The organism is Acetobacter fabarum, from assembly GCF_011516925.1.
In the GTDB taxonomy this organism is placed as follows: Bacteria; Pseudomonadota; Alphaproteobacteria; order Acetobacterales; family Acetobacteraceae; genus Acetobacter; species Acetobacter fabarum.
Genome location: NZ_WOTG01000001.1, coordinates 56,199 through 111,626, shown reverse-complemented (window position 1 = coordinate 111,626; position 55,428 = coordinate 56,199). Strand labels below are relative to the sequence as shown.

Here is a 55,428-nt window from a genome sequence, read left to right as displayed (position 1 = left end):
TCCAACACGGCAGATGTGGTCCGGCTTGCGCACAGAACCTGCGGCAACAGGCTCTTTTACGCGTCTCCTGTCAAGTTTTGGGGGATGCGTACAAAAACCGGCATTGCATATGGTTAGCCGGAGTTCTGGCATGGATTAAAGCGGACAACACGGCCTGACAGGCATGCAAAAGCAGGATAGTGTGTTTGCCTGTGTCGTCTGCAAAGCGGATCGTGCCTCATGTTACGTAGAAAACTTTTGCTTGGGGGGGGCGCTTTGCTGGTGGCCTCACCTGTTTGTGCGCGCAATGCAGCGCAGGGTGCGACCGGCAGCTATGCTGCGTTTCTGGCCGGGGTCAGGCGGGAGGCTGTGGGGCAGGGTGTTTCTGCCTCCGTGGTTGCGCAGGCGCTGGCGCCGTTGCATGCCCCGAACCCCAAGGTTTTGCAGGCGGACAGGCATCAGCCGGAATTCACCCTGACATGGGCGCAGTACAAAGACCGCGTTCTGAGCGAGAAAAAACTGAATGATGGTCTTGCCGCCATTCAGCAGCGTGCAGAGCTGCTGGGGCGGATCAGCAGGCTTTACGGTGTTGCTCAGGGCGCTATTGCGGGCATATGGGGGCTGGAATCCGCATATGGCACCCGCATGGGTACGTTCTCGGTGATCGATGCGCTGGCAACGCTGGCGTATGATGGCCGCCGCGCCAGCTTTTTCCGCACCGAACTGCTCAAGGCGCTCCATGTGGTGGAACAGGCCGGAGTGGCCCCGGCCCATATGCTCGGCAGTTATGCGGGGGCCATGGGGCAGCCGCAGTTTATGCCCAGTGCCTATATGCGTTACGCGGCCAGTTACCCCGCAGGTGGGCGGGCGGATATCTGGCATAATGAGGGCGATGTTTTTGCCTCCATTGCCAACTATCTGGCCCGGTGTGGCTGGCAGGCCGGGCAGCCATGGGGGGAGGGCGTTGTACTGCCCGATGCTCTGGAGCAGTCCCTTCTTGGCCGCAACCACGTAAGACCGCTTGCATGGTGGGAGCAGCACGGAGTAAGGCCCCGTGCTGGAGAGTTTGATGCCTCCGTGCAGGAGGGGGCGGTGATCCGCCCTGATGGGCCGGGGGGCGAGGCCTTTATTGTTTACCACAATTTCAACGTGATCCGACGGTACAATCCATCAGATTTTTATGCATTGGCCGTAGGGCTTCTGGGTGATGCCATAACGTGAAAAAAGTCGTTTTCTGGGGCTGTCTGCTGCTGGCGTCGTGTACTCCGGCACCTATACCCCATTCGGATGTGCATTATACGGTTGGGGCCGCATGGCATGTGCCGGGCCAGTGGTTTTACCCGCGGGAAGAGTTTGCCTGGCAGGGAACCGGCCTTGCCATACGTCAGGATGGGCGTGAAGGGGAGCTGACCGCCGATGGTGAGGTGCGCAGCATGGCCACAATGACGGCCAGCCACCCCACACTCCAGTTGCCTGCCATTGTTACCGTGACCAATCTGGAAAACGGGCGGCAGGTGCGTGTAAGGGTAAACGACCGTGGCCCTGCGCAAATGGGCCGTGCGCTGGCTTTGTCCACGCAGGCGGCCAATCTGCTTGGCATGGGGGCAACGCCAGCACAGGTTCGGATTGTGGAAGATGAAGTTGCCAGCCGCCAGTTGGCGGAAACCCTGCCCGGTGGGGTTGCCCTGCAAATTGCGGCAGCGCCGCGCGAGCAGGTTGTTCAGTCCAGCCTTGGCGGGAATGGCGGTGTTTCGGTCGTGGCCGTTGGTGGTGGGGTAGAGAGTACCCCTGAATCCACTGGCGTAAAGCTGGCGGATCTGCCGGTGGCTTATGCGCAGGGTTATGCGGCTCCGGGCATGCTTTGGGTAGAGACAATGGATTTTACATCCCGCTCCGCTGCGGTCATGCAGGCTGGCGGCCATGGTGGTGTGGTCAGGCCCGTTATGTCTGGCCAAAGCATGATGTGGGCTGTCCGGCAGGGGCCGTTTGCGACTATAAGTGCCGCAGACGCAGCCCTTAAGCGGGCGCTGGCAAATGGTTTTAATGGTTCTCACATCGTCGTCGAATAGGGAATAGCTTTGCAGACTCGACGGTTTTTACTCGCAGGGGGCGCTGCCCTTTTTTCTGGTAGCTTTGTAGGGGGTGCGGTGGCGCGCCCCCGGCACGGGGCTGCCCCTTCGGCCGCGCCCGAGGCACCCGCCGCTACCGTGCCCGAAACGCCAGCCACCACGCCCGTAGGGCCGGTGGATACAATGGCGCGCTGGGCCTGTATTCTGGATTATGGCAGCGGTGCTGCCGTGCTGGAAAAAAATGCGGATGAGCGCATGCCGCCCTCTTCCCTGACCAAGATGATGACGGCTTATGTCACATTTGGCATGCTGCGCGCAGGGCGGCTCAAGCTCGACCAGATGCTGCCGGTTAGCGAGCGCGCCTGGCGCATGCAGGGGTCTAAAATGTTCGTCCCGCTGGGGCAGAGCGTTGCGGTGCAGGACCTTATTCAGGGCATGGTTATCCAGTCCGGCAATGATGCGTGCATTGTGCTCTCCGAAGGGATTTCCGGTTCTCAGGAACAGTTTGTTACGCTGATGAATGATACGGCCGCCAAGCTGGGGCTGACCAATTCGCACTTCATGAACGCAACCGGCTGGCCTGCGGAAAATCATTACATGTCCGCGCGGGATGTGGCGTATCTGGCGTTGCGCCTGATCCATGATTTTCCCGAATATTATCATTTCTTTTCGGAAAAAGAGTTCGTTTTTAACAAAATTCATCAGGAAAATCGCAACAGTCTGGTGGTCAAAGGTCTGGCTGATGGCCTTAAAACCGGCCACACGGACGCTGGTGGGTTTGGCCTGTGCGCCTCTTCCGAGCGGGATGGGCGGCGGGTTGTCATGGCTATTAACGGCCTGCCGAGTGATGGCGCCCGCGGGCGCGAAGGCGAGCGCCTGATGGGCTGGGCATTTGCGAATTTTGAAACCGCCCAGATCATCAACAAAGGTGAGATCGTAGAGCAGGCCCCTGTCTGGATGGGGGCGAGCCAGACCGTACCTCTGGTTGCTGCTCAGGAGTTCAAGATGCTGCTGCCACATGGCTGGAAAAACAGCACGCATGTGGCCATAGACTATGACAGGCCACTTATTGCCCCTGTAAGCGAAGGGCAGGTTGTCGGGCAGTTGAGCGTGGTTCTGCCCGGCGGCAGAAAAGCCAGTATTCCGCTTGTGGCAGGGCAGGCGGTGCCTGCTCTTGGCCTGCTTGGCCGGGCGGCCCGACGGCTGCACCTTTAAGCCATGCAGTCTGGTCTGTTCATAACGCTTGAAGGCGGGGAGGGCGTTGGCAAGTCCACGCAGCTCCGCCTGCTCAGGGATGCCCTGCAATCGTACGGGTACAGGGTGCTGGCTACGCGGGAACCGGGCGGTTCCGCTGGTGCGGAAGACTTGCGGCAGCTACTGCTGTTTGGCAAAAACCCCCTGTCCCTCCGTGCCGAGATACTGACGCATTTTGCCGCACGGTTTGACCATGTGGATACGGTTATCCGCCCTGCTCTGGCAGAAGGGCAGATTGTGCTGTGTGACCGTTTTACGGACTCGACCATGGCGTATCAGGGCTACGGCCGGGCGGAGGGGCAGCCTGCTGTTCTGGACCTGATCGCCGCGTTGCAGGCCCAGCTGGGCCTGATGCCGGATATGACCTTTCTGCTGCAGGCACCAAGGGAGATCACACGGCAGAGGCTGGCTGTACGCGGAGTACCCACAGACCGCTACGAAAAGGCAGATGAAGCCTTCCACGCCCGTATTGCCGCAGGGTTTATGGCAATAGCGGACCAGCAGCCTGAGCGCGTAAAGTGCATTACAACCGCCAATCATAGTCAGGAGGCCGTGAGCAGCCTGATCATGAAGGAAATTTTGCCCAGATTGCCCCATGTCTGATGCGTCCGGCCTGTCCCCCCGCATAGCTTCGCTTCAGTTGCAGGGGCATGAGGCTGAACTGGCATTGTTCAGGGGTTCTCTTGCCAAAGGCCGTATGCCCCACGCCTGGTTGGTGAGCGGGCCGCCCGGTGTTGGCAAGGCTACGTTTGCTTTTACCCTGGCCCGTATCCTGCTGGGTGGCATGGAAGCGGACAACCCGGTTGCCCGCCGTATTTCTGCCGCCAGTCATGCCGACCTGCTGGTAGTGGAGCGCGGGTATGATGAAAAAAAGCAGCGCTACCGGCAGGAAATTGTTGCCGATGATGTGCGCCCGATTAACGCTTTTTTGCGCCGGACGGCAGCCGAAGGGGGCTGGCGTGTTGTTATTGTGGATGGCGCGGAATGGATGAACCGCAGCGCGGCTAACGCTGTGCTGAAAATTCTGGAGGAGCCCCCGCCCGCCACTGTGCTGATTCTGACCAGTTCCGCACCGGGGCGGCTGTTGCCAACCATCCGTAGCCGGTGCCGCAGGCTCGAGCTTTCTCCCCTGCCAGATGCGGCTATGCAGCGTGTGCTCCATCTTTTGTGGCCGGACCTGCCCACGCAGGATTTTGCACGGATTGTGTCACAATCACATGGAGCGCCGGGCAAGGCTGTGGCATTGTTGGCAGACACAGGCGGTAACATGGCCGCTCTGGTTGCCGAGGTGTTACAGGGAGTGCTCCCCCTGCGGGGTTACGAAATTGCAGAGGCCGTTTTACGCAAGGATTACGGTTTCAGCCTTTTCTTTGCCCTGTTGGCGGACCAGTTGCAAAGCACGGCACGCCAGGCTGCAAAGGCAGGAAACCGCCAGTGTATGGCCCTTGCTGCTGCATGGGAGCAGATTATGCGCGTTCACACCGAGACGGAACGCTTTAATCTGGATAAACAGGAAGCCCTAATTGAAGCCATGACGATTGCGAGCCCAGAATGACCCGTCGTTTCTATGTGACTACCCCCATTTATTACGTGAACGGAGCACCGCATATCGGCCACGCCTACACGTCCATTGCAGCGGACGTTATGGCGCGTTTTCATCGTCTGGCGGGGGATGATGTCTTTTTTCTGACGGGCACGGACGAGCACGGGCAAAAAGTGGAGCAGGCCGCGCAGGCGGCAGGCGTTGCCCCCAAGGAATTTGCGGATAACGTTTCGGCCAATTTCCGCGCCATGGCCGATGCCATGGCCATTTCCTATGATGATTTTATCCGCACGACCGAGCCCCGGCACATTGCCAGCGCGCAGGCCCTGTGGCGCAAGGTTGCGGATAACGGCGCCATTTATCTGGATGCGTACGAGGGCTGGTACGCCCTGCGTGATGAATGTTTTTACGGCGAAGATGAACTGGTCGCAGGGCCGGACGGCAAAAAGGTTGCCCCTACCGGCGCGCCGGTAGAGTGGGTCAAGGAGCCATCCTACTTCTTCCGTCTGTCCGATTATCAGGACCGTCTGCTCGAACTGTATGAGCAGCATCCTGAGTTTTTAGGCCCGCATGGTGCGCGCAACGAGATCATCAGTTTTGTCAAACAGGGCCTGCGTAACCTGTCCATCAGCCGTACCAGCTTTAAATGGGGTATTCCCGTTCCCGGTGATGAGCAGCACGTCATGTATGTGTGGTTTGATGCGCTGGCCAATTACCTGAGTGCGCTGGGCTATCCGGATGCAGATGCCCCCCGCATGGCATACTGGCCTGCCAGCCTGCACCTTGTGGGTAAGGATATTGCACGCTTCCATGCCATTTACTGGCCAGCCTTCCTTATGGCTGCGGGTATTGAACTGCCTAAAAAGGTTTTTGCCAACGGCTGGTGGACCATTGAGGGCCAGAAGATGAGCAAGTCTTTGGGCAACGTGGTGGACCCTAGGGAACTGGTTGCAGAGTTCGGGCTGGATGCAGTTCGCTTTTTTGTACTGCGGGAAGTCCCCTTTGGCGGGGATAGCGATCTGTCCCGCAAGGCGCTGATCACACGCAATAACGTGGAGCTTGCCAACGATCTGGGTAATCTGGCGCAGCGGACCCTCTCTCTGGTCGCGCGGAACTGTGGCGGTATTCTGCCAGAACGCCGGACGCTGACGGAAGAGGATGAAAAGCTTCTGGGGCAGGTTGTGGTTCTGCCGCAACTGCTGGCCGCGCAGTTTGAGCGCTGTGCGCTCACCGATGCGCTGGAAGATGTGTGGAAGGTCATTCGCGCCTGTAACGCCTATATCGACCATCAGGCCCCATGGGCGCTGCGCAAGACCGATGTGGAGCGCATGGCGGATGTGCTGCGTGTTCTGCTGGATGCCCTGCGTGGAATTGCCACCGTACTCCAGCCCTTTATGCCGGACAGCATGGCCCGTATGCTCGACCAGCTTGGTGTGACGCAGGACGAGCGGACCTTCGCAGCCCTTGAGGTGGCTCTGCCCGGTGGGCGGCAATTGCCCGCCCCGCAGGGTATCTTCCCCCGTTATGTTGAGCCGGAACAGTCATGAGCGATGTCACCATGCCCGGGCTGATCGACTCCCATTGCCATCTTGATCATTTTTCGGACGAGGAACTGCCCGCCCTGCTTGATGCCGCCCAAGAGGCGGGGCTGGGCGGCATGGTTACCATTGGCACACGCCTGTCCAATGCGGGGGAGCAGAAGCGCCTGACGCAGTTTGCCCGCCCGGATATGCGGATATGGTGCACAATTGGCACGCACCCCGACCATGTGGAAGAAGCCCCGGTACCGCAGGTGCAGGATATTGTAACACTGGCCGACACCCCCGAAGTGATTGGCATAGGGGAGACAGGGCTGGACTACTTCCATGGGCAGGAAGGTGTTCGTCCGCTCCAGCAGGAGAGCTTTCGCAGGCATATTCAGGCTGCCCGTGCGCTGGAGATCCCCGTTATCATCCACGCTCGGCAGGCTGATGCGGATGTGGCGGCCATTCTGGAGGATGAGAGCGCTCAAGGTGCTTTTCCCATCCTGCTCCACTGCTTTGCCTCTGGCCCCGAGCTGGCCAGCCGGGTGGTGGCCCTTGGTGGGTATGTCAGTTTTTCCGGTATTGCGACCTTCCCCAAATGTGAGGAAATCCGCAGTGTTGCGCGTGACCTGCCCATAGAGCGTATTCTGGTGGAAACAGATGCCCCCTATCTGGCCCCTGTGCCGCAGCGGGGTAAACGGAACCAGCCTGCTTTTGTGGCGCATACGGCGCGCCGCATTGCGCAGGAGCGGGGGATGGATGTGGCTGCATTTGCCGAGCAGACAACGCGGAACTTCCAGAGGTTGTTTCGTAAGGTGCGTTAAAGCGGGAGTAAGCCGGGTATGAAGGTCAGTGTGCTTGGGTGTGGTGGGTCATCTGGCGTGCCTGCACTCGGTGGGCCAGACGGGCATGGCCAGTGGGGCGCGTGCGACCCGGCTGAACCCCGCAACAGGCGTAGCCGTGCATCCATTTTTTTGCGGATGGAAGATGGATGCGGCGTTCTGGTCGATACCGGGCCAGACCTGCGCGCCCAGTTGCTTGCACATGGTATTAGCGCGTTTGAGAACGTAATCTACACCCATACTCATGCGGACCATGTTTCTGGTCTGGACGAGTTAAGGGGCATTAACCGCCAGATTGGCAAGGCCATTACCGCATACGGTACCGCAGAAGTGCTGGGGGAGTTGCAGGAACGGTTTGCTTACGTTTTCAAACCCCACACAACGCCGTATTTTTTTCGGGCGGTGCTGGATGCCCAACCCATTCTGTGGGGAGAACAGGTCAATATTGGCGGATACGCCTTTACCCTGTTCGAACAGAACCATGGTTACGTCACGTCTACGGGACTACGGTGTGGGACGTTTGCCTATAGTACGGATGTGGTGGAATTGCCCGAACAGTCTGTCGCGTGTCTGCGTGGCGTCCGTACATGGATGGTGGACTGTTTTCAAAAAACGCCCCATGGCGCGCATGCCTGGCTCGACCGGGTGTTGGAATGGAAAGCCCTGATTCAGCCAGAGCGCGTTATTCTGACCCATATGGGAGCAGAAATGGACTGGGGATGGATGTGTGAACACCTTCCCCCCGGGGTTGAAGCTGCATGGGACGGCATGAGCTTCGAACTCCCTGACCCTCCCCATGCGGGGTGAGGAGGGTAGGCTGCTTTACACAGGAGCGGTCTAGCGGCTCATCAGCACTGTAATGTCAGCGCTTTCCAGCACGTGGCGGGTAACACCCCCCAGAATGAGCTGGCGCAGGCGGGAGTGTGAATAAGCTCCCATAGCCAGCATATCGGCATCAAACTCGCGGCAGGCTGCCAGCAGCCCTTTCCCGACATCACGCTCGACAGGCTGAAACTCAACGGCATCGGCCTTGATGCCGTGGGCTGCCAGATACTCCACCACGTCTTTTGCGCTGGGGCCGCGGCGTTGGTAGTCCCCGCAATGCAGCACCCGCACGGCTTCGGCCGTTTGTGCCCAGGCCAAGGCACCACGCAGGGCGGAGGAGGACTCAGCCGTGCCATTCCAGCCAATACAGACACGCTTGATCAGCCCGACCGGAGCGGTACGGGGGGCCATTACCACGGGGCGTCCGCTATCAAACAGAACGGCGTGTAGTGTTTCGGAAGAGGATACCTCATCACCGGAATCGGGGTGTGGCACCAGAGTAAAGTCCGACAGGCGAGCCTGCGCGGGAATGATCTCGCTTTCCGCACCACGGACCACGGTAAAGCTGATGCTTGGGGCATCATCGGGGTAGGCGCTGTGCAGGGGCACAACCTTTATGTCGGGGTTGGCGGCGGTGTAACGCTCGAACAGTGTGTGCACGTCATGGGCATGGCGAGCACTTTCGTGGTCAGCCGAGCGCATCAGGTCTTCCACCATGGCGCCGGACATGCCCTCACCGGCCAGTGGAGCTATGTCCCGCCCATCGGGGCGTACGTGCAGGACGGCAAGGTGCGCGCCAAAGCGGCGGGCAAAATTGCCGCCACGTACCAGAGCGGCCTCGGCATTGGACGTGCTGGGGAGTGGAAGCAGAATTTTGCGGACGTCTTTCATTGTGTCGCTCCTTTAAATATCTGTGCGCGCGGCGCGCTGAAGGGTGCAAAGATTCGGCGTGATCGCTTATGGATATAACCGCGTTACGTCCCATCCGTTCCCGTGGTGTTCCCATATGGCCCGATCATGCAGGCGGTATGGGCGTTCCTGCCAGAATTCAAAATGCTGCGGGCTGACCCGGTAGCCAGACCAGTTCGTGGGGCGGGGAATGGGGCCGTTGCCAAATTCCTTTTCTGCGTTTTTCAGGCGCTGTTCAAAAATGTCACGGTCGGCCAGCGGGCGGGACTGGTCGGAGGCAATGGCCCCAAGTTGGGACATACGGCTCCGACTCGCAAAATAGGCATCAGCTTCTTCAGGGGAGACCGGTGTTATGTTCCCTTCGATTCGGATCTGGCGGCGCAGGCTCTTCCAATGGAACAGCAGGGCCGCACTGGGGTTGGCCTCAAGCTCGCGCCCCTTACGGCTGAACATGTTGGTGTAAAAGACAAAGCCCCTGTGGTCATGCCCTTTAAGCAGAACAATCCGTGCGGAGGGGCGGCCATCGGCTGTGGCCGTGGCGAGCACCATGGCATTGGGGTCACAGGGTTCTGATTTTTCGGCGTCTTGCATCCATGCGTCAAAGAGTGCGAACGGGTCTGCACTCAGGTCGATCAGGGGATGATCAACAAAGGGGACAGTGGGGGCGGCTGGGTCTGTTTCCGGCATGGTTCGGACTCTTGTCTAAATGTCATGGAAAGGGGCTGCGCGCGCTTTCCTGTGTGATTCCATACTCCTGCCGGATACGAGTTTAAAGCGTGTCCATGCGTGTTTGGGCTTGTTTCACGCGCCGGTGTATGCGACCACGCCTACAGAAAACCCAGAATTTTTTCCGAAACAAGTAGGTTGAGGTTCCCACATGTCTTCTCCCAACGCCGAGCTGCCCGCAAAAGGTACGCTGATGAAGGGCAAAAAAGGTCTGGTGATGGGTGTTGCCAATGACCGCTCTCTTGCATGGGGCATTGCATCCGCAGTGGCCGCACAGGGGGGCGAACTGGCATTTACCTATCAGGGCGAGGCGTTGGGCAAGCGCGTACAGCCTTTGGCAGAAAGTGTTGGTGCCAAGCTGGTTCTGCCATGCGACGTGACCGATGATGCCGCCATAGACGAAACATTTGCCACGATCGAACGTGAATGGGGCGAGCTTGACTTTGTTGTTCATGCCATTGGCTGGGCAGACAAGCAGTTCCTGCGCGGGCGCTATGTGGACACCCCCCGTGCCGCATTCCTGACCGCGCTGGATATTTCGTGCTACTCCTTCACGGCAGTTGCACGCCGTGCCGCAGGGCTGATGAAGAACGGCGGCTCGCTGCTGACGCTCAGCTATCTGGGTGCGGAGCGTGTTATGCCGCATTACAACGTTATGGGTGTGGCCAAGGCAGCGCTTGAGGCTTCCGTGCGTTACATGGCTGCGGATCTCGGGTCGGATGGTATTCGCGTGAATGCTGTTTCCGCCGGGCCGGTTAAAACGCTTGCCGCCAGCGGTATTGGGGACTTCCGGTATATTCTGAAGTGGAACCAGTACAACGCACCGCTCGAGCGTAATGTGATGCTTGAAGAAGTGGGCGGGGCAGGGCTTTATATGCTCTCCGACCTGTCCCGCGGTGTTACGGGTGAGGTGCACCATGTGGACTGTGGTTATAATATTGTAGGCATGAAAAACCCGACCGCTCCCGATATTTCTGTTGCTGGAGACTAAACACAGCCGTGTCCTACAATACTTTCGGGCATATGTTCCGGGTTACAACGTGGGGCGAAAGCCATGGCCCCGCGATTGGCTGTGTTATTGATGGTTGCCCACCACGCATTGCATTGAGCGAAGCTGATATTCAGCCTTTTCTCGACCGCAGGCGGCCTGGGCAGTCGGCTTTTACCACGCAGCGGCAGGAGCCTGACCAGGTTCGTATTCTGTCCGGTGTGTTTGAAGGGCAGACAACGGGGACCCCCATCTCCCTGATGATCGAAAACACGGACCAGCGTTCGCGCGATTATGGGGATATCGCCCAGACCTATCGCCCCGGCCACGCAGACCTTGTTTATGACCTGAAATACGGTATCCGCGATTATCGTGGTGGTGGCCGCTCTTCCGCGCGGGAGACGGCTTGCCGCGTTGCTGCGGGGGCTGTTGCCCGCAAGGTGCTGGGGGATGGCGTGCGTGTACGCGGGGCTTTGGTCCAGCTTGGCCCCAAGGATATTGACCGCACCCGCTGGGACTGGGCGGAGGTGGAGCGTAACCCCTTCTTTGCTCCCGACCCCGGAGTGGTGGAAGACTGGGCGGCGTATCTGGCAGCCATCCGCAAGGATGGCTCATCCATTGGTGCCGTGATCGAGATTGTGGCCGAAGGTGTGCCTGCCGGACTGGGTGCCCCCATTTACGGCAAGCTTGATGCGGATATTGCCGCAGCGTTCATGAGCATTAACGCCGTTAAAGGGGTGGAAATAGGCGATGGTTTTGCCTCTGCCTCCCTAACGGGGCCAGAAAATGCCGATGCCCTGTTCATGCGCAACGGCACGCTGGAGTTTGGCTCCAACCATGCCGGGGGCGTGCTGGGGGGTATTTCCAGCGGTCAGCCCGTAGTGGCCCGCTTTGCCGTCAAACCCACCAGTTCCATGCTAACCCCCGTGCCCTCCATTACCAGAGATGGGGTGGAAACACAGGTTATTACCAAAGGCCGGCATGATCCGTGCGTGGGTATTCGGGCTGTTCCCGTGGGGGAAGCCATGATGGCCTGCGTGCTTGCGGACCATCTGCTCCGCCACCGTGGGCAGGTAGGGGGCTAACGCCTCCTACCCGATCAGGGTGGCATCCAGCGTAATGGGTGCCCTGAAGAGCTTGGAAACAGGGCAGCCTTCCTTGGCTTTGTTGGCCAGCTCTGCAAATTGCTGCTGTGTTGCGTTGGGCACTTTGGCCTTGAGGGTCAGGGCGATGGACGTAATTTCAAAGCCCCCATCCTTTTTGCTCAGGCTGACGTCTGCCTGAGTATCAATGCTGGTGGCAGTGAGCCCCGCATCCCCCAGAATGAGCGACAGGGCCATGGAAAAACAGGCCGCATGGGCAGCGCCCAGAAGTTCTTCAGGGTTTGTGCCGGGTTGCCCTTCAAAGCGGGTATTAAAACCGTAAGGCTGCTGGTTTAGCGCACCACTCTGGGTGGAAACGGTACCCTTACCGGTTTTGATTGCACCTTCCCAATGGGCGCTACCATGTTTGATAATGCTGCTCATATGCGCTGTATCCGTCTTTATGTTCGCCTGAGTGGTGGTGCAGGCATCGTATTGCACGAACGCCGGGGCGGTAGATAAAGTTCATGCATGGCTGCCTGCTCTCGCAGAGATGAAAAGGCGTTTTGGGCGGAATGTGCCTATACTGCATTTAACAATATGGCTGTGAACGCTCTGTAAAGCCTTGCAAGCAGGGAGGAGTAGGGGCATTCCGGCTTATTATCTTTGGCCCCGTTTCCATGCGCAGACGCGGCGGCGGGCGAGGCTGATAACGCGGAGACCATAATGAGTTCCACCACGACCGATACCGCTTCTTCTGTTGATGTTGTTCTGATCGGCGGCGGCGTCATGAGCGCTACGCTTGGGACATTGCTGCGTCAGCTCCAGCCGGAATGGAGCATCAGCGTTTTTGAGCGTCTGGGCAGCGTTGCGGAAGAAAGCTCCAACGCGTGGAATAATGCAGGGACCGGCCATTCCGCTCTGTGCGAACTGAATTACACCCCGCAGGGGGCCGATGGCACGGTGGATATTTCCAAGGCCGTGGGGGTAAACGAACAGTTCCAGATTTCCCGCCAGTTCTGGTCCTATCTGGTAGAACGCCAGATTATTGTTTCCGCCAAAAACTTTTTAACGCCCGTCCCGCATATGAGCTTTGTATGGGGTGAGGACAACGTAGCCTTCCTGCGCAAACGCTACGAGGTACTTTCCCAGCATCCGCTGTTCTCCGGTATGGAATACACGGAAGATACGGCCCAGATCACACAGTGGGCACCGCTGATCATGCGGGACCGCCCTGCCGGGCAGAAGCTGGCTCTGACCCGTAGCCTCAAGGGGACGGATGTCAACTTTGGTGCATTGACCCGCCTGCTGTTTACCTACCTTGCCAGCACCCCGGCCTGCACGCTGCATACGCAGCACGAAGTAAGCGACATTACCCGCAATGGCAGTGATGGCTGGCGGCTGAAAATACGTGACCTGCGACAAAATACCCAGCGTGAGGTCAATGCCCGCTTTGTCTTTATCGGCAGTGGCGGGGGAGCCCTTTCCCTGCTGCAAAAAACAGGCATACCCGAAGCGCGTGGCATTGGTGGTTTTCCGGTCAGTGGGCAGTTCCTGCGCTGCACCAACCCGGACCTGATCGCCCAGCACCATGCCAAGATTTATGGCAAGGCATCGGTCGGCGCCCCACCCATGTCCGTGCCGCACCTTGATACACGCATGATTGACGGCAATCCGGCGCTGCTATTTGGCCCGTATGCTGGCTTTTCCACACGCTTTTTGAAGCAGGGCTCCCTTATGGATCTGCCGCTCTCGGTGCGGGCGGATAATATTGGCCCCATGCTGGCCGTTGCGCGGGATAACTGGGCCCTGACCAAATACCTGATCGAGCAGGTCATGCAGACACAGGGGGCGCGGATTAAAGCCTTGCAGGACTTTATTCCCAACGCGCAGGCCAAGGACTGGGAACTGGTTGTTGCAGGCCAGCGGGTGCAGATTATCAAAAAGGACGCTGCCAAAGGCGGTGTTCTGCAATTTGGTACAGAAGTCATTGCCAGCGAGGACGGCTCCGTTGCCGCATTGCTGGGGGCATCTCCGGGCGCATCCACTGCGGCCCCGATCATGCTGAATGTTCTGCAAAAATGCTTCCCCACCAAAATGCCGGAATGGACGGATAAGCTGCGCGAGATCATCCCCTCATTCGGGCAGAAACTCTCCCGGCATCCCGACATGTGTGAGGAAATTTTTGATAAGACAACGCAGGTGCTTGGCCTGACCCAGTAAACTGCGCCCATCCCCCGCATGCTGTTTCTGTGGGGGATGGAGAGCTTAAAAGCTGCGGTGTTAGTCGGCTATGCTCATATCCGCCCGGTTCCACCAGTTCTGCTGTAAGCTGGTGTGGGGGATAAAGTCAGCCGGGTTGCCTGCAAAGCTGACTGTGTTGGTGGGTGTTTCCTCAATACTGAGTTCCGAGCAGCGTAAAACGCCTCCTTCAGCCAGCAGGAAGGCGTTGATCTTGGCCATGAGCAGGCAAACCATCAACTCGGTGGTCGGGTCTCCGGGGGTCACCACAATACGTGCAGCGCGTGCGGGCTCATGTGCTTTAAACCACGCCAGAAGCGGGTCGTCCCCGGCAAGCTGGAGCGCGTGGTCCAGTCGTTCATCCACAAAGCGGTGCCAGGTCTGCTTGGCTTTTTGAAAAGAGACAGGCATGTTCCCGCGCCCATCCAACCGGGCGGGGCCGGTGGGTTCAAGCCTTACGGTGACAAATTCGTTGTGACCATGGGGCAGGGCGCAGCTTTCGCTGGCACCGTGAATAAGACGGTGGCCCATGGCGAAGCGGCGTGTAAAAACAAGGTCAGGCATGTTGGTCTTCTGCTATGTAAGCTTCCCATCCTGCGCGGCGGAGCTGGCAGGCGGGGCAGGTACCACAGCCATACCCCCATGCGTGGCGCACGGTACGGTCCCCCATGTAGCAGGTATGGCTCTCATGGTTGATGAGTGTCACCAGAGGTTCCCCGCCCAGTTCGTCTGCTAACGTCCAGGTTTCGGCCTTGTCAAGCCACATCAGGGGTGTGTGCAGGACGTAGCGGCTGTCCATACCCAGATTAAGGGCAACCTGCAGGGCCTTTATGGTGTCATCGCGGCAGTCGGGGTAGCCGGAATAATCAGTTTCGCACACACCGGTTACAATGTGGCGCATGCTCCTGCGGGCTGCGAGAGCCGCAGAAAACGTTAAAAAGATCAGGTTACGGCCGGGCACAAATGTATTGGGCAGGCCGTTCTGGGTCATGGCAATTTCGGCATCGCGTGTGAGCGCCGTATCGGAAATATCATTCAGGGCATGCAGGGGGAGCGTATGGTCTGGCCCCAGGCGCTCCTTCCATTGCGGGTTCAGGGCTGCAAGGCCTTCGCGTATGCTCTGGCGGCATTCCAGTTCAATGGCGTGGCGCTGGCCGTAATCAAAGCCCACGGTTTCCACATGTTTGAAGCGCGCCAGAGCCCACGCCAGACAGGTTGCGGAATCCTGCCCGCCGGAAAAAAGCACAAGGGCGGATTCGGTCTGTTCCTTGGAGGACAGGGGCATGATCAGGGTATTCCCGTCAGCTTGTGGGTTTGCAGGGATAATGCCCATCTGGGGTTTTGCAGGCAGTAGGCAATAGCGGCCTGCGTATTGGCTGCCTGCTCCGGGCCATCCATGGGCTGGAGCCAGAAATTGGCAAAATCCAACCCAGCCAGATCCGCCGGATCAAGCCCGGGCTGGGGGTAAACCAGCTTGAGTTCGGCCCCGCTGGTTTGTGCAAGTGGTGCGCCCGCCTTGGGGCTGATGCACAGCCAGTCGATCCCTTCAGGGGCCAGCATGGTGCCGTTACTTTCCACCGCAATTGCAAAGCCTTTGTCGTGCATGGCGGCAATAAGCGGGGCATCAAGCTGGAGCAGCGGTTCTCCCCCGGTAAATACCACAAGGGGGCGCCCGGGAGAGGCGGATGCAGGCCAGAACCCGGCAATGCGTGCGGCCAGTTCTGCTGCATTGTGGAACCGGCCGCCCCCGGTCCCATTGGTGCCAATAAAGTCCGTATCGCAAAACTGGCAAATGGCCTGAGCCCGGTCTTCTTCCCGGCCGGACCACAGGTTGCAGCCAGTAAAGCGGCAGAACACGGCCACGCGCCCTGCCTGCCCGCCTTCACCTTGCAGGGTAAGAAAGATTTCCTTGACCGAGTAAACCATTTGTAAAGTCTTACAGGCCAATCCCGATCGTATGCATGCCCAGGCTGTCCAGCAGGGCACGGTCACGCTGTGCCTGCGGGTTGGGGGTGGTCAGCAGCCGTTCGCCATAGAAAATGGAGTTGGCGCCGGCCAGAAAACACAGGGTCTGTGTTTCATCATTCATGTTCTCACGCCCTGCGGCAAGGCGTACGCGGCTTTTGGGCATGGTAATGCGGGCTGCCGCGATCATGCGCACAAAGTCCAGAGGCCGGACTTCATCTGCCTTGGCAAGCGGGGTGCCTTCCACGCGGACCAGCAGATTGATGGGTACGCTTTCGGGGTGGGCGGGCATGTTGGCAAGTGCGGCAATCAGGCCCGCGCGGTCCGTCTCGTTCTCGCCCATGCCGACAATGCCGCCACAGCAGACATTGATCCCTGCATCGCGCACATTGGAGAGAGTATCCAGCCGTTCCTGATAAGTGCGGGTGGTGATGATCTGGCCATAATATTCGGGCGAGGTGTCGATATTATGGTTGTAAAAATCCAGACCAGCCTGCTTGAGCCGCTGGGCCTGGGAATCATCAAGCATTCCAAGCGTTACGCAGGTTTCCATCCCCAGTTCTTTAACGCCTTCAATCATGGCGCAGACTGTTTCCATGTCCCGTTCTTTGGGGGTTCGCCATGCCGCGCCCATGCAAAAGCGGCTGGCCCCTGCGGCCTTGGCTTTTTTTGCTTCGGCCAGCACGTTTTCAATGGCCATAAGCTTTTCAGCTTTTACGCCATCTTCGTGCAGGGCGCTCTGGGGGCAATAGGCGCAATCTTCCGGGCAGCCACCTGTCTTGATCGACAGAAGGGTGGAGATCTGTATCTCAGTCGGATCAAATGTCGCACGGTGTATGGCTTGTGCCTGAAACATCAGTTCCGGGAACGGGAGGTCAAGCAGCGCCTGCACTTCGGCAACGCTCCAGTCATGGCGGATGTCCATTGCTGGAGTGGCAGGGCGGGAAAAGGAGGGCGAACCATCAGGCATGGAATGTGAACCGAACCAGATATGCTAGAGGGAAGTGCAATGCAGCATATCGTGTTTGTACCGTCAAAGCCAGTTTTTAGCAGAGAGGCAAAAGGTGCCCGTATGCGCGCCCCATCTTCACACTTCACAACAGGCACAAAGTGCTTCCATAGTGGCGCCAAGTTCGTTTGAATACAAAACCCAAGGGTGAACAAGATGACAAAAAAGAACTCGGTTGTAGGGCTGGTGCTGGCCGTGGGTGCGCTGGGAACGCTGGGTGCGTGTGAACAACATTACCCGCAGGAGCGCTCGGGCCGTGGGGTCGGGCTTTTGCGCATGCCTAACCCGGCCTCTGTTTACTGCGTGAAAAAAGGCGGTGAACTGAAGATGGAAATGACCGACAAAGGGCAGGTCGGTTACTGCCACCTGCCAGATGGCCGCGTGATTGAGGAATGGGTTCTGTTCCGGCAGGATAATCCGCGTCAGGGTAACTGATTAAGGTTTAAGGCAGATGTCCCGCCCTCCGTTCCCACCGTTTGATGCCATAAGTGCTGCATCCAAGGCCCGCATGGCCGAAGATGCATGGAACTCTCAGGAGCCGGAAAAAGTGGCTCTGGCTTACACACCGCAGAGCATATGGCGCAACCGGACCGACTTTGTGCATGGCCGGGCAGAAATTATTGCTTTTCTGGCCCGTAAATGGACGGAGGAACTGGATTACAGGCTGATCAAGGAGGTCTGGGCCTTCAAGGATAACCGTATTGCCGTGCGTTTTGCCTATGAATGGCATAACGCGGCGGGGCAGTGGTTTCGGTCTTATGGCAATGAAAACTGGGAGTTTGATGCCGCCGGACTGATGCAGAACCGGCATGCCTCCATTAACGATCTGGCCATTGCCAGTGCGGACCGCCTGTTCCTCTGGCCCAAAGGCCGTAGGCCGGACGGGCATCCCGGCCTGAGCGAACTGGGGCTGTAGGCCGTAAGGCAGTGTAAATATTTCGGTCAGGCTTATGCTCCAAACAGAAGCCTGACCAGAATCAGGCTGGCCCCGACCAGCCCGAGCAGAGAAAAAAATACGCTCAGGGCTAGTCGCCTGCCCGCGTGCAGTGCAGACCGTAACTCCACGCTCAGGCCCAGTGCTGCCATGGCCATGGTGGTCAGGCAGGTGGCGGTAGTGCTCAGGGGCGCGAGTACTGCATCTGGTACCAGATTGCAGGAACGGGCGGTCATCATGGCGGCAAAGCCGGTAATATACCAAGGCACCAGCCGGGGAATGGAGGCTCCATGCGTGGTGGCCTGCCGGGTCTGGCTTGGTTTTGCACAAAACACAGCGAGGGCAAGGCAGACCGGCCCCAGCATGAGCACACGCATAAGCTTGACCAGTGTGCCAACATGGAGTGCCGTCTGGCCAAAAGGCGCTGCTGCGGCAACAACCTGTGGCACAGCGTAAACGGTTAACCCAGCCAGAACGCCCTGTGCATTGGGGCTGCCCAGCAAGGCTGGTGCCAGCAACGGCAGGCCCAATACCACCACCAGCCCGCCTGCGGCGGTAAAGGCAATGGTGGTGCCTATATCCTCCTCCTTTGCGCCAATAACGGGGGCTGCGGCCATTATGGCGGAGTTTCCACAAATGGCGTTACCGCAGGCAACCAGCAGGAGCTGATGTGTGGGCAACCCCATTGCGCGGCCAATGAGCAGCGTAAAAACCACGCTGAATAAGACAATCCCCATTACTCCCAAAAGCAGCGCGGGACCGGCGGAAAAAACGGCATGCAGGCTGAAGGACGCGCCCAGACAGACAATAGCTACGTTTAGTAGAGGTCTGGCGCATAGTCTGATCCCCCCTGTCCATATGGGGCCGGGCGTTTTGATTGCTCTGATCAATACCCCGAGCAAAAGAGCCAGATTAAGGCTTTCCAGCCAGGCTTTGCCCAGCAGATATGTTTCCGCTGCTTCAAGACATATGGCCAGCCCCGAAACCAGCAGGCAGAGCAGAACACCCGGCCCGGATGCGCGTAAGAAACTAATAAGCTTGAGGGGACGCATACAGTTGGGGGCGGGGTGTGCTGTCATGGTGTTTTTCCTTCTGTCCACCAGAACTTTAGGAAAAACCCAATCCATCAATCCAACTCATAGTTTTTGTTATTCTGATCGTAAATAATGATTGGTTATGTTAGGCAATACGGCATGACACTGGAGCAACTCCGTATTTTTGTGGCGGTAGCCGAGCGGGAGCACGTTACGGCTGCCAGCCGTGCCTTGCACGTGACGCAGTCAGCCGTATCCGCCGCCATTGCAGCATTGGAAGAGCGCCATGGTGTCAAGCTGTTCCACCGGGTGGGGCGTGGAATAGCGCTGACAGAAGCCGGGCGTCTGTTTCTGCCCGAAGCCCGTGCGGTTCTGGCCCGCGCTACTATGGCGCAAGCCGTGCTGGAGGAGGTGGGCGGGCTTAAACGGGGCAAACTGCGCCTTGTAGCCAGCCAGACCATTGCTGCTTACTGGTTGCCGCCCATTCTGGTCACATTCCGTCGGCTTTACCCCGATATTGAGGTGGAACTGGCAATCAGTAACACTCTGGACGCCGCAGCCCGTGTGCGGGATGGAGACGCGGAACTTGGAGTTGTTGAAGGTCTGGTGGACGACCCCGCTCTGGCGCAATGGCCAATAGGGGAAGACCACCTGACAATTATTCAGGCTGATGCGGAGCTTCCCCACAAAATCAGTCGGGACTGGCTTTGCGCCGCGCAGTGGGTCATGCGGGAGGAGGGATCTGGCACCCGTGCGGCATTGGAGGACTACCTCGCACAGTTCGGGGTTGCGCCGCAGGATATGACCATAAGCCTCGTTCTTCCCTCGAACGAAGCAGTCCGTACAGCCATAGAAGCCGGGGCAGGGATAGGGGCGTTGTCCTCGCTGGTTGTCGCGCCTGCGTTGCTGGCGGGCACGCTCCATGCTGTGCCGCAGGACGTGAAACCCCGCTCATTTTACGGTCTGCGGCATAAGGAGCGTTACCGGAGCCGTGCCGCAGATGCTTTGCTGGACCTTATCAAGCAGCAGCACGCAATGGAATGACTGCTGTAGGCAGGGGTGTTTTTAGGCGAAATCTGTCGCCAGAACCTGTTTTGGGGCATAACGGTGGGGACATATCTGTGCTAGGTAAGCGTCGTCTCCAACTACCCCGCGTATGCGCATTGCGGGCGATGAAACCGGAAAATTGAAGATGACAGTTCTGCCGACTTTCAGTGACGTGGTTGCGGCTTCGGCCCGGATCAAAGGGCAGGCTCATCGCACACCAGTTCTGAGGTCACGCTACCTGAATGCGCTGAGCGGTGTTGAACTGTTCTTCAAGGCTGAGAATTTCCAGCGGGTTGGGGCCTTCAAGTTTCGGGGGGCCACAAACGCGATTTTGGCTCTACCCGAAGATGTGCGGCAGAAAGGCATTATTGCGTTTTCGTCTGGCAACCATGCTCAGGCCATAGCCTGCGCCGCGCGTGAGGCCGGAGTGCCTGCCGTAATTGTCATGCCCGAAGATGCCCCCGCCGTAAAACTGGCCGCAACGCGGGGCTACGGCGCGGAGGTTGTGACCTATGACCGCTATTCCCAGGACCGGGAAGAAATTGCGGCACGCCTTGTGGCCGAACGGGGTGGAACGCTGCTGCCATCTTTCAATCACCCGGACATTATTGCCGGGCAGGGCACGGCAGCACTGGAACTTATGGAGGAAACAGGACCGCTGGATGCCTTGTTCGTGCCTGTTGGGGGCGGTGGTCTGGCCTCGGGCTGCGCGCTTGTCGCGCATGAAGTGGCACCCGATTGTGCGGTAATAGGGGTGGAGCCTGCAGCGGGGGATGATGCCCGGCAATCCATGGCTGCGGGGCATATCGTAAAAATTGCCGCACCGCGTACAATTGCGGATGGCGCGCAAACAACAAGCGTGGGTGACATAACATTTGCACTCATGCAGCGCTATGTCCGCGACATTGTGACGGTAGATGATGCCGCTTTGGCCGCCACCATGCGCCTGCTGGCAGAGCGGATGAAAATCATAGTGGAACCCACTGGCTGCCTTGCTCCGGCAGCGGCCCTTGCAGCAGCCCCGCAATGGCAGGGGCGGCGTGTGGGTGTGCTTGTGTCGGGCGGGAACATCGATATTACCCGATTTGCCCAGCTTGTAGGTTAAGAGCCATGGACATAGAACTTGAGCCATGGTTAAGGCCATGCACCACAATAGTATTATCGCATCACACCGATGACGATATTCTTGATATGTTCCCGCGCCTGAAAAACCTTGGTGCGAGTGCATTTGGTGAAGATGCCGATACTTTTGGTGAAACGCTGTACGATGTTATTCACGATGAACCGTACACGCGGGATCTGACGTTTAAAGTTCAGACAGTTCACGAATTAAAGACATTGCTGGCATACAGCAAAGAGGACTTGCAGCGGGTCAGTTCGGTTGTGCTGGGTATAGACCCGACAGCTAAGGTTACAGATCCGCCTGACTGGGGTGATTTGCCCAACCTGTGGGCATTCTGGTGTGCGGTCCTGTTTAGTTTCCAGAATGATCCTGAAGTGGAAGCGGGAAAAGAGATTGATCTGGAACCGCTCAACCACTTGGGGGCGGGTGGTTATGTGCTGTCCAACCATGTTGCTCTGACGGATGAGCGCATCGCATATCGCTTTACCGTGGAAAAACGACCGGCTGTCTCATGCTTCGCATCGGCAAAAGAAGCGGAGGATGTGATTGGCCGGGTGCTCCACGAAAACGGCCATAAGATTGATCATTGGCTCAAGACCGCGAGAAAGGGAGCCAAGCTGGAGGTCGAAGGGCGCGTCTCGGAAGAAGGGGCGTTTATTGTCCGTGCCACAGACCGGGAGCGCAGGCGCGCACGATCCATACAAATTGTTATCGTCAATGAAGTATTGAACGGACTGGTCTATTATATCCACACGTTTAGGCTTTATTAAGTCTGGTATTTTCCTGTTTTGCAGGTGTTTGAGGCTGATGTGGTCAAAGGATATTGAAAGCCTGAACCACATTGGAAACTCAGGACAGGAAGATGCGGAGCAATCCCATGGGATGGGTAATCCTGCACGCATTTTGAATCTGCTTCTCAAGATAAACTGTGGCGAAAAAATCAGCCCTAACGAGGGGAGGAGGGGCATCAGTGCGGGAGGGGGCTGTGGATCTGGTCTTTTTGTTCCATTTTGGGCAATCGCAACCTCGCAATTCCAGCAGCTTATGCCTGTGATGACTTTCCGGTGCAGGATGATGCGGAGTGAGGCTATGGCAGGAAGGATATTTCCGCCCTGCAAAATGGGATTGTCCAATTTTGTGCGCGCAGCCAAATGTCGCATAAGATATATTATGCCAACAAAAATGGGTGCGCAAATGGGATGCTGCGGATCGTTTGTGGTGTTCATGTATGCGCATCAGATGGGCCTGAAAACCCGGAATTTGGCGTCGAGTATCCTGTCTTTTAGCTTAACTCTACCCTGATAAGTGATCGTTCCGATGGATTGAGAGGCATTCAGTGGTTGTTGGCGGTGTTCTGGCCGAGATTTGGCCATATCAAGCGCCCAGACAATGCCCTCGCCCTTGCTGGTGAATAAGCCGTGGTTGCAAGTTGATGGTGCGTTGTCTGGTTAGCGTCCCGGAGCGGGCTTGGAGCAAAAATTGCACAAAATAAAATAGTGCAATGTGGTGCGTGATGGGGAGGATTGTCTATTTTTATATGTTGTTTTTGCGGAAATATATCTATAAGGAGTAGTTATATAAGGTTCTGTCATTCACTGTGATGGGTTGTGGATATTTTGTCTTCTGACAATACAGGTGTTATCGAGCAGTTGCGTGCCGTGCAGGATGACCCCGTTCGTCTGCTGCGCACGGCCCATGCTCTGCTGGGTGACCGGCTGGCGGTTATGTCGTCCTTTGGCGCGGAATCCGCCCTGCTGCTCGCCTTTGTAGCGGAGGCTGAACGCGACATGAAGGTGCTGTTCCTTAATACGGGCAAGCACTTCCCCCAGACACTCGCATACCGGCGCGAACTGGCCGATGTGTTGGGGTTGAGTAATGTTGAGGATATTGGCCCGTCCCCCGAACAGGTCAGCGATCGTGACCCAACGGGAGAGCTCTGGGCCTTTGACCCCGATGCCTGCTGCAAACTGCGCAAGGTAGAGCCGCTGAATGTTGCCTCCTTGCCGTACGACGTGCTGGTAACCGGCCGCAAGCGTGGGCAAGCCGCCACACGCGCGGCAATGGAGATTGTGGAAGAACGTGGCGATGGCCAGATCCGCATTAATCCGCTGGCCTTCTGGAGTGCGCAGGATATTGCTGCAGAAATGCAGCGCCGCGCCTTGCCACCGCACCCGCTGGTGGCCGAGGGATATTTATCCATTGGGTGTGCGCCATGCACGCGTCCGGTGGATGGGCATGAAGATGCCCGGTCAGGCCGCTGGTCTGGCCTGAACAAAACCGAATGTGGGATTCACGTCGTAGGATAACCTGCCGTACCGCATTCTAAAACATCAGCCTTACCCGTTAAAACTACAGGGTCGTGGAACATGGATCATCTTGATCAACTGGAAGCTCAGAGCGTTTTTATTCTGCGGGAGGCTTATCGTAAGCTAAAGCCGCTTGCCATGCTGTGGTCATTGGGGAAGGACTCCAATGTTATGGTCTGGCTGGCCAAAAAGGCGTTCCTCGGGCGCGTCCCCTTCCCTGTCATGCATGTGGATACGGGTAAAAAATTCCCCGAAATGTACCAGTTCCGGGACGAATATACCAAAAAATGGGAACTGGACCTGCTTCTGGGTGACTGCCCGCCGGTAGAGGAAATGGACCCCTCCCTGCCGCCTGCTGCCCGTTCTGCTGCCCGCAAGACCGCTGGCCTTGCCGCCATGATCGAAAAGCACAAATTGCAGGGTGTTATTGCCGGTATCCGCCGTGATGAGCAGGGTACCCGTGCGAAGGAACGCGTGTTCAGCCCGCGTGGTGCAAGCCATAAATGGGATATTCGCAACCAGCCGCCCGAATTCTGGGACCAGTATGCCACCCCGCACGAGGAAGGCATGCATATCCGCGTGCATCCGCTCCTATCCTGGCGCGAGATTGACATCTGGCGTTACATCGAGCGTGAAGGCATTCCGCTGGTTGACCTGTATTTTGCCAAAAACGGCAAGCGTTACCGCTCTCTGGGCGATGCGGACATTACCTCCCCCGTGGAAAGCAATGCCGCAACTCTGGCAGAAGTTATTGCAGAGCTGGAAACAACCAAAACGTCTGAGCGTTCGGGCCGGGCCATGGATCATGAATCCGAAGATGCCTTTGAACGCCTGCGCGTCGCTGGTTATCTCTGATAGAGCGTGGATCGGAAAAAACGAAAATGAGTGATACGATTTCTTCCTCTCAGGATGCCGCAACCCCTATCGTTATCGTGGGGCATGTTGACCACGGCAAATCCACGCTTATCGGGCGTCTTTTGCATGACACGGATAACCTGCAGGACGGCAAGGTTGCCCAGATCATTGAATCCTCCAAAAAGCGCGGCCTGAAGATTGAATGGAGCTTCCTGCTCGATTCCTTGCAGATCGAGCGTGATCAGGGCGTTACGGTTGATTCCACGCGCATTCCCTTCCGGCTTGGTTCGCGCGAATACGTTATTGTGGATGCTCCCGGCCACCGCCAGTTCCTGCGGAACATGATTACCGGTGCGGCCGATGCAGAGGCCGCCGTGCTGGTGGTGGATGCCGTGGAAGGTGCACGTGAGCAGACCCGCCGCCACGCCATGCTGCTGCACCTGATCGGGATCAGGCATGTTATTGTTCTGCTCAACAAGGTGGACCTGCTTGAGTTCGATCAGGCCAAGGTTGAAGCTGTTGAGGTTTCGGTTAACGAACTTCTGGGCAAGCTGGGGCTGGAAGCCGCCTATTTTGTTCCCGCCTCCGCCCGGGATGGGGACAACATTGCCAGCCGCTCCGACCGCATGCCCTGGTACAACGGCCCAACCCTGACCGAAGCACTGGCACGCGTGCCCACGCCCGCTTCCCGCTCGGAACTGGCGCTGCGCCTGCCCGTGCAGGACGTTTATCGCTTTGGGGATAAGCGTTACGTGGCTGGCCGTATTGAGCGCGGTCGGGTGCGTGTGGGTGATACGGTTGTTATTGGCACCCAGAAAACCCCTGCCCGCATTGCCTCGATTGAAGGCTGGCACACTGCCCCGCATGTGAGTGCTTCGGCAGGCCAGTCCATTGCGGTTACGCTGGAGCCGGACGTTATTCCCGATCGGGGCGATCTGCTGCACCATGTGGATACCCCGCCCACTCAGGCATCACGCGTGCGGACCCGTCTGTTCTGGCTGCGGCAGGAGCCTTTGCGTGTGGGCGAGAGCTTCCGCCTGCGGCTGGCCACGGCCGAACATGCGGTGACCGTGACCAGCATTGAGTCTGTTGTTAATCTGGACGACCTGACCATGCACCCCGGCACGGAAGTGCCACCCGAAGGCTTTGCTGAAATCACGCTTGCCGCAGCAGAGAACATTCAGTTCGATGCCTTTGCACCGGGCACGCCGGACGGGCGTGGTGTTCTGGTGGACCTGCAGCAGCGTATTGTAGGGGGGGCTCCCCTTATTGGCCCGGCAGAAATTGCCGTGGGCGATAAAGCCATTCACCCAAGTGCCAGTGCTGTGACCACGCAGGACCGCCAGCGCGTTAAGGGCCACAAAGGCAGTGTGTTCTGGCTTACCGGGCTGTCGGGTGCGGGTAAAAGCACGCTGGCACGGGCTGCAGAAAATGCTCTGTTTGCCGCAGGTGTGGACGTAAGCGTGCTGGACGGGGACACGCTGCGTGCAGGGCTGTGCAAGGACCTTGGCTTTACCGAAGCCGACCGGACCGAAAACGTGCGCCGTGCGGCAGAGGTCGCGCGTATTCTGCGCGATGCCGGGCAGGTGGTGCTGGTTGCCCTGATTTCCCCCCTGCGCTCGGACCGCGAGCTGGCTCGCCAGATTATTGGTGAAGGGTTTGAGGAAGTGTTTGTGGATGCCGATCTGGGCACCTGCGAACAGCGTGACCCCAAAGGCCTGTATGCTGCGGCCCGTGCAGGGAAAATTAGCGGCTTTACGGGCATTGATGCTCCGTATGAAGCCCCACAGGCCCCTGCCCTGCGTGTGGCAACCGGCAATGGGAGCGTGGAAAAAGCGGTCTCCCAGCTTGTTTCCTTCGTGGAAGGCAGTGTGCGTTCCGGTGGTAGTGCCCGCGCACGGTCCTGATATTAAAGCAAGAATGGCCGCTGCGGCATAAAGGTCGTGGCGGCCACTTTTCAGGCGCTCTTGTTCGCCTGTAAGGTACGATTTTTAAAAGGTGGGCAGGCAGATATATGAGTGCCATGTCATGACTCTGTCGCGTCTTGCTTTTTTTAGGGCTGGCGGCTCTGCCCTGCCCGGCTACAGGCTGTCGCTCACGCTAACATTGGCGTGGACGGGCTTTTTCATCATCCTGCCCCTTTCTACCCTGCTGGTTTATCCGTGGCAGGGTGGCACCGGCTCCATGCTGTCTGCCTTGCATGACAGTCGCATGCTGGCGGCATTGTGGACGAGTTTTTCGTGCGCGGCTATTGCCGCAGCATGCAACATACCATGTGGGCTGCTGCTGGCCTGGGCTCTGGCGCGGGGTAACCTGCCGGGGCACCGTCTGGCAGATGCGCTGATCGACCTGCCGCTGGCCCTGCCTACGGCTGTTTCAGGCATTACGCTTGCAACGCTCTATGGGCCGCACGGGTGGCTGGGGTCCCTGCTGGCGGTTTTCGGGGTCAGTGTTTCCTATAACAAGGCTGGCATTGTGCTGGCGCTTATGTTCGTGGGGCTGCCCTTTGTGGTGCGTGCAGTGGAACCGGTCCTGCGCAACCTGCCGCAGGAACTTGAGGAAGCCGCACATCTGCTGGGGGCAAGGCCATGGCAGATTTTTGTGCGCATTATTGCCGCCCCCGTCTTGCCCGCGCTCATAACCGGGTTTGGTCTGGCTTTTGCCCGTGGCATTGGGGAATACGGGTCCGTTATTTTTATTGCGGGTAACCAGCCGTTTAAAAGCGAAATCGCACCTCTGCTGATCGTGGTCAGGTTGCAGGAGTTTGATTATCCGGGTGCTACCGCCATTGCCCTTGTGCTGTTGTGCGTCTCACTTCTTTCGCTCGCACTGATCGGTGGTGTGCGCCGTCGCTTTGCCGTGTGGAGTGAACCAGCATGACCCGTTATGTGGTATGGGCTGCAAGCTGGCTTTTTATTCTTGTCGTGCTTGTGACTCCCCCGGCACTGGTGTTGACCGAAGCGCTCAAGGATGGCGTTGGGGCCTCTCTGGCCACGTTGTCGGACCCCGATGCACAGGCTGCTATCTGGCTGACACTGCGCGTGAGTGTTGTGGCTGTTGTACTCAATACCCTCTTCGGTATTCTGGCAGCGTGGGTGCTGGTCAAGTTCCGCTTTCCGGGGCGGCAGTTCCTGCAAATTCTGGTGGAACTGCCGCTGAGCATTTCGCCCGTTGTTTCGGGGCTTGTCTGGTTGCTGCTGTTTGGTGCCCAAGGGTGGTTTGGGCCGCTGTTGGAGCGATGGAATATCCATATCGCTTTTGCCGTGCCGGGTATTATTCTGGCCACATTGTTTGTAACGCTGCCTTATGTCGTGCGCACGGTCATGCCGGTTATGGAGGTGCAGGGGCGTGATGCGGAGGAAGCCGCTGTTCTGGCGGGAGCCGGGTTCTGGCAGGTTCTGTGGCATGTCACCCTGCCGGGTGTACGCGGGGCTCTGCTTTCCGGCGTGTTGCTGACAACTGCCCGTGCTCTGGGGGAATTCGGGGCGGTATCAGTCGTGTCTGGCCATATACCGGGTGAGACGGAAACCATGCCGTTGCATATTGAAAATCTTTATAACGGCTACCAGTCAGTCGCGGCCTTTACCATGGCCGCTCTGCTGGCGCTTATGGCCATGAGTGCGGTTCTGCTCAGGTCCGCACCGGAATGGCTTGCAAGATTGCAGGAGAAAAAGGCGTGAGTATTGAGGTCTGCAATCTGGTTCGTCTGGTTCCGGGCGCGCGGCAGCCATTGCTGGATAACGTGTCTCTCAAAGTGCCCGATGGTGCGTTTGTTGCTCTGGTCGGGCCTTCGGGGGCTGGTAAAACAACCTTGCTGCGCGCCATAGCCGGGCTGGACAACTGCAGCAGTGGGTCCATCCTGCTGGATGATAGCCCCATGACCAGCGTAAAGGACCGTGCGGGCCGCATGGGGTTTGTGTTCCAGAACTATGCCCTGTTCCCGCATATGACGGTCGCGCGCAACATTGCCTTTGGGCTGGATGTGCAACCTCGTGCGGAGCGCCCTGCCCGCGCCCAGATTGCCCAGCGGGTGGAAGAACTGCTGGAACTGATGCAATTGCAGGGCATGGGGGGCAAGCACCCTGCCAAGCTGTCGGGTGGCCAGCGGCAGCGTGTGGCGCTCGCGCGCGCGCTAGCAACAGGGCCGCGCGTTCTGCTGCTGGACGAACCTTTTGGTGCGCTGGACCCCATTGTGCGCCGTTCTATCCGGACATGGCTGCGTGAACTGCACGATACGCTGGGCCTGACCACCATTCTGGTCACGCATGATCAGGAAGAAGCCCTTGAGGTGGCGGACCGTATTGTGGTCATGCAGTCCGGCAGAATTGTGCAGGATGCCTCCCCCATGGATCTGGATGAGCAGCCCGCGACTGAATTTGTGATGGAGTTTCTGGGGGAAGCCGTGTCTTTCCCCGGGGAAGTCCGGCATGGCCGCATGATCCCGGATGACGCGCTGGTCCTGCCTTTTGCCGTTCCCGAGGGTGTGACAGACGGCCCTGCCGTTGCCATGATCCGCCCGTATGAAATGAACATACAAAAGCCGGCCTCCGAACAGGATGTGCTGAGCATTTACGCAGCCCCCCGGGGTACGCGGAATGGCTACAGGCATTATACGCTCCAGCTTGGGGAGCGGGTTGTGCCGTTTTACCGCCCGGTGGATGAGGCCGATGTGCAGGTGCAGGGGGTCGCGCTGGACATCAGCCGTTCCCGCCTGTTCCGTCAGGGACTTTTGTGTGCATGATACGCGTCTGATGCGTGATATGTTGATAAAGACGAAAATTTATGTAATTTTCTGTCGTGGAATACGCGGAAAGGTATGAGCGTGGATCGCAGGAATAATCGTCGTGATACTGAAGGTTGTAGTGTTGTTACAGCTAACCGTCTGCTTGATGGCCGGATTGTCTGGCTGGATGCGCAGGGAAAATGGCAGTTGACCATTGGTCAGGCATGCCTGTTCCCCAATGATGGAATGGAAGACCTGCTACGTTCCCAAAATGCCCGTGCAGGGGCGGATAATGTGGTGGGGGTTTACGGTGTGCAGGTGGAAGAGACCGCGCACGGCCCGCGCCCCCGCACTACGCGCGAGCGTATCCGTGCCGCGGGCCCGAGTGTTCATGCTGAATTTACGCCCCTCTGGCAGCCCGCCCCCGCTGCTGCAAGTGGCTCCTGAATAAAACCCGACGGACCAAAACCATGCCCCACTCTCCCCAGCCCCCAGCAGACGTCGGCCGGTATGCGTATGACGCGGTTGACCGGACATTCCTCAAACAGCGGGTCGAACAGTTCCGTGATCAGGTGCAACGCCGGATTTCTGGCGCCCTGAGCGAAGATGAGTTCAAACCCCTGCGCCTGATGAACGGCCTTTACCTGCAACTGCATGCCTACATGCTGCGGGTGGCTATTCCCTACGGTATTGTCAGTGCCAACCAGATGCGCACGCTGGCTCATATTGCCCGGCGGTATGACCGGGATTACGGGCACTTTACCACGCGCCAGAATATCCAGTTCAACTGGATCCGGCTGGAAGATACGCCTGATATTCTGAATATTCTGGCTGACGCGGAAATGCACGCCATCCAGACCAGCGGGAACTGCATCCGCAACGTCACATCCGACCAGTTTGCCGGTGCTGCCCGTGATGAAGTTCTGGACCCGCGCGTACATGCGGAAATTCTGCGCCAGTGGTCCACCCTGCACCCCGAATTTACGTTTTTGCCGCGTAAATTCAAAATTGCCATTTCGGGCAGTGCGCAGGACCGTGTTGCCGCCCGTTTTCATGACATCGGGCTGCTCGCACGTAAGGGGGAAAATGGGCGCGCGGTATTCGAGGTCTATGTTGGCGGCGGTCTGGGGCGTACCCCGGTTATTGGCGTAAAACTGCGCGATGACCTGCCAGAAGAAGACCTGATCGCGTACCTGGAAGCTGTTCTGCGCGTCTATAATGCGTATGGGCGGCGCGATAACATTTACAAGGCCCGGATTAAAATCCTTGTGCAGGCTCTGGGCCTTGGCGCGTTCCGTGATGAGGTCAATGCCGAGTTCATGGCCATGGATCGCAGCCGGTACCGTTTGCAGCCCGAGGTCGTGGCTGCCATTCGCGCCCGCTTTGCTACTCCAGTGTTTGAGGATGCCTCTGCCGGTACTGCCCAGCTGGCAGCCCAGACCAAGGTGGACCCCGCCTTTGCCGCATGGGTAGGCACCAATACCCACCCGCACCAGCAGGACGGGTATTGCAGTGTAACCATTTCGTGCAAGCCTGCTGGCGGTATTCCGGGGGATGTTACATCTGCCCAGATGGACCTGCTGGCAGATCTGGCGGACCAGTACAGCTTCGGCGAACTGCGGATCACACACCTGCAGAACGTGGTGCTGGGGCATGTGCGCAAGGATAGCCTGTTCGCGCTGTGGCAGGTGCTAAGCGCCAATGGTCTGGGCACGGCCAATATCGGCATGATAACCGATATTATTGCCTGCCCGGGGCTGGATTACTGCGCACTGGCCAATGCCCGTTCCATCCCCATTGCCCAGAAGCTGAGCCAGCGCTTCTCCAACGCTGCCCTGCAGCAGGAAATTGGCGCGCTGCGGCTTAATATTTCAGGCTGCATCAATGCCTGCGGTCATCACCACGCCGGGCATATTGGTATTCTGGGTGTTGATAAACGTGGGGAAGAAGCGTTCCAGATCACTCTGGGCGGTAATAGCGGGGAAGATGCTTCCATCGGCCAGATTATTGGCTCGGCCATGTCTGAGGATGAAACGGTTGATGCAATTGCCAGAATTGTTGATACCTATCTGGTCCAGCGCAAGCCGGGCGAACGTTTTATTGAAACCTGCCGCCGCCTAGGCGCCGCGCCATTCAAGGACGCAGCTTATGCCACTGCTTGAGAACGGTCAGATTGTACAGGATGGATGGACGCTGGTTGAGGATGGCCAGCCCCTACCTGATGGCGACATTCTGCTGCCTCTTTCCCGGTTGTCCGAAGGGCTTGGGCGGAATGGCAAAGGGCGTCTGGGCATTGTGCTCAAGCCTGACGAGCGGGTGAGCGACCTAAAGGAAGCCCTGCCCCGCCTTGACCTTGTCAGCCTGAACTTTCCTATTTTCCGGGATGGACGGGCATTTACACAGGCCCGCTCCTTGCGCGAGCATCTGCATTTTGCCGGTGCCGTGCGTGTAACGGGGCATTTTCTGCCGGATCAGTATGAGTTCCTGCTCCGCTGTGGTGTTAGCCAGCTTGTTATTCCCGAGCAGAGCGATCTGGCGGTGTGGCAGCAGGCGCATGAGCGGATAACGGTTGCTTACCAGCCGTCCGTTCTGAACGAACGCCCGGAAGGATTTGCATTCAGGCGGTTCCTGACTCCCTGAGAGTATGGCTGTGCCACGGGTGTGGAAGAGTGCAAGCGGGCTTTTTCGATCCATTGTTGTGGGGGCCATCCGGGCCTACCTCGGGTTCGCATTGCGGACCACGCGATGGACCTTTAAAATTGACCCGCAATCCTACCTTTACCTGACCAGTCAGGAGGGGCGGACAGCCGTTGTGGCTTTCTGGCACGAGGTACTGCCCCTAACTCCCGCCCTGTGGTGGTGGGCTGAGCGCCAGAATCCCGCAGTGCATCTGCGGGTTCTGGTGAGCCGCAATAGCGATGGCCGGGTGATAGCCGATGTGGTTGCGCCGTGGCGGATCTGGTCCATAGCCGGTTCATCAAATACAAGAGGTAAAAGCAAGGGGGGCGCTGCGGCCATGCTACGTATGCGCGCCAGCCTGCTGCATGGCTGTCTGGTTGCCATTACCCCCGATGGGCCATGTGGGCCACGTAGGCAGACACAGCAGGGGGCCGAAGCGCTGGCGCGGCTGGTGGGCAAACCTGTTATTCCCATGGGGGCATCCTGCCGGGCCATACGGCTTAAATCATGGGATAAAATGTTTTTCCCCCTTCCCTTTGGGCGCGGTGTGTTTGTGAGTGGTGCACCTTTGTGGCCTACCCCGGATTGCCAGATGCAGGATCCGGCCTTTAACCTGCAAACCCACATGAACAACCTTATGGAGCAGGCTCAGGTGGAGCAGCAGCACGCAGCCGCCGGGCATATTGCTCTCCGGCCGCAGGTCACATGCCCTTCGCATATATGGAAAGGTGTGGGGGCGTTGCTGGCACCAGCTCTTCCGCTTTATCTGCGCTGGCGGCAGAGCAAGGGGAAGGAAGTTGCTGGGCGGGTGCGCGAAAAAATGGGTTTTGCCACCTGCCCTCGCCCGTCTGGCAAACTTTTGTGGTTTCATGCCGCCAGTGTGGGAGAGGCTTTGTCTATTCTGCCGCTGGTGCAGGCTTGTTTGCGGCAGAACGCACATATTACTGTACTGGTGACAACGGGCACGGTTACAGCCAGCACCATTGTGGCGCAGCGCTTTGCGCACGACCGGGTTGTGCACCAGTTCATGCCCTTGGATGTGCCAAGGTGGTGCCAGCGGTTTTTAAACCATTGGGCACCACAGGCCGCTGTTTTTACCGAGAGTGAGTTGTGGCCCACGGTACTGGGGGCATGCCACGCCCGTAACCTGCCTGTAGTGCTGGTCAACGGGCGGATGTCTGCATCGTCCTTCCGGTTCTGGCAGCGTGTGCCCGGTGTTGCGCAGCGCATGCTGGCCCCATTTGCATGGGTTTCTGCCCGGACGGAGGAGGATGCACAGCGCCTGCGGTCTTTGGGAGCGAACTCACAACTCTCTCCGGGAGACCTGAAAACCGCGGCTCCTCCTTTGCCTGTGGATGCTCAGGTTCTGGCCGATTTGCGGGTAGTTATAGGGGAACGCCCCGTATTTGTAGCCGCCTCCACCCATGCGGGGGAGGAGGAGGTCATAGCGCGTGCAGCACACATTATTCGCCAGACATACCCCAGCTTGCTGAGCATTATTGTGCCGCGTCACCCCGAGCGCGGGGCAGACATCGCATCCCGTTTAAACTCAGCGCCAAGGCGGGCGCAGAATGCCCTCCCCACAGAACGAGATGCTTTTTGGGTGTGTGATACGCTGGGCGAACTGGGACTATTCTTCAGGCTGGGGGATTGCACCTTTATTGGTAACAGCCTACCGGTCTGCCCCGGTGGAGGACATAACCCGTTTGAGCCCGCACGCCTTGGCTGTGCTGTAGTAACAGGCCCGCAGGTCCATAATTTTGAGGAGGCCTATCAGGCACTGCATGAGTGCGTGCAGGTTGTGCACGATGAGCAGTCTCTGGCCGCATGGGTTGTAAGGATGCTTTCCTGCCCTGAGGAGCGGGCTGTGCTGGCACAACAGGCACAGGCCGTGGCAACGGTTAACGCAACCCTGCCCGATGATCTGGCCCACCAGATTCTGGAACTCATATGGTAAGGCTGACCCCTCCTGCATTCTGGGGCAATCCTCAGGCCCGCTTCTGGCCCACGCTGCTCGCGCCCCTGGCTTGGGGTGTTGCGGGTATTGCGCGCCGCAGAATGCGCAGGCCGGGCTGGCAGGCTCCCGTGCCGGTCCTGTGCTGCGGCAATGTGAGTGTGGGGGGCGTGGGCAAAACCACGGTGGTTATTGATCTGGTGCAGCGCCTGAGCGCGCGGGGGCGTAACCCGCATGTGTTGACGCGTGGTTACGGTGGGCGTGAGGCCAATGGCATCCGGGTTAACCCTGCCCGGCACACTGCGCGGCAGGTGGGAGATGAGCCGTTATTGCTGGCGGAGTATTGCCCTGTCTGGGTTGGTGGGGACCGTAGTGTTACCGCACGCCATGCCGTGCAGGCCGGGGCAGATTGCCTGATTATGGATGATGGGTTTCAAAACCCGTCTTTGCAGAAAACCTTCTCGCTTCTGGTCATTGATGGGGCCGTGGGGTTTGGGAATGGGCGCATCCTCCCCGCAGGCCCACTGCGTGAGAGGGTCGGGGATGCTCTGGCCCGAGCCGATGCGCTGCTGGTGATAGGGGCGGACCAGACCGGAGCCGTTGAGCATACGGCTGCCCTGCCCGTTTTATGGGCTGATCTGGAACAGTGTGCTATTCCACCAAGCGTTGTGCACCGCCCATGTGTGGCGTTTGCGGGCATAGGCCGGCCGGAGAAGTTTTTTAAGGGTTTGCAAGGGGCTGGTTTAAGCCTTGCCCGCGCCCTTCCTTACCCCGACCATTACGCGTATAAACGGCGTGATATAGAGCGGCTTCTGGCATTGGCCAACGGGCTGGACGCACAACTTGTTACAACCCCCAAGGATGCCATGCGCCTGCCCCCCGATTTTCGTAAAAATGTGGCTGAGGTCGGTGTGCGGCTTGTCTGGCAGGACCCAACAGTGCCTGAACGCCTGCTGGATATGTTTCTGGCCGCCCCGGCATGAAGGCCCGGAGCATGGCCGTACGGTACCGGCTGGAAGCATGGGTAGCATTTGCGCTGCTGTGGCTGCTGGAGCGTTTGCGGCCTGACCATTCTTCCAGTCTGCTTGGCCTGTTTTGCCGTGCTCTTGGCCCGTGGCTTCCTACATCGCGGATTATCAGGCGTAATCTGGAACTGGCCATGCCGGAACTGGATCAACAGGACCACAAGCGCATTGTGCGCGGTGTGTGGGAAAATCTGGGCCGGACCATAGGCGAACTGCCGCATCTTTCTGCCTTGCAGGAGAACACTCCCGCAGGGCCGGGGTTTGAGGTGCGGGGAGCGGAACATCTGGCGCAGCAGGCGTTGCGGGGTGGGCCTGTTCTGTTTGTATCAGGCCATATTGGTAACTGGGAAATGCTGCCCCCTGCCGTGGCGCGGCATGGCACGCCTTTTGCATCGTTTTACCGTGCTGCGGCTAACCCGCTGGTTGATGCCCTGCTCCGTTCGCTGCGGAACAAAGCCATGGGCGATACGCCTGTTCCCCTTTTTGCCAAAGGGGCAAAGGGCGCTCGTGGAGCCTTGGCCTATGTGTCTGGCGGAGGGCGTGTGGGCATGCTGGTGGACCAGAAAATGAACGACGGGATTGAAGCCACATTTTTCAATCGCCCGAGCATGACAGCCCCAGCCCTTGCCGCCATGGCGTTACGTTACCGCTGCCCGGTTATTCCCGGTTATGTGGAACGTCTGGGGCCTGCCCGCTTGCGTATTGTTGTGGAAGCGCCTCTGGAACTCCCCGATACAGGGGATAAACGGCAGGATTTGCAGATACTGGTGCAGATGGTGAATAACCGCTTAGAAGAATGGATCCGTAAAAATCCATCAAGCTGGCTCTGGTTGCACAGGCGCTGGGCTAAAGAGCTGTACCGTTAAGAGGTATTGCCGCAAGGTCGTGCAGTTCGGGTGATTGCTGCCATAGATGGGCCGCCACAAAAGCTGTTTATAAAAATATCAGACATGCAAACGGATGGCGCATAAAGCGGGTCGCCCTGCCACGGGCTTGGCGGTATGGTGGCTACATGTGAATTTTTGTTGGAGTAGCCATTTCCATGCCAGCCCTCCCCAGCCCCGCCCTAGCCTACCGACTGGAAGCCGCCCGGGCTGTTGTGCATGATGCCGCCCGCCTGGCCATGTCCATGCGGCCACCGCCGGGCGGACCGCAGGGGGAGCTGAAGTCCGCACAGGACTGGCTGACGGAAACAGATGGTGCAGTCGAGGCCTTTATTGCACAGCGCATGCAGGCTCTTTTTCCCGAAGATGGCTTTCAGGGGGAGGAAGGTGGCGTAAGCCGCACAGGGAGCCTGCGCTGGGTTGTGGACCCGATTGATGGTACGTCCAATTACGCCCGTGGCCGCTGCCGGTGGTGTGTTTCCCTCGGCCTGATGGACGGGGACGAACCCGTGGCCGGTGTTATAGATGCCCCGGCATTGGGCGAGGTTTATACGGCATTACGTGGGTACGGAGCATTTTTGAACGGGAAGCCCATCAAGGCTTCCCCCATAAAAGACCCTGCCCGCTCCATGATCGAAATGGGGTGGAGTGGCCGCGTGCCCAAACCCGTGTTCATGGACAAGATGGATGCCATTATGGAGCTGGGCACCATGCCCCGTTCTGGCGGGTGTGGCGCGCTGGCACTGGCCGATGTGGCCAGCGGCCGGCTTGATGGATACATTGAAATTGTTATCAACCTGTGGGACGTGGCCGCCGCCCTGCCCCTGCTGGCCGAAGCCGGGGCAGTTGTTTCCCCCTTCCTGCAAAATGGCGGGTTAACAGGTGGGGCGACCATTCTGGCAGCCAACCCGCATATTGGCCCTGTACTGGCCAAGGCTGTGTCTATTCCGCTGGAATAAAAACAAAACAAAAACTGGCCTTTCTCGCGCCACAAAAGCATGCTTTTTTAAACGCTAATTTACCGGACTTATCGTGGAGAAACCCGGAATGCATTTATTTAAACGGCTGTCTTCAGTTTCTCTGGTTCTGGCCGCAACCGTGCTGGCTCCCGGCGTGGGGGCGTGTGCGCAGGCAGCGGATACTGCGCAGGCTACTGTTGATAAAGCAGCCTTGACTGTGCAGGATATTTTTCTGGGCGCAACCGGCCAGAGCGCCTTGGTGAGCAATCTGGCCAAGGCGCGTGCGGTTATGGTCTGCCCGTCCATGTTCCGGATGTCCATTGCATTTGGCGGTGCACATGGGGAATGCGTGCTGCTGGCAAAAGATGCGCGTGGTTCCTGGTCTGACCCCGCCTTTTACAAACTGAGTTCTGCTTCCTTTGGCATCCAGTTTGGCGTGCAGAGTTCCCAGATCGTTTTCTTCATCATGACGGATCGTGGCCTTCAGGCTCTGCTGGACAGCCAGTTCCAGTTTGGTACCAATGCGGGTGCTTCTTTTGCCAATATGAGTTCTGCTGTTGCCAGTTCCAATGCTGGGGCCAGCAATACGGATATTCTGGTGGCACAGAAGTCTCAGGGCGTTTTTGCCGGGGCATCCCTCGGTGGGAGCAAACTGACTGTTAACAGTGATGAAAACCGGGCGTATTACAAACAAAGCGTTGGCCCGGAAGATATTGTTGTGAGCATGCGCGTGAACAACCCGGATGCAGACCCCCTGCGCAGTATTCTGATGCGTTATGCCCGCAGAGCGCAGACTGCCACCACAACAGCCCCTCGTGCAGCCGCGACAACGGATGCCATTGATAGTGACAGCACGGGTGCAACCGCTCCAAGCGGCGGGATTGTGCAGGAAAACCTTTCCCCTGCCCGTTCAGGCTCCCGCTAACAACATATTTGTGCAGATTGCACCAGCCACTTTACGCCTTGCGGTATTAGTGGCTGGTTTTTTGTTTGCGTAACAGCAAAACATTATGGTTGTGGTCACCCAGCGTGGCCGCAAAATTATGTCCGCCCGCTCCATTTGCCACAAAATACAGCATATCGCCTTTTGCAGGGTGAGCCGCAGCCTCCAGCGCAGCTTTGCCGGGGGAGCAGATCGGCCCCGGTGGCAGGCCAGTATAAACATAGGTGTTGTAAGGGCTGGCCGTCTGGAGGTCCGTGTGAGTTAAGGGCCGGTCCAGCGGTGGTTTCCCCTGCGTTATGGCGTAGATTACCGTAGGGTCCGTCTGCAGTTTCATGTTCTTTTGCAGGCGGTTGTAAAAGACACGGGCGACCGATGGCCGTTCATCTGGCAGGGCTGTTTCTTTTTCAATAACAGACGCCAGCGTAACCAGCTCTTGCGGGTTGCCAAGCGGTAAACCGCTCTCTCTTTCTGCCCAGACCTGTTTTAATGTCTGCGCCATGCTGGTTTGCATATGGGCCAGCAGGTCCTTGCGCGAACTGTTGCGCAGGTACGTATAGGTCTGCGGGAGAGTGCTTCCTTCCTCAGGTAGAGGAGTATCTCCCGTTAATAACGGCGCAGCTTGGACCAGAGCTTGAATCTGCCATGCTGTCAGCCCTTCGGGGATGGTCAGCTTATGCTGGACAGGCTTCCCATGCCGCAAAATCCATAATGTCTGTGCAATGGAGGCATAGGCGGGGAAGTGCAATTCCGCCGCATGAAGTTGTCCATCCCGGCGGGTCAGGGCAACAGCACTTAAAAAAACGCGACCGCTCCACCAGTTTGTGGGAACAACGCCAGCATTTTGTAGGGAAGATAAGGTCGTGGCATAGTTGCCGTGCGGGACCACAATATCCTGATCAGTGGATAACGGTCCGGGGCAGGTATAGCTTTGCCAGCCTAAAAAGGCGGTAAGCCCCATGCCGGCCGCAAGAACAAAAACGCCTCCTCCAGACCACTTGAGAAAACAGGAAAGTTTACTGTGGCCGGAAGGAGGAGAAGATGTTTTTTTACGCTTAGACGCCACGCACGATCAGGCTGGCATTTGTCCCGCCAAACCCAAAGCTGTTGGACAGGGCAATGTTGATCGGACGCTGCTGCGCTGTATGCGCCACGCGGTCGATCACGCTCTCGCGCGAGGGGCTGTCCAGGTTAAGCGTGGGCGGTGCCACGTTATCCCGGATGGCAAGAATGGAGAAAATTGCCTCCACAGCGCCAGCCGCCCCGAGCAGATGCCCCGTAGCAGATTTGGTGGAAGACATGGCCAGCTTTTTGGCGTCATCGCCAAACAGACGTTCCACAGCTTCCAACTCAAGATCATCTGCCATGGTCGAGGTGCCATGAGCATTCACGTAGTTGATGTCGGCCGTGGTCAGGCCTGCACTTTGCAGGGCAGAGCGCATGGCGCGGTAAGCACCGTAATGCCCTTCCGAGGGTGCCGTAATATGGTACGCATCGCCGGACATGCCGTAACCGATGACTTCACCATAGATTTTGGCACCACGGGCTTTGGCGTGCTCATATTCTTCAAGCACAACAATGCCCGAGCCTTCGCCCATGACAAAGCCATCACGGTCTTTGTCCCACGGGCGGGAAGCCTGCTGCGGTGTTGCGTTAAAGCCGGTGGAAAGGGCGCGCGCAGAGCAGAACCCGGCAATACCCAGCGGGCAAACCGTGGCTTCAGCCCCACCGGCAACCATAACGTCAGCATCGCCAAACATGATCAGACGGGCTGCGTCACCAATGGCATGAACCCCGGTTGCGCAGGCGGTTACAACCGAATGGTTGGGCCCCTGAAAACCGTATTTGATGGAAACGTGCCCGGATACAAGATTGATCAGGGCAGAAGGAATGAAAAACGGCGACAGCCGCTTTGCACGTCCTTCATGCACGGTAATGGAGGCGTCATAGATGGTTTGCAGGCCGCCAATGCCAGAACCGATCATAACACCGGTGCGGCATTTTTCTTCTTCGGTCTGAGGTTTCCAGCCGGAATCCTCAACCGCTTCCGTTGCGGCAACCAAGCCCATATGGATAAAGCGGTCCATCTTGCGCTGGTCTTTGGTTGGCACCCACTCGGATAGCGTGAGTTTACCTTCCTCCCGCGGTCCGTTCGGGACCTCCCCTGCAACCTGTGCAGGTAGATCACTCGCATCGAACTGCGTGATTTCACCAATCCCGCTCTCGCCTGCGATCAGACGTGACCATACGTTTTCGACACCGAGGCCGAGAGGCCCGACGATGCCCATGCCGGTGACGACAACGCGTCTCCGTCCAGAATTCATTCCGGCCGAAAGCAACAAACCAGCCCGCTCCCCATTCGACACATATCTGGTCCCTCAGCCATCTGAGGGACCATAACCCTGTAATTTAAGGCAGATGGCCTGAAATCAGGCGGCTTTCTGCTTTTCGATATAGTCGATGGCGTCTTTCACCGTGGTGATTTTTTCAGCGGCATCTTCAGGGATTTCGACATTGAAGGCTTCTTCAAACGCCATCACCAGCTCAACGGTGTCAAGGCTGTCAGCGCCCAGATCGTCAATGAAAGACGCTTCCGGAGTGACCTTGCTTTCCTCGACGCCGAGATGCTCGACCACGATTTTCTTAACCTTATCAGCGATTTCGCTCATCTGTCTTTCTATCCCATATGCCTGCCTGCCGAAAATGGCAGGTTGTTCAGGTGTTTAATCCGCGATGGACCTTGTCGCTGGTAGAGAACCAGGTGGGTAGATGCCCGCCCCATTCCGGTCCAGCAGTAAGGTGTTGCGCGCGATTAGCACGTTTTATCTCTCCACGCCAAGGCAAACCGGACAAATACATCTGTCGCAAGCCCAAAACAGCGTGGTTGCGCTGCATGTGTGGCACATCTTAAAGCATTTTGCACCACCTGTTCTAGCGGTGCATATGCTTTTCGTGTGCTCAGGCCATCACCATGCCGCCGTTAACATGCAGTGTAGCGCCAGTTACCCACCGCGCTTCGTCCGATGCCAGATACAGCACGGCAGACGCAACATCTTCCGGCTGACCAAGGCGCGCAAGCGGAATGGAGGACAGGAGCTTTTCCTTCTGTGCGTCTGGCAGCACGTCCGTCATGGGGGTGACAATAAAGCCCGGAGCCACCACGTTGACCGTGACCCCGCGCGAGCCTGCTTCCTGCGCCAGAGATTTGCTCATGCCCACCATGCCAGCCTTGGCTGCGGCATAATTGGCCTGCCCGGCATTGCCGGTTGTGCCAATAACAGAGGCAATATTGACAATGCGGCCTGCCCGGCGGCGCAGCATACCCTTAAGTGTGGCCCGGCAAAGGCGGAATGGGGCTGCCAGATCAACATTAAGAACCTGATTCCAGTCCTCGTCCTTCATGCGCAGGGCAAGCGTGTCACGCGTAAGGCCTGCGTTGTTGACCAGAATATCCAGCGGTGCGCCGGCAACTTCTTCTGCTTTTGCAATCAGGGCATCTGCTTCTGATGGCTCGCTCAGGTTGGCAGCGGCATAAAACGCCCCTTCCCCCAGTTCTTCCGCCAGTTCGCGAATAACGGCTTCACGCGTGCCAGACAGAACAACTTTGGCGCCCTGAGCATGCAGTATTTTGGCAATGGCGCTGCCAATGCCACCGGAAGCACCTGTTACGAGTGCGGTTTTTCCATCCAGTCGGAACATGTTGTTAAACCTGCTTTAGAGGGATTTCAGAAAGGTTTCGATATCCGCCGGGGTGCCGATGGAAAGGGTCGAAACTTCGGGGTCAATGCGTCGTACCAGACCGGACAGAACCTTGCCTGCCCCGATTTCTACAAACGTATCAACGCCCAGACCGGTCATTGTGGCCACGCTTTCACGCCAGCGGACACGCCCGGTTACCTGCTGGACCAGGTTGTTGCGAATCGTGTCTGCATCAGTTTCACGTTCTGCGGTCACATTGGCGATCACGGGCACAACCGGTGCTGCAATATCTGCCTTGGCCAGTGCTTCGGCCATGGCGTCCTCAGCGGGCTTCATGAGCGAGGAATGGAATGGAGCAGAAACGGGAAGTTTGACCGCACGCTTGATCCCCATTTCCTTTGCTATGGCAATGGCGGCATCAATCCCGGCCATTTTGCCCGAAATTACAATCTGGCCGCCGCCATTGTCGTTGGCAATTTCCGTGCTGCCGCTCTCACTCGTGCGGGTGCAGACCTCTTCCGCCTGAGCCAGCGTGACACCAATAAGTGCGGCCATGCCGCCTTCCCCGGCGGGGACTGCGCGTTGCATGGCCTGCCCGCGCAGGCGCAGCAGCCGGGCTGCCTGTGCAACATCAAAAGCCCGACCAGCCGCCAGAGCTGCGTATTCGCCCAGTGAGTGCCCGGCAAGCAGGCTTACGCGGCCCGCCAGATCCAGCCCACCATCCTGTTCCATTACGCGCAGAACTGCCATGGAAACAGCCATGAGTGCAGGCTGGGCATTTTCGGTGCTGGTCAGGGTTTCTATCGGACCTTCAAAAATCGTTTTTGACAGATGTTCGCCTAGAGCATCGTCAACTTCCTGAAAAACTGCACGTGCGGCGGGAAAAGCTTCAGCAAGCTCCTGCCCCATGCCAACGGACTGGCTGCCTTGCCCGGGAAAAGTAAATGCGTAAACGGCCATGATACTCACTGTTTCAAAAACGACGCCCAAAGGCGGACATATTGCAAGGAATGGAAGGAAAGAACGCGGCAAAAAGCGGGCCATCTGTGCCGTGGTGGCCGCATGCTGCCCAGTGGTTCTGCCCTTCCGGCAGGCAAAAGTGCGGGCAGAATAGGGCCTGTGTTAACAGGGCACAATACGCCAGACCAGAAGGAGCGGCACAACCCACGGAATTGCAAAGGTTTTGCTCGTGCTGCAGCACGGTTTTGTGCGCAGGGTTCAGGCAAACCAGCCCAGCTTGGAGCAAAACGGTGCGGTGCGCGCAGGCCGGTAGTGCTGGCGATAGTGGTAATGCAAGAGTGTGAGCGTATGTGACGGGTAAAGTTATGTGCTCACATACGTTCAGGCTGGAGAGCGGAGCAGAACACGATTCAGCCGTTCCAGAATGCCAAAGCTTTCCTGCCAGACATGCTTGAACTTTTCTGCGCTCACGCCGCGTGTGGCCAAAATCTCCGCCAGTTCACCCACGGTTCGTTCTCCATCAATCAGGGGGAGAATACCACGGGTCTGGGGCGGGAGCGGAATAGGCACAACAAGCGTACCAAAGTGGAAGGGCAGCATGTTATCGGGTGTCATCTGCTTGGCCAGTTCTGCGCCCGGAATTTCGCGCATGATCGGCACTGCCTCTGGGTTCAGTGGATCAGGTTTTTCGGGGGCTGTGTGTTTGCGTACGACATAGGCAACATGCGTTGCCATGTTGCCAGTAAGGTCCTCGGCAATGGCGGCCTGAGTCTGCCAAGGCAGGGTGGACAGGCGTGCACGCAGGCGTGGGTCGGGCAAAAAGAGGCCCGGGTCGTACCGTGCTGGTTCCATAAGAGCCGTGGGTTCAAGTCCGGCCTGATCCAGCAGGGCCAAAAAATCGGTAATGGTGTAAGAGCGGTCTCTGGGGTTGAGGAGCAGATCGTAAAGCCCTGCATCCCCGCCAGAAAGATGATCCCCAAAATTACCGTTCTGGTGCAGCCATGCTGTTGCTGGCAGGGTGCGCATGACGCGGCGGGCCACGTCCAGCCGCTCCTGTGGTGAGTGCGCGAGTGGTGCCAGTTTTTCCAGTGCGTCCTGCACCATGTACACGCCGGTACGGCCATAGGGCGCATAAACCATCAGCCCCATGCCGCCATGGGGGGCAAGGTGGCGTTCCAGAGTCTGGAGTGCCGCGACCGGGTCTGGCAGATGGTGCAGTACGCCGCAGCAATCAATATAATCGAATAGTCCCAGTTCAAGCGATTCCAGCTCGGTCAGGGAGCCCTGAACGAACCGGATATTGTCCAGTGAGCGGGCTTTGGCCCGGGCCTGCGCAATGGAAAGAGCTTTTTCTGAACGGTCCAGACAAACAACTTCCGCCGGGCGCGCAACCCGTGCCAGCTGCGTTGCCAGCATAATTGCCCCATCGCCCGTGCCGCACCCGGCCACCAGCACCCGCAATGCCTGACTGCGGGGGCGTTGTGCGCCAAAAACCCAGTAATCTACTTCTCGCAGGTGGCTAGGGCTGCCAATGAGCAGCCGGCGGTTTTCGTCCTGTGGGTCGCGCTCCGGGTATGGGTATGCCTCGTACTGGGCGGCTAGCCCGGCATCGCGGTCATCTGCGGCTGTGTTGTGTGTCATGGACCGGCACCTTTTTAGCGTGGCAGAAGCTTACCGCGCTGCCATGCTTCGGCAGCTTCATCCGCGCTCATGCCTTCCACCCGCATGGCGTAGTCCATGGCGCTGATGATTTTGGCGCTCAGCATCAGCTCATCCAGTTCGTCCACCAGATCTGTTTCCAGCTCATCGCGCAGGCCATCGCGGAGCAGAAGGGTTGCTTCCATCTCCCCGCCCATGGCTTTGTGGGGGTCATTCAGAATACGCAGCCCCCCCTGATGGAACAGAAAACAGGGCTGGAACAGGGGCAGAAGGCTGGGCTGCTCGGCGGCAAGGGCGGCATTCAGCCTTGCCAGAGCTTCTTCATCCGGGAGCACCTCAAGGGTAAAGCCTGCCTCTGCCAGATTGTAGGTGCGCAAAACCTGTTCCATGCGTTTGGCAAGGGACTGGGGCGTTACAATCGTGCGGGCAATGCCCTGCCCTGCCTGCGCCAGATCGCTCAGGGATGTGAGGGTGCTGTTCTCGTCCGAAATGCAGCAGCAAGCTTCGGGCTGGAACAGCCGGCCCAGTTGCGTGGTGCCAGCGCCAAGGAGAACGGAATCCTCATCCGGCAGCCATGCGGCAACATAGATGTCGATTTCCCCTTTGTGCAGCAGATCGGCCAGAGCCTGCTTGGGGCCGGTTACAATTTCGGGCTCAATATCGTTGGCCTCGAGAACCCGAATGATGGTGGCCGCCGTCGCCTCATGAATGGTGGACTCAGGATAGGCGAGTGTCAGGGATGTCATTTCGGGTTCCTCTGGATCAGTCGGGACAGCAAGATGTCTGCCCTGTCCTTGCCGCACGGCAAAGTGCAGTGGCAATCCCTCAAATGGAAATATCTGCTTCCATCGGGCATTTTATCAGGCACAGGATAAAGAAAAACCGCCACCCCGGTAAGGGAATAGCGGCGGAAAAGCACCAGAAAATGGCTTGGGGGCGTTTAGGCGGCAACAATATCCTGTTTGATCGGCAGAACGGGGCGGATCATGTTCAGGGCATCGGCAAAAGAGGCAAACTGGCCCAGAGTGTTGTCACGCACGGCGTCCATGACAATCCAGCGGTTGCCGCGGGAATAAACCTTGTAGGCCGGGTTTGATGTTTCGCGCACCCACACCAGGACGTAACCGGATGAAACGCCAGCCTGTTTTTCTTCGGCTGGGAAAATATCGGCATCACAAATGCCCATGGGCTGGCTGGCCGCAATCCAGCGGTCCAGATAGTCGCGGTGGCGACACATGATTTCCATCTGGAACGGGATGATCTGACAGACGTTCTGTGTTTCCGACTGGCGCAGCATAAGTTCTGTATCCCCTACATCAAAACCCGGTGGCTCTTTCTGATTTTGAGAGTAAGGGCGAAACTCCTTACCGCGCTATAGGAAAGAGAGGTCTTTCGCCTCATAAACGGGCAGGTTGATAGGGTAGTGACGAAAAAAACACAGAAACGCACGGTTTGATAGGAATTTATGCACAAAAATAAATCTTCTGATTAAAAAATAGGCACGATTTATGACGAGATAGCGTTACCCTGTGAGTTCTAATTAAACATAAAGCCTGAATTGCAGGCGGGTTGCCTGCATTATGCGCCTACTTATTTAAGCGAATGGTCCAACTTGCCAGACAGCCTGATGTAAAGCGCGCGGTGCGTTATGTGCACCTCACTCTATATAAGGCGTCCGCGCTGCCGCTTGGGATGTGTGGGAGCATAGCGCAGATCGTGTTCGATTCTGCGTATGACGTTCATGCCTGCTTTTTAAACTTGGCTGGATAATCGATAAGGTTGCTCACCGCAGCGTTACGGAATTATGTCATGCGCGCATCAGTTGTGGCGGTGCGAGGGGGTATTCTGGCGGGATGGAAAGGCTTCGGTATCACAACTTTGTGATACGAAGAAAAGTGCGTGAAGCAGGCGCGGTTTTCATGCTTTGCTGTAGCAGCACACTCATGACTGTGCTACGCATGCGTTGGGCATGTTTGCAATATTCAGGAGGGGGAATGATGGGCTTTTTGTTCAAAGCACGTAATCCTGTCAACCCATTCTGGCAGTTTGCCCGTTTTTCAATATCCGGAGAAGTTTCCATCTTCTCCGCACTCCAGGATCAAGACCGTTGAAAAGTAACAGGACCGACCGCAGCCCCCGTTCTCCTCGCCGCGGCGGATTTGATGACGACAATTATATGTCGATGCCTTCTTTCGGTGAACGCCCCTCTTATGGTGGTGGTGACCGTGGTGGGTTTGCTCCGCGTCGCCCCGCTGGCGGTCCGCAGGTTATCGCTTCCGGCCCGGAAGTGGGTGCATCCGTTAAGTGGTTCAATGGCGAAAAAGGCTTCGGCTTTGTCGAACTCGCTGATGGATCGGGCGATGTGTTCCTGCACGCCAACGCGTTGTCTCAGGCTGGTGTTCAGGGTGTAAACCCCGGCGCTACGCTGGTTGTGCGCATTGGTCAGGGCCCCAAGGGTCGCCAGGTTGCCGAAGTCATCTCTGTTGATGAAAGCACGGCTCAGCCGGAACGTCCGCGTAGCCCTGCTGGTGGTCGCCCTGGCTTTGGTGCGCGCCCTGCTGCTCGCCCCGCTCCTGACCTGTCTGATGCTGAAGATACGCGCGGTACCGTTAAGTGGTACAACGCTGTTAAAGGCTTTGGCTTCATCACGCCTGAAGGCGGCGGCAAGGACATCTTCATCCACGCTTCTGCTCTGGAACGTTCCGGTCTGCCGGGCCTGAATGAAGGTCAGGGCGTGAACGTTAAAGTTGTTCAGGGCCAGAAGGGTCCGGAAGCTGCTGAAGTGACCTCTGCCTGAGGCACTGCTTTTTAGCGGTAAGTAAGAAAAAAGCCTCGGTTTTATAACCGAGGCTTTTTTTATGACCGTTTGTGTCTGACAAAGTTGCGCAGAGCTGTGCGTATGTAACAGTCGGAGCGGGTTAGTAGTCGCCCTTCCCCTTGTTGCGGATCAGGCGGGCCTTGTCGCGCTGCCAGTCCCGGTCTGCTACGGTCTGGCGCTTGTCTACACTCTTTTTACCAACGCCCAGACCAAGGGTGACCTTGGCTAGTCCGCGGTCGTTGAAGTGGATATCCAGCGGAACAAGGGTTGCCCCCTGCTTGGCAATGGCCCCCATAAACTTCTGGGCCTGCTTGCGGTGCATAAGCAGCTTGCGGGGCGCGCGCGAATCAAAGCGGGACAGCACTCCCCCCTGATATTCAGGGATGTAACTGTTAAACAGCCAGAGTTCACCGTTACGCTCACCAGCAAAGGCCTCGCCAATTGTTGCGCGGCCCAAGCGCAGGCTTTTTACTTCCGGCCCTTTAAGTACAAGCCCGGCCTCAACCGTTTCCTTGATGGTGTAGTTAAAACGGGCCTTGCGGTTCTGTGCGACCATGCCGTGCGAGATCATGGTGCTTTTGCTGGACTTTGCGGACATGATCAGCCCAGCAACCCGACATCAACCAGAGCCTGCCGGACTTTGTGGCGTGATTCATCGCTCAGGGGAGCCAGTGGCAGGCGGCAGGTTTCCCCCGCAAGGCCCAGCAGGCTTGCGGCGTATTTGGCTGGAGCGGGATTGCTCTCGCAGAACAGGGTGTCATGCAATGGGGTCAGCCGGTCCTGAATGGCAATGGCTTCCTGCGTCTTCCCTGCTTTCCATGCGCTCTGCACGGCAGCACACAGGGCGGGAGCGATGTTGGATGTCACACTAATGCAGCCATCCCCACCGGCTGCGAGAAAAGCGACTGCTGTGCCATCTTCGCCCGAGAGCTGGTTAAAGGGCTTGTCCACTGCCCGGCGTACCTGCAGAGGGCGGAACAGGTTTGCTGTTGCATCCTTTACCCCAACAATATTGCCGTGCTTTGCTAGACGGGCCGTTGTTTCCACATTGATGTCAATAATGGAGCGGCCGGGAATGTTGTACAAAATCACCGGGATGGAAACAGCATCTGCCACGGCCATGAAGTGCCGGTACAGGCCTTCCTGCGTAGGCTTGTTGTAATACGGAGCCACAACAAGGGCGGCGGCCGCCCCGGCCTGCTCTGCATGGCGTGCCAGATCAACCGCTTCGGACGTGCTGTTGGAACCCGCCCCGGCAATAACCGGCACGCGGCCGTTGGCAACTTTTATGGTGCGTTCAACAACAGCGTGGTGTTCCGTGTGCGACAGGGTTGGACTTTCCCCCGTTGTGCCTACGGCACACAGGCCTGCGGTGCCTTCCTTGATCTGCCAGTCCACCAGTTTTTCAAACGAATCAAAGTCCAGGCTTCCGTCCCGGTTCATGGGGGTGATGAGTGCAGTAATGGAGCCGGAGAAGAATGTATGAGGCATGGAGCGGTCACTTATCCTGGAATGGCATCTGCTGGAGCGGAACGCGGGGTGTCCTGCCCTTGGGTGGAAGCCTGGTGCCTGAACGGCGATTGTTGATAGACGCCTAGAATTGTGGCGTTTTTGGAAAAAAATTCAAGTTCTGCCAAGGCTTTGCCTAGACGGGAATCGCCGGGGTGGCCCTCTACATCCATCAAAAAGCGTGTAGCGGCAAATGTTTCGCCCGACATGTAGCTTTCCAGCCGGGTCATGTTGACACCATTGGTGGCAAACCCCCCAAGCACCTTATACAGAGCGCCGGGGCTGTTTTGCACACTAAAGAGCAGCGTGGTCATGACATGGGGTGTCTGTGGTGTGGGCACCTGCGGTGTGCGCGCGGTAATATAGAACCGTGTCGTGTTGTGGGAGGCGTCTTCCACATTCCGCTGCAGGATTTCCAGCCCATACAGTTCCGCAGCAAGGGCGGAGGCTACGGCGGCCTCTTCGGGCTTTTGCCAAAGTGCGACCAGTTCTGCAGCACCTGCCGTATCAAACTCGGTTACGGGCGTCAGATTATTGTTTTTGAGCAGATTGCGGATCTGGGCCATGGCCACAGGGTGTGTATGTACTCGGCGGATCTGCTCCATGCGGGTGCCGGGCACTACCAGCAGGCAGTGTTCAACACGCTGGAAGTGCTCACCAATAATATGCAGCCCCGCTGCGGGCAGGAGCGAATGGATGTCGGGCACACGGCCTGCCAGACTGTTTTCGCATGCCAGCATGGCCTGCTCGGCCTTGCCTGCATGTACTGCATCTATGGCATCTGCAAAGCTGTGGCATGGCAGGGTGGTCCAGCCGGGCCGCGCTGCGCGGCAGGCCATGTCGGAATACGCACCGTGCATGCCCTGAAAGGCTATAACTTTGTCCATCATGGCCTTTAAGCTCCAAGCAGGCGGCGTGCCCGTTCCAGATCCTGTGGTGTATCAACCCCAAAGGGCGCGATTGCAAGACGTGCGCAGCCAATACGCATACCATCCTCCAGTGCTCGGAGCTGTTCCAGACTTTCACGCTGTTCCAGACCAGATGGAGGAAGCTGGACAAAGCGGGCCAGAGCTGCCCGCCGCCATGCGTAAATCCCGACATGGTGCCATAGAGGCCCCGGCCCTGAGGGAATGGGCTGGCGGGAAAAATAGAGGGCGACCGCATGGTGTGCGGCCTGCGCAAAGTGGCATGCAACCTTGACAACAGAAGGGGCTGTTGCCTCTTCTTCCGTACTAACGGGGGCGACAAGCGTTCCAATATCAAACGCAGGATTATCCATGACCCCGCATACCGTATGCAGGGCATCTGGTGCCAGTGTGGGTAGGTCCCCTTGCAGGTTGATGATGGTGGAGTATTGCCCTTGTGGGTCCAGCGTCTGCACGGCCTGCCAGACCCGGTCCGAGCCGGAAGGCAGGTCTGGGTTGGTCAGTACGGCTGTCCCGCCCGCGTTGGTAACAACATCACAGATTTCGGGTTCAGCTGCGGCAACCACAACCGGACCAATTTCGGCCTTGAGTGCGGCGTTAAGCACATGCACGATCATGGGCAACCCAGCAATATCCGCCAGGGGCTTGCCGGGCAGCCTTGTTGAGGCAAGTCTGGCGGGTATGACAACAAGGGGCGGCATGATCAGCTTGCTCCAGAATACAGCGCGGCTTATAGGCGTGGAAAAGCGCCGCGCAGTCTAGAAAAGCTGCAATGCAAACGCAACCAGTGATCAGCAGGAGCAGAAGTGCGGATGGATGGCAGGTTCCTGAATAGGGTGGCGGTTTCGGTGCTGATAAGTGTGGTGGCCATGGGCGGTGCTCTGGTGGCGGCACGCTCTATTGTGCCGGACACGGCCCCTGCAGCCCCGGTTTTTCGTCTGCCGGACCTGCGGGCGGTTTCTATTGAGCCTTACATGCCGCGTGCCAGTCTGGCCCACGGCACGCTACTGGCCGGGCGTATTTGTGCCCAGTGCCATGGTTTTGCCCTTGGGAGCGAAGGCAATGCAGGCCCTGTTCTGGCTGGTGTTGTGGGGCGGAATATCGCCACGCTTCCCGGCTACGCCTATTCCGCAGCGTTGCGCCAGCATGCAACGCAGATATGGGATGATCAGAAATTATCTGACTGGCTTATGGCTCCTGCCAGATACGCACCCGGTACGCGCATGTCTTTTGCAGGTCTGCCTGACCCGCAGGACAGGGCGGATGTGATCAGCTATTTGCACACATTGCATACCCCTGCCCCCACCCCAGTAACAGGAGCACCCTGATGATCCCGCAGATAACAGACCAGTTTGTGGATGTGGCAACCATGCTGGCGGATACGGCGCGGAGCGTTGTTCGGCCATGGTTCAGGCGCGGTGTGGGGGTGGAGAGCAAAAAAGATGCAAGCCCGGTTACGGTCGCGGACAGGACGGCAGAACGGGTCATGCGGGCTATTCTGGCAGAACGCCTGCCAGAGCATGGTGTGTTTGGTGAAGAGTTTGGGCAGGACAACGCTCAGGCGGATTACCAGTGGCTGCTGGACCCGGTGGATGGCACGCGGGCATTTGTAACCGGGCGCCCGCTCTTTGGCACCCTGATTGCCCTTTTTTACAAAGGGGAGCCCGTGCTTGGCATTCTGGACCAGCCGGTTCTGGGCGAGCGCTGGGTTGGGGTAAAGGGGCGTGCAACCGTGTTTACTTCCTCCTTGGGGGGGCAGGCCCACACCCGGCAGGATGTTGCGCTGGCTGAGGCTGAAATGTCGTGCACATCGCCCGAAATGCTGGAACTGGCCCCGCATGACCGTTGGAAAATGCTCAAGCAACAGGCCCGCCGCATGACATGGGGTGGGGATTGTTACGCCTATGGGCTGCTTGCTCTGGGCCAGATTGATCTGATTGCCGAATGTGACATGAATCCCTGGGACTGGGGCGCACTTGTGCCCATTGTGCAGGGTGCTGGCGGCGTTATGAGCGCATGGGATGGATCCCCCCTGCGGATGGATGGAGATCGCACGGTTCTGGCGGCCGGTTCCCCTGCCCTGCACCGCGAGGCAGTGCGCATTCTGCAGGCGGATTAACAAGATTTATTGGTGGGAATAGTGCCAAATCTGGTGGCCCAGACTATGCACTGCCCCTGTTTTGCGATAGGTCTGCGCTTCGGTACAACAGCGATGGTCAGTCCAATATGAGCACGAGCACGCACCTGTCCCTCTCCAAGGACAAGATCCGTATTCTTCTGCTGGAGGGTATCCACGATAGTGCCGTCGCCCTCCTCAAGGCCTGTGGTTACGAGAATGTCGTACGCCACAAAGGCGCGCTTGAGGGCGATGCGCTCAAAAAAGCGCTGGAAGGTGTGCATATTGTTGGCATCCGCTCGCGTACGCAGCTGACCAAGGAAGTGCTTGAAGGCGCTGATCGCCTGATGGCCATTGGCTGCTTTTGCATCGGCACCAACCAGGTTGATCTTGAAACCGCACGCCTGAACGGGATTCCGGTTTTTAACGCACCGTACAGCAACACACGCTCCGTGGCCGAACTGGTCATGGGGGAAATTGTGATGCTGATGCGTCGGATTTTCCCTCGCTCGGTTGAATGCCATAAAGGTGAGTGGACCAAATCTGCTGCCAATAGCTGGGAAGTGCGTGGCAAAACCCTTGGTATTGTGGGTTACGGCTCCATTGGCTCGCAGCTTTCCGTTCTGGCGGAAGCCTTTGGCATGCGGGTTGTCTATTACGATGTGGTGGACAAACTCGGCCACGGCAACGCTCTGCCGGTAGACACGCTGGATGACCTGCTGGCCCAGAGTGATGTGGTCAGCCTGCACGTGCCTCAGCTGCCAACCACGGCAAACCTGATGGGCGCAGAGCAGATCAGCAAGATGAAGAAGGGCTCCTTCCTCATCAACAATGCCCGCGGCAATGTTGTTGATCTGGATGCGCTGTCCAAGGCGCTGGAAAGCGGGCATCTGCTGGGTGCCGCCATTGACGTTTACCCCAAAGAGCCCAAAGGCCCGGGTGATCTGCTGTCTACCCCGATCATGGGGCTGGATAACGTTATTCTCACCCCCCATATCGGTGGTTCCACGGCGGAAGCTCAGGAACGCATTGGCGTGGAAGTGGCGCGCAAGCTGGTGGAATATTCGGACGTTGGCTCCACTTTTGGTGCGGTCAACTTCCCCGGTGTTCAGCTGCCGCAAAGCCCGCGTGGCACGCGCTTCATGCATGCACACCATAACATCCCCGGTGTTATGATGAAGCTGAATGAAATCTTCCTGCGCGAAACCTGCAACGTAACGGCTCAGTTCCTCCAGACCGATGGAGAGATCGGTTATGTGGTGATCGAAGCCGATACGGGTGGGGATACCGATCTGGACGATCGTCTGCTCAAAGCCCTGCGTGAACTTGATGGCACGGTTCGTGCCCGCCTGATTTACAAGGGTCGCTAAGCATGGGCTGCGGAGCGCGGGAATGATCTATTCCCGCATCCGCAGTTTTGCTTTTTCGGGTATCGAGGCCAGGCCCGTATGGGTTGAGGTGCAGGTATCCTCCGGTTTACCCGCATTTCTGGTTGTGGGTCTGCCCGACAAAGCGGTGGGTGAAGCGCGCGAGCGCGTTCGGGCCGCCTTGACGGCCATAGGGTTAGCGCTTCCCGCAAAGCGTATTCTTGTTAATCTTGTTCCCGCGGATCTCCCCAAGGAAGGGTCGCATTTTGACCTGCCTATTGCGCTGGCCCTGCTGGCTGCCATGGGGGTGATTCCTGCGGAGGAAGTGGGCCGTTATGCAGCCCTTGGCGAACTTTCGCTTGATGGGCGGCTTAACCCTGTTTCGGGCGTGCTTTCGGCTTCCTTGGAGGCGGCCTCCATGGGGCTGGGGCTTGTATGCCCCGCCCCGCAGGGGGAAGAGGCCCTGTGCGGTGGTGATATTGCCATTCTCGCAGCCCCGGACCTGCTGGCGCTGATCAATCATTTTACAGGTCTGCAAATCCTCAGTGCTCCGGTTTTTTCCAGCCCTGAGCCCCCCTCTGCCGGTGTTGAACCTGACCTTGCGGACATCAAGGGGATGGAAATCGGGCGTCGGGCATTGGAGATTGCGGCTGCTGGTGGGCACTCCCTCCTGCTCTCCGGCCCGCCCGGTGCTGGTAAATCCATGCTGGCGGCGCGGTTGCGTGGGTTATTGCCTGATCTGCTGCCATCGGAAAGTCTCGCTGTTTCACGTATTTACAGTGCGGCCGGGTTATTGCCGGATGGCAGGCCCATCCGCAGGCCACCTGTTAGAGACCCACACCATTCTGCCAGCCTGCCAGCTCTGGTGGGTGGTGGTGCCCGCGCCAGACCGGGCGAAATTAGTCTGGCGCATCATGGTGTGCTATTTTTGGATGAATTGCCCGAATTTTCGCGCGCAGCACTTGAGGCTTTGCGTCAGCCGCTGGAAACAGGGCAGGTCAGCATCGCGCGTGCCGCCGTGCATGTCACCTACCCTGCCCGCTTCCAGCTGATTGCCGCCATGAACCCCTGCCGGTGCGGGTATCTGGGCGATGCACCGCGCGAATGCAGCAAAGCGCCCCGTTGTGGAGCGGATTATCTGGGGCGGCTGTCCGGCCCGCTCATGGACCGTATTGATCTGCATGTTGCCATGCAGCCGTATGAACCTCTTGGTTATATGACGCAGGCGGATGGGGAGAGCACAGCAACTGTTGCCCAGCGCGTGACGCAAGCCAGAATGCGCCAGACGGAACGGCAGGGTGTGCAAAAAAATGCCGAGGCAGCGCTGAATAGTCTCTCGCTTACCAAGGACGCACAGGGACTGGCGCAGGCTGTGGCGGAGCGGTTCCGTTTTTCTGCGCGTGGCTACACCCGTCTGCTACGGGTTGCCAGAACCATTGCCGACCTGGCTGCTGCGGCAGATGTAGAGCCACAGCATATTGCCGAGGCTGCTACATTCCGCGCCCGCGCCGCTTCGTAAGGCCTACGCTGTGTGGTGCAGCGCGTTAAAAGCCTGATCCAGATCATCAATCAGGTCCTGTGCATTCTCCAGACCGATCTGTAGCCTGAAAGCAGGGGATTCTGGCTGTTCTGCGCCAAAACTCCGGGTTATGCCCCCCGTGGTCGGGAGTACCAGACTTTCATATCCCCCCCAGGACGCACCAATACCAAACAGACGCATGGCGTTAATCATGCGTTCCATGTTCTGGCATGTGTAGGGGGCGTTCAGGACCACGCCAAACAGGCAACCTGCTCCTGTAAAGTCACGCTTCCACAAGTTATGGCCCGGGCAGTCTGGCAGTGCGGGGTGCAGGACCTGTGCCACTTCGGGACGCTGTTTAAGCCATGTGGCAACCTGTAGGGCGCTGCGGGCCTGCTGCGCCAGACGCACCCCCATTGTGCGCAGGCCGCGCAGGGTAAGCCAGCATTCATCCGGCCCGGCAACCTGACCAAGCTGGATGGAGGCATCGCGCAGGATATGCCAGCTTGCCTGATCCGCTACGGTGATAGCCCCGGCAATAACATCGGAGTGGCCGGAGGGGTATTTGGTCAGCGCCTGAATGGAAACATCCACGCCATGTTCAAACGGGGCAAAAATGCCAAACCCCCATGTGTTGTCCAGAAAAAGGCGTGCACCATGCTGGTGGGCAACTTCGGCCAGCATGGGAATGTCCTGCACTTCAAATGTATGGCTGCCCGGGCTTTCGGTAAAAATAATGCGGGTGTTGGGTTGAATATACTCTTCCACCTCGGCGCGGCTGGCACAGGGAGGAAAGTAGGAAATATCCACACCAAAACGCCTGAGCATATTTTCAGCAAAGCGGCGGGTTGGGCCATAAACGCTGTCTGCCAGCAGGCAGTGATCACCGGCTTTTAAAAAAGCCAGCAAAGGTGTGGTGCATGCTGCCAGACCAGAGCTGACAATCTGGCAGTCTGTGCCACCTTCTATACGTGCAATCAGTTTTTCCAGCTCATGCTGGGTGGGAGAACCCATGGCACCGTAAATACTGGTGTGGTCATAACGTTCCTGCCCCTTGCGGTTCATGCTCTTGAGCGAGGGAAAGAGCACGGTGGACCCCCGTTCCAGCGGCGGGTTGACGTATGTACCTGCCTCGGATGGGGTCGCCCTGCCTGTATGGGTCAGGGATGTGCCAAGTTTGTGCCATCCGGCATCAACACTGTTGCGGTCTGTCATGGGTTTTGTCCGTTTGTGATCGGCATATCGGGTGTGCTGCCCCATTCGGCCCAGGAGCCGTCATAAAGCGCGTTGGAGGGAAAACCGGCCAGTGCCAGCGCAACGTTCAGAACCGCGGCGGTCATGCCGGAGCCGCACGTGGTAATGGGGTGCGTGGTGGCAGAAACTCCTGCTTGCACAAACAGGGCTTGCAACTGCGTGGCGGGAAGGAACAAGCCAGCT

Annotated in this window: 58 protein-coding genes and 1 pseudogene (1 of these 59 cut by a window edge); 36 read left to right on the top strand and 23 right to left on the bottom strand. The window is 58.1% G+C overall.

Going from position 1 to position 55,428, the window contains the following annotated elements; translation table 11 throughout:
* The first annotated feature begins 219 nt into the window (after positions 1–219).
* Genes GOB83_RS00565 through GOB83_RS00530 form a run of 8 tightly spaced genes read left to right on the top strand, consistent with a single transcriptional unit; the run spans position 220 to position 8,017 of the window.
* The gene (locus GOB83_RS00565; protein WP_165924945.1) at positions 220–1,200 is read left to right on the top strand and encodes a lytic murein transglycosylase; all 981 of its coding nucleotides are present in this window, start codon (positions 220–222) and stop codon (positions 1,198–1,200) included.
* Entirely contained in the window at positions 1,197–2,048 is an 852-nt protein-coding gene (locus tag GOB83_RS00560) for a septal ring lytic transglycosylase RlpA family protein (protein ID WP_165924944.1), read from the top strand. Before GOB83_RS00565 ends, GOB83_RS00560 begins: the two co-directional genes overlap by 4 nt.
* A gap of 3 nt (positions 2,049–2,051) precedes the next feature.
* Entirely contained in the window at positions 2,052–3,263 is a 1,212-nt protein-coding gene (locus GOB83_RS00555) for a D-alanyl-D-alanine carboxypeptidase family protein (RefSeq protein ID WP_373321577.1), read from the top strand.
* 3 nt (positions 3,264–3,266) lie between these two features.
* Positions 3,267–3,905 (top strand): dTMP kinase, encoded by a 639-nt coding sequence (tmk, locus tag GOB83_RS00550; protein WP_165924942.1) that lies wholly within the window; start codon positions 3,267–3,269, stop codon positions 3,903–3,905.
* Entirely contained in the window at positions 3,898–4,857 is a 960-nt protein-coding gene (locus GOB83_RS00545; protein ID WP_165924941.1) for a DNA polymerase III subunit delta', read from the top strand. The genes tmk and GOB83_RS00545 overlap by 8 nt, the downstream gene beginning before the upstream one ends.
* Positions 4,854–6,392 carry a methionine--tRNA ligase gene (metG, locus tag GOB83_RS00540; RefSeq protein ID WP_165924940.1) on the top strand — a complete coding sequence of 513 codons (1,539 nt, stop codon included), beginning with the start codon at positions 4,854–4,856 and terminating at the stop codon, positions 6,390–6,392. The genes GOB83_RS00545 and metG overlap by 4 nt, the downstream gene beginning before the upstream one ends.
* Positions 6,393–6,403: 11 nt before the next feature.
* Positions 6,404–7,192 (top strand): TatD family hydrolase, encoded by a 789-nt coding sequence (locus GOB83_RS00535; RefSeq protein WP_165925183.1) that lies wholly within the window; start codon positions 6,404–6,406, stop codon positions 7,190–7,192.
* A gap of 18 nt (positions 7,193–7,210) precedes the next feature.
* A complete protein-coding gene (locus GOB83_RS00530; protein WP_165924939.1) occupies positions 7,211–8,017 on the top strand; it encodes an MBL fold metallo-hydrolase in 807 nt (268 codons plus the stop codon).
* A 30-nt stretch (positions 8,018–8,047) separates the two neighbouring features.
* Here the strand turns inward: GOB83_RS00530 and GOB83_RS00525 are convergent, their stop codons facing one another.
* Positions 8,048–8,926: a universal stress protein gene (locus GOB83_RS00525; RefSeq protein WP_095348874.1), complete on the bottom strand. Its 879-nt coding sequence runs from the start codon at positions 8,924–8,926 to the stop codon at positions 8,048–8,050.
* Positions 8,927–8,992: 66 nt separating this feature from the next.
* Positions 8,993–9,631 (bottom strand): pyridoxamine 5'-phosphate oxidase, encoded by a 639-nt coding sequence (gene pdxH, locus GOB83_RS00520; RefSeq protein ID WP_165924938.1) that lies wholly within the window; start codon positions 9,629–9,631, stop codon positions 8,993–8,995.
* 190 nt (positions 9,632–9,821) lie between these two features.
* On the opposite strand from pdxH, the gene fabI reads away from it, so the two are divergent.
* Together fabI and aroC are read left to right on the top strand one after the other, a co-directional pair.
* Positions 9,822–10,661 carry an enoyl-ACP reductase FabI gene (gene fabI / locus GOB83_RS00515; RefSeq protein ID WP_086645918.1) on the top strand — a complete coding sequence of 280 codons (840 nt, stop codon included), beginning with the start codon at positions 9,822–9,824 and terminating at the stop codon, positions 10,659–10,661.
* Positions 10,662–10,669: 8 nt separating this feature from the next.
* Positions 10,670–11,743, top strand: a complete 1,074-nt coding sequence (gene aroC / locus GOB83_RS00510; protein ID WP_086645919.1) for a chorismate synthase — start codon at positions 10,670–10,672, stop codon at positions 11,741–11,743.
* Between the two features lie 6 nt (positions 11,744–11,749).
* Here the strand turns inward: aroC and GOB83_RS00505 are convergent, their stop codons facing one another.
* The gene (locus GOB83_RS00505; protein ID WP_165924937.1) at positions 11,750–12,184 is read right to left on the bottom strand and encodes an OsmC family protein; all 435 of its coding nucleotides are present in this window, start codon (positions 12,182–12,184) and stop codon (positions 11,750–11,752) included.
* Between the two features lie 279 nt (positions 12,185–12,463).
* Between GOB83_RS00505 and GOB83_RS00500 the strand changes: the two genes are divergently transcribed.
* Complete coding sequence (locus GOB83_RS00500) at positions 12,464–13,963, top strand: malate:quinone oxidoreductase (protein ID WP_264802397.1); 1,500 nt, start codon at positions 12,464–12,466, stop codon at positions 13,961–13,963.
* Between the two features lie 60 nt (positions 13,964–14,023).
* On the opposite strand, the gene GOB83_RS00495 is transcribed toward GOB83_RS00500, so the two are convergent.
* From GOB83_RS00495 to bioB, 4 genes are read right to left on the bottom strand one after another with little or no spacing between them, the layout of a single operon-like run.
* On the bottom strand, positions 14,024–14,545 hold the full coding sequence (locus GOB83_RS00495; RefSeq protein ID WP_165924935.1) for a 6-pyruvoyl trahydropterin synthase family protein: 522 nt from the start codon (positions 14,543–14,545) through the stop codon (positions 14,024–14,026).
* Complete coding sequence (queC, locus tag GOB83_RS00490; protein ID WP_095348869.1) at positions 14,538–15,266, bottom strand: 7-cyano-7-deazaguanine synthase QueC; 729 nt, start codon at positions 15,264–15,266, stop codon at positions 14,538–14,540. The genes GOB83_RS00495 and queC overlap by 8 nt, the downstream gene beginning before the upstream one ends.
* A 2-nt stretch (positions 15,267–15,268) precedes the next feature.
* Positions 15,269–15,907, bottom strand: coding sequence for a 7-carboxy-7-deazaguanine synthase (gene queE / locus GOB83_RS00485; RefSeq protein WP_165924934.1), 639 nt, complete (start codon positions 15,905–15,907; stop codon positions 15,269–15,271).
* A gap of 10 nt (positions 15,908–15,917) precedes the next feature.
* On the bottom strand, positions 15,918–16,916 hold the full coding sequence (gene bioB, locus GOB83_RS00480) for a biotin synthase BioB (protein ID WP_086645924.1): 999 nt from the start codon (positions 16,914–16,916) through the stop codon (positions 15,918–15,920).
* A 195-nt stretch (positions 16,917–17,111) separates the two neighbouring features.
* On the opposite strand from bioB, the gene GOB83_RS00475 reads away from it, so the two are divergent.
* A complete protein-coding gene (locus GOB83_RS00475) occupies positions 17,112–17,390 on the top strand; it encodes a putative hemolysin (RefSeq protein WP_086645925.1) in 279 nt (92 codons plus the stop codon).
* A gap of 16 nt (positions 17,391–17,406) precedes the next feature.
* Entirely contained in the window at positions 17,407–17,871 is a 465-nt protein-coding gene (locus tag GOB83_RS00470; protein WP_165924933.1) for a nuclear transport factor 2 family protein, read from the top strand.
* A 32-nt stretch (positions 17,872–17,903) separates the two neighbouring features.
* On the opposite strand, the gene GOB83_RS00465 is transcribed toward GOB83_RS00470, so the two are convergent.
* Positions 17,904–18,968 carry a YeiH family protein gene (locus tag GOB83_RS00465; protein WP_165924932.1) on the bottom strand — a complete coding sequence of 355 codons (1,065 nt, stop codon included), beginning with the start codon at positions 18,966–18,968 and terminating at the stop codon, positions 17,904–17,906.
* A gap of 87 nt (positions 18,969–19,055) precedes the next feature.
* On the opposite strand from GOB83_RS00465, the gene GOB83_RS00460 reads away from it, so the two are divergent.
* From GOB83_RS00460 to GOB83_RS00380, 18 genes and pseudogenes are all read left to right on the top strand, one after another.
* A complete protein-coding gene (locus GOB83_RS00460) occupies positions 19,056–19,967 on the top strand; it encodes a LysR substrate-binding domain-containing protein (RefSeq protein ID WP_456304129.1) in 912 nt (303 codons plus the stop codon).
* A gap of 148 nt (positions 19,968–20,115) precedes the next feature.
* Complete coding sequence (locus GOB83_RS00455) at positions 20,116–21,075, top strand: threo-3-hydroxy-L-aspartate ammonia-lyase (RefSeq protein WP_165924931.1); 960 nt, start codon at positions 20,116–20,118, stop codon at positions 21,073–21,075.
* Between the two features lie 86 nt (positions 21,076–21,161).
* A pseudogene (locus tag GOB83_RS15240) lies at positions 21,162–21,491 on the top strand (hypothetical protein); the annotation flags it as partial.
* Entirely contained in the window at positions 21,468–21,863 is a 396-nt protein-coding gene (locus GOB83_RS15235; RefSeq protein WP_373321576.1) for an RNase A-like domain-containing protein, read from the top strand. The pseudogene GOB83_RS15240 and the gene GOB83_RS15235, both read left to right, overlap by 24 nt.
* Positions 21,864–22,700: 837 nt before the next feature.
* A complete protein-coding gene (locus tag GOB83_RS00445) occupies positions 22,701–23,399 on the top strand; it encodes a phosphoadenylyl-sulfate reductase (protein ID WP_306309848.1) in 699 nt (232 codons plus the stop codon).
* Between the two features lie 60 nt (positions 23,400–23,459).
* Positions 23,460–24,254 carry a sulfate adenylyltransferase subunit CysD gene (gene cysD, locus GOB83_RS00440; protein WP_048853880.1) on the top strand — a complete coding sequence of 265 codons (795 nt, stop codon included), beginning with the start codon at positions 23,460–23,462 and terminating at the stop codon, positions 24,252–24,254.
* Between the two features lie 26 nt (positions 24,255–24,280).
* Positions 24,281–26,161, top strand: a complete 1,881-nt coding sequence (gene cysC / locus GOB83_RS00435) for an adenylyl-sulfate kinase (RefSeq protein WP_095348863.1) — start codon at positions 24,281–24,283, stop codon at positions 26,159–26,161.
* 121 nt (positions 26,162–26,282) lie between these two features.
* A complete protein-coding gene (gene cysT, locus GOB83_RS00430) occupies positions 26,283–27,134 on the top strand; it encodes a sulfate ABC transporter permease subunit CysT (RefSeq protein ID WP_086645931.1) in 852 nt (283 codons plus the stop codon).
* Positions 27,131–27,934, top strand: coding sequence for a sulfate ABC transporter permease (locus tag GOB83_RS00425; protein WP_086645932.1), 804 nt, complete (start codon positions 27,131–27,133; stop codon positions 27,932–27,934). The genes cysT and GOB83_RS00425 overlap by 4 nt, the downstream gene beginning before the upstream one ends.
* Positions 27,931–28,995, top strand: a complete 1,065-nt coding sequence (locus tag GOB83_RS00420) for a sulfate/molybdate ABC transporter ATP-binding protein (protein WP_165924928.1) — start codon at positions 27,931–27,933, stop codon at positions 28,993–28,995. The genes GOB83_RS00425 and GOB83_RS00420 overlap by 4 nt, the downstream gene beginning before the upstream one ends.
* A gap of 81 nt (positions 28,996–29,076) precedes the next feature.
* A complete protein-coding gene (locus tag GOB83_RS00415; RefSeq protein WP_095349145.1) occupies positions 29,077–29,424 on the top strand; it encodes a DUF2849 domain-containing protein in 348 nt (115 codons plus the stop codon).
* A gap of 23 nt (positions 29,425–29,447) precedes the next feature.
* A complete protein-coding gene (locus tag GOB83_RS00410; protein ID WP_086645934.1) occupies positions 29,448–31,139 on the top strand; it encodes a nitrite/sulfite reductase in 1,692 nt (563 codons plus the stop codon).
* Positions 31,126–31,617, top strand: a complete 492-nt coding sequence (locus GOB83_RS00405; RefSeq protein ID WP_086645935.1) for a DUF934 domain-containing protein — start codon at positions 31,126–31,128, stop codon at positions 31,615–31,617. Before GOB83_RS00410 ends, GOB83_RS00405 begins: the two co-directional genes overlap by 14 nt.
* A gap of 4 nt (positions 31,618–31,621) precedes the next feature.
* The gene (locus GOB83_RS00400) at positions 31,622–33,613 is read left to right on the top strand and encodes a glycosyltransferase N-terminal domain-containing protein (RefSeq protein ID WP_165924927.1); all 1,992 of its coding nucleotides are present in this window, start codon (positions 31,622–31,624) and stop codon (positions 33,611–33,613) included.
* Between the two features lie 2 nt (positions 33,614–33,615).
* Entirely contained in the window at positions 33,616–34,593 is a 978-nt protein-coding gene (gene lpxK / locus GOB83_RS00395; protein ID WP_373321575.1) for a tetraacyldisaccharide 4'-kinase, read from the top strand.
* A gap of 11 nt (positions 34,594–34,604) precedes the next feature.
* Positions 34,605–35,501, top strand: coding sequence for a lysophospholipid acyltransferase family protein (locus GOB83_RS00390; RefSeq protein ID WP_373321574.1), 897 nt, complete (start codon positions 34,605–34,607; stop codon positions 35,499–35,501).
* Positions 35,502–35,677: 176 nt separating this feature from the next.
* The gene (locus tag GOB83_RS00385) at positions 35,678–36,478 is read left to right on the top strand and encodes an inositol monophosphatase family protein (protein ID WP_095348857.1); all 801 of its coding nucleotides are present in this window, start codon (positions 35,678–35,680) and stop codon (positions 36,476–36,478) included.
* Between the two features lie 88 nt (positions 36,479–36,566).
* On the top strand, positions 36,567–37,403 hold the full coding sequence (locus tag GOB83_RS00380) for a lipid-binding SYLF domain-containing protein (protein ID WP_165924924.1): 837 nt from the start codon (positions 36,567–36,569) through the stop codon (positions 37,401–37,403).
* A gap of 46 nt (positions 37,404–37,449) precedes the next feature.
* Here GOB83_RS00380 and mltG read toward each other — a convergent pair whose 3' ends face one another.
* The 9 genes from mltG to GOB83_RS00335 all read right to left on the bottom strand — a co-directional run bounded on the left by mltG (position 37,450) and on the right by GOB83_RS00335 (position 45,816).
* On the bottom strand, positions 37,450–38,484 hold the full coding sequence (gene mltG / locus GOB83_RS00375) for an endolytic transglycosylase MltG (RefSeq protein WP_373321573.1): 1,035 nt from the start codon (positions 38,482–38,484) through the stop codon (positions 37,450–37,452).
* Positions 38,474–39,742 carry a beta-ketoacyl-ACP synthase II gene (gene fabF, locus GOB83_RS00370; protein WP_165924922.1) on the bottom strand — a complete coding sequence of 423 codons (1,269 nt, stop codon included), beginning with the start codon at positions 39,740–39,742 and terminating at the stop codon, positions 38,474–38,476. The genes mltG and fabF overlap by 11 nt, the downstream gene beginning before the upstream one ends.
* Positions 39,743–39,847: 105 nt before the next feature.
* The gene (locus GOB83_RS00365) at positions 39,848–40,087 is read right to left on the bottom strand and encodes an acyl carrier protein (RefSeq protein WP_025825175.1); all 240 of its coding nucleotides are present in this window, start codon (positions 40,085–40,087) and stop codon (positions 39,848–39,850) included.
* A gap of 289 nt (positions 40,088–40,376) precedes the next feature.
* Positions 40,377–41,117, bottom strand: coding sequence for a 3-oxoacyl-[acyl-carrier-protein] reductase (gene fabG / locus GOB83_RS00360; RefSeq protein ID WP_165924921.1), 741 nt, complete (start codon positions 41,115–41,117; stop codon positions 40,377–40,379).
* Between the two features lie 15 nt (positions 41,118–41,132).
* Positions 41,133–42,077, bottom strand: coding sequence for an ACP S-malonyltransferase (gene fabD, locus GOB83_RS00355; protein WP_165924920.1), 945 nt, complete (start codon positions 42,075–42,077; stop codon positions 41,133–41,135).
* A gap of 381 nt (positions 42,078–42,458) precedes the next feature.
* Entirely contained in the window at positions 42,459–43,718 is a 1,260-nt protein-coding gene (locus GOB83_RS00350; RefSeq protein ID WP_165924919.1) for a class I SAM-dependent methyltransferase, read from the bottom strand.
* A 14-nt stretch (positions 43,719–43,732) separates the two neighbouring features.
* The gene (locus GOB83_RS00345) at positions 43,733–44,482 is read right to left on the bottom strand and encodes a glycine betaine ABC transporter substrate-binding protein (protein WP_165924918.1); all 750 of its coding nucleotides are present in this window, start codon (positions 44,480–44,482) and stop codon (positions 43,733–43,735) included.
* 194 nt (positions 44,483–44,676) lie between these two features.
* A complete protein-coding gene (locus GOB83_RS00340; protein WP_086645946.1) occupies positions 44,677–45,033 on the bottom strand; it encodes a hypothetical protein in 357 nt (118 codons plus the stop codon).
* Positions 45,034–45,606: 573 nt separating this feature from the next.
* Entirely contained in the window at positions 45,607–45,816 is a 210-nt protein-coding gene (locus GOB83_RS00335; protein ID WP_165924917.1) for a hypothetical protein, read from the bottom strand.
* Between the two features lie 27 nt (positions 45,817–45,843).
* On the opposite strand from GOB83_RS00335, the gene GOB83_RS15070 reads away from it, so the two are divergent.
* Positions 45,844–46,533: a cold-shock protein gene (locus GOB83_RS15070; RefSeq protein ID WP_086645947.1), complete on the top strand. Its 690-nt coding sequence runs from the start codon at positions 45,844–45,846 to the stop codon at positions 46,531–46,533.
* 121 nt (positions 46,534–46,654) lie between these two features.
* Here GOB83_RS15070 and smpB read toward each other — a convergent pair whose 3' ends face one another.
* Genes smpB through GOB83_RS00310 form a run of 4 tightly spaced genes read right to left on the bottom strand, consistent with a single transcriptional unit; the run spans position 46,655 to position 49,693 of the window.
* Positions 46,655–47,152: an SsrA-binding protein SmpB gene (smpB, locus tag GOB83_RS00325; RefSeq protein ID WP_086645948.1), complete on the bottom strand. Its 498-nt coding sequence runs from the start codon at positions 47,150–47,152 to the stop codon at positions 46,655–46,657.
* Positions 47,153–47,154: 2 nt separating this feature from the next.
* Complete coding sequence (gene dapA, locus GOB83_RS00320; RefSeq protein ID WP_095348852.1) at positions 47,155–48,045, bottom strand: 4-hydroxy-tetrahydrodipicolinate synthase; 891 nt, start codon at positions 48,043–48,045, stop codon at positions 47,155–47,157.
* A gap of 11 nt (positions 48,046–48,056) precedes the next feature.
* Positions 48,057–48,953: a prephenate dehydratase gene (locus GOB83_RS00315; protein WP_086645950.1), complete on the bottom strand. Its 897-nt coding sequence runs from the start codon at positions 48,951–48,953 to the stop codon at positions 48,057–48,059.
* A gap of 5 nt (positions 48,954–48,958) precedes the next feature.
* Entirely contained in the window at positions 48,959–49,693 is a 735-nt protein-coding gene (locus tag GOB83_RS00310) for a 3-deoxy-manno-octulosonate cytidylyltransferase (protein ID WP_264802395.1), read from the bottom strand.
* 108 nt (positions 49,694–49,801) lie between these two features.
* Here GOB83_RS00310 and GOB83_RS00305 point away from each other — a divergent pair, with 108 nt between their 5' ends.
* From GOB83_RS00305 to GOB83_RS00290, 4 genes are all read left to right on the top strand, one after another.
* Entirely contained in the window at positions 49,802–50,317 is a 516-nt protein-coding gene (locus GOB83_RS00305; protein WP_165924915.1) for a c-type cytochrome, read from the top strand.
* Positions 50,317–51,108, top strand: coding sequence for an inositol monophosphatase family protein (locus GOB83_RS00300; RefSeq protein ID WP_165924914.1), 792 nt, complete (start codon positions 50,317–50,319; stop codon positions 51,106–51,108). The genes GOB83_RS00305 and GOB83_RS00300 overlap by 1 nt, the downstream gene beginning before the upstream one ends.
* Before the next feature lie 107 nt (positions 51,109–51,215).
* Complete coding sequence (gene serA / locus GOB83_RS00295) at positions 51,216–52,475, top strand: phosphoglycerate dehydrogenase (RefSeq protein WP_086645954.1); 1,260 nt, start codon at positions 51,216–51,218, stop codon at positions 52,473–52,475.
* Positions 52,476–52,497: 22 nt separating this feature from the next.
* Entirely contained in the window at positions 52,498–53,991 is a 1,494-nt protein-coding gene (locus GOB83_RS00290; protein ID WP_165924913.1) for a YifB family Mg chelatase-like AAA ATPase, read from the top strand.
* A gap of 3 nt (positions 53,992–53,994) precedes the next feature.
* On the opposite strand, the gene metC is transcribed toward GOB83_RS00290, so the two are convergent.
* Both metC and GOB83_RS00280 read right to left on the bottom strand, forming a co-directional pair.
* Complete coding sequence (gene metC, locus GOB83_RS00285; protein WP_165924912.1) at positions 53,995–55,206, bottom strand: cystathionine beta-lyase; 1,212 nt, start codon at positions 55,204–55,206, stop codon at positions 53,995–53,997.
* Positions 55,203–55,428, bottom strand: partial view of a sulfurtransferase gene (locus GOB83_RS00280; RefSeq protein WP_165924911.1) — the end only. The gene runs 623 nt beyond the window's last position; 226 of the gene's 849 nt are visible here — the last part of the coding sequence; its start codon lies off the right edge, out of view; the stop codon is at positions 55,203–55,205. The genes metC and GOB83_RS00280 overlap by 4 nt, the downstream gene beginning before the upstream one ends.

What these genes read in the sequence shown, in the direction of transcription:
- GOB83_RS00565 (WP_165924945.1), top strand. Translation starts at nt 220, where the DNA reads ATGTTACGTAGAAAACTTTTGCTTGGGGGGGGCGCTTTGCTGGTGGCC.
- tmk (WP_165924942.1), top strand. Translation starts at nt 3,267, where the DNA reads ATGCAGTCTGGTCTGTTCATAACGCTTGAAGGCGGGGAGGGCGTTGGC.
- GOB83_RS00545 (WP_165924941.1), top strand. Translation starts at nt 3,898, where the DNA reads ATGTCTGATGCGTCCGGCCTGTCCCCCCGCATAGCTTCGCTTCAGTTG.
- metG (WP_165924940.1), top strand. Translation starts at nt 4,854, where the DNA reads ATGACCCGTCGTTTCTATGTGACTACCCCCATTTATTACGTGAACGGA.
- GOB83_RS00535 (WP_165925183.1), top strand. Translation starts at nt 6,404, where the DNA reads ATGCCCGGGCTGATCGACTCCCATTGCCATCTTGATCATTTTTCGGAC.
- GOB83_RS00530 (WP_165924939.1), top strand. Translation starts at nt 7,211, where the DNA reads ATGAAGGTCAGTGTGCTTGGGTGTGGTGGGTCATCTGGCGTGCCTGCA.
- GOB83_RS00525 (WP_095348874.1), bottom strand. Translation starts at nt 8,926, where the DNA reads ATGAAAGACGTCCGCAAAATTCTGCTTCCACTCCCCAGCACGTCCAAT.
- pdxH (WP_165924938.1), bottom strand. Translation starts at nt 9,631, where the DNA reads ATGCCGGAAACAGACCCAGCCGCCCCCACTGTCCCCTTTGTTGATCAT.
- fabI (WP_086645918.1), top strand. Translation starts at nt 9,822, where the DNA reads ATGTCTTCTCCCAACGCCGAGCTGCCCGCAAAAGGTACGCTGATGAAG.
- GOB83_RS00505 (WP_165924937.1), bottom strand. Translation starts at nt 12,184, where the DNA reads ATGAGCAGCATTATCAAACATGGTAGCGCCCATTGGGAAGGTGCAATC.
- GOB83_RS00495 (WP_165924935.1), bottom strand. Translation starts at nt 14,545, where the DNA reads ATGCCTGACCTTGTTTTTACACGCCGCTTCGCCATGGGCCACCGTCTT.
- queC (WP_095348869.1), bottom strand. Translation starts at nt 15,266, where the DNA reads ATGCCCCTGTCCTCCAAGGAACAGACCGAATCCGCCCTTGTGCTTTTT.
- queE (WP_165924934.1), bottom strand. Translation starts at nt 15,907, where the DNA reads ATGGTTTACTCGGTCAAGGAAATCTTTCTTACCCTGCAAGGTGAAGGC.
- bioB (WP_086645924.1), bottom strand. Translation starts at nt 16,916, where the DNA reads ATGCCTGATGGTTCGCCCTCCTTTTCCCGCCCTGCCACTCCAGCAATG.
- GOB83_RS00475 (WP_086645925.1), top strand. Translation starts at nt 17,112, where the DNA reads ATGACAAAAAAGAACTCGGTTGTAGGGCTGGTGCTGGCCGTGGGTGCG.
- GOB83_RS00470 (WP_165924933.1), top strand. Translation starts at nt 17,407, where the DNA reads ATGTCCCGCCCTCCGTTCCCACCGTTTGATGCCATAAGTGCTGCATCC.
- GOB83_RS00465 (WP_165924932.1), bottom strand. Translation starts at nt 18,968, where the DNA reads ATGACAGCACACCCCGCCCCCAACTGTATGCGTCCCCTCAAGCTTATT.
- GOB83_RS00460 (WP_456304129.1), top strand. Translation starts at nt 19,056, where the DNA reads ATGATTGGTTATGTTAGGCAATACGGCATGACACTGGAGCAACTCCGT.
- GOB83_RS00455 (WP_165924931.1), top strand. Translation starts at nt 20,116, where the DNA reads ATGACAGTTCTGCCGACTTTCAGTGACGTGGTTGCGGCTTCGGCCCGG.
- cysD (WP_048853880.1), top strand. Translation starts at nt 23,460, where the DNA reads ATGGATCATCTTGATCAACTGGAAGCTCAGAGCGTTTTTATTCTGCGG.
- cysC (WP_095348863.1), top strand. Translation starts at nt 24,281, where the DNA reads ATGAGTGATACGATTTCTTCCTCTCAGGATGCCGCAACCCCTATCGTT.
- cysT (WP_086645931.1), top strand. Translation starts at nt 26,283, where the DNA reads ATGACTCTGTCGCGTCTTGCTTTTTTTAGGGCTGGCGGCTCTGCCCTG.
- GOB83_RS00425 (WP_086645932.1), top strand. Translation starts at nt 27,131, where the DNA reads ATGACCCGTTATGTGGTATGGGCTGCAAGCTGGCTTTTTATTCTTGTC.
- GOB83_RS00410 (WP_086645934.1), top strand. Translation starts at nt 29,448, where the DNA reads ATGCCCCACTCTCCCCAGCCCCCAGCAGACGTCGGCCGGTATGCGTAT.
- GOB83_RS00405 (WP_086645935.1), top strand. Translation starts at nt 31,126, where the DNA reads ATGCCACTGCTTGAGAACGGTCAGATTGTACAGGATGGATGGACGCTG.
- GOB83_RS00400 (WP_165924927.1), top strand. Translation starts at nt 31,622, where the DNA reads ATGGCTGTGCCACGGGTGTGGAAGAGTGCAAGCGGGCTTTTTCGATCC.
- GOB83_RS00390 (WP_373321574.1), top strand. Translation starts at nt 34,605, where the DNA reads ATGGCCGTACGGTACCGGCTGGAAGCATGGGTAGCATTTGCGCTGCTG.
- GOB83_RS00385 (WP_095348857.1), top strand. Translation starts at nt 35,678, where the DNA reads ATGCCAGCCCTCCCCAGCCCCGCCCTAGCCTACCGACTGGAAGCCGCC.
- GOB83_RS00380 (WP_165924924.1), top strand. Translation starts at nt 36,567, where the DNA reads ATGCATTTATTTAAACGGCTGTCTTCAGTTTCTCTGGTTCTGGCCGCA.
- fabF (WP_165924922.1), bottom strand. Translation starts at nt 39,742, where the DNA reads ATGAATTCTGGACGGAGACGCGTTGTCGTCACCGGCATGGGCATCGTC.
- GOB83_RS00365 (WP_025825175.1), bottom strand. Translation starts at nt 40,087, where the DNA reads ATGAGCGAAATCGCTGATAAGGTTAAGAAAATCGTGGTCGAGCATCTC.
- fabG (WP_165924921.1), bottom strand. Translation starts at nt 41,117, where the DNA reads ATGTTCCGACTGGATGGAAAAACCGCACTCGTAACAGGTGCTTCCGGT.
- fabD (WP_165924920.1), bottom strand. Translation starts at nt 42,077, where the DNA reads ATGGCCGTTTACGCATTTACTTTTCCCGGGCAAGGCAGCCAGTCCGTT.
- GOB83_RS00350 (WP_165924919.1), bottom strand. Translation starts at nt 43,718, where the DNA reads ATGACACACAACACAGCCGCAGATGACCGCGATGCCGGGCTAGCCGCC.
- GOB83_RS00345 (WP_165924918.1), bottom strand. Translation starts at nt 44,482, where the DNA reads ATGACATCCCTGACACTCGCCTATCCTGAGTCCACCATTCATGAGGCG.
- GOB83_RS00340 (WP_086645946.1), bottom strand. Translation starts at nt 45,033, where the DNA reads ATGCTGCGCCAGTCGGAAACACAGAACGTCTGTCAGATCATCCCGTTC.
- GOB83_RS00335 (WP_165924917.1), bottom strand. Translation starts at nt 45,816, where the DNA reads ATGGAAACTTCTCCGGATATTGAAAAACGGGCAAACTGCCAGAATGGG.
- smpB (WP_086645948.1), bottom strand. Translation starts at nt 47,152, where the DNA reads ATGTCCGCAAAGTCCAGCAAAAGCACCATGATCTCGCACGGCATGGTC.
- dapA (WP_095348852.1), bottom strand. Translation starts at nt 48,045, where the DNA reads ATGCCTCATACATTCTTCTCCGGCTCCATTACTGCACTCATCACCCCC.
- GOB83_RS00315 (WP_086645950.1), bottom strand. Translation starts at nt 48,953, where the DNA reads ATGATGGACAAAGTTATAGCCTTTCAGGGCATGCACGGTGCGTATTCC.
- GOB83_RS00305 (WP_165924915.1), top strand. Translation starts at nt 49,802, where the DNA reads ATGGATGGCAGGTTCCTGAATAGGGTGGCGGTTTCGGTGCTGATAAGT.
- GOB83_RS00300 (WP_165924914.1), top strand. Translation starts at nt 50,317, where the DNA reads ATGATCCCGCAGATAACAGACCAGTTTGTGGATGTGGCAACCATGCTG.
- serA (WP_086645954.1), top strand. Translation starts at nt 51,216, where the DNA reads ATGAGCACGAGCACGCACCTGTCCCTCTCCAAGGACAAGATCCGTATT.
- GOB83_RS00290 (WP_165924913.1), top strand. Translation starts at nt 52,498, where the DNA reads ATGATCTATTCCCGCATCCGCAGTTTTGCTTTTTCGGGTATCGAGGCC.
- metC (WP_165924912.1), bottom strand. Translation starts at nt 55,206, where the DNA reads ATGACAGACCGCAACAGTGTTGATGCCGGATGGCACAAACTTGGCACA.